Below are 57,671 nucleotides of genomic sequence, written 5' to 3'. Positions count from 1 at the left end.
CGATTCGGGCTGTGTTCTGGCCGATTTCCAAACATCGATGAATACTCGCCCTGTGCCACGGCCTAGAGCGCCAAGACGAGTTAGGGCAATGGTCGTGAGAATCGCCGGTTTGGCCAACCGGCGATCCGCCGTTATGTTGCCGCGCTGCATCGGGCGCTTGGATCGTTGGAACTGGCTAGTGGGCGCCTACCTCTCTGCCTCTTTCGGTTAGTGAAAGAAGGGCTGGGCAAGCTGCCCCCCCCCGGCGACGTGTGGCCGGACTTCGGGTGGAGCACCTGTGCTCCTGCCTGCAGTCCAGCGCGTCCCTGTGGCGGTGATCACGGATGTCCTTTGAGGGGTGCTGAGTAGGCTTCGGCCGTCGCAACGATGAGGTCGTGAGAGCAGGCGAAGCCATCGTTCAACTGCTGATGGGGCGTCAGAGAAGTCAGCAAGTGGTCAGCATGAGCCCTGAAAAACCTAGGGGCAGCTGCCATGACATGCGACTGGTTGTAGGGTGCAGAAAATAGCCCTTGACCTGCAAAAACGCAGGCAGGGAGCCTACTTGTGGGAGCGCCGCGATGTTGCGTACTATGTTCAAGTCCAAGATCCACCGTGCCACCGTCACCCAGGCCGACCTGCACTACGTCGGCTCCGTCACCATCGACGCCGAGCTGCTCGACGCCGCCGATCTGCTGCCCGGCGAGCTGGTCCACATCGTCGACATCACCAACGGCGCCCGCCTGGAGACGTACGTCATCGAGGGCGAGCGGGGCTCCGGTGTCATCGGGATCAACGGGGCCGCCGCCCACCTCGTGCATCCCGGAGACCTGGTGATCATCATCAGTTACGCTCAGGTGTCCGACGCCGAGGCCCGGGCGCTCTCGCCCCGGGTCGTGCACGTGGACCGCGCCAACCGGATCGTGGGTCTGGGCGCCGATCCGTCCGAACCGGTGCCGGGTTCGGAGCAGGCGCGCAGCCCGCAGGCCGTCACGGCCTGACCACCACACCAGGAGAAGGCCCATGAGCGAGATCGAGATCCGCGACGACCGGGCGGCGGGCCGCCTGGAGGCGATCGGCGACGGCGGCGAAGTCGTGGGCCGCATCGAGTACTTCGTCCTCGAAGCCCCCGAGCGCGCCCTCGTCCCCGTCCACACGATCGTGGAACCCGCCCACGAGGGAAAGGGCATCGCGGGTTCCCTGGCCCGTGAGCTGTACGGCATCGCCGCCCGCGAGGGCGTCGTCGTCGCCCCGCTCTGCCCCTTCGTCGTGAAGTGGGCCGCCCGCCACCCCGAGGAGGCCCCGGCCGCCGACCCCGCGCTCCAGCGGGCGGCGAAGGAGTGGCTCGGGGCGCATCCCGGCCGGTTCTAGAGCGACCGCGCGTCGCCGCATCGGTACCGGTTCCTGAAGGAAGGCCCTGCCCGCGTGCTCGCCCTGCTGCACACCTCGCCCGCCCACGTCCCGGTCTTCGACGCCCTGCGCGACGAGGACCACCAGGGCCTGGAACTAAGGCACTTCGTCGACGAGGACCTGTTGGCGCGGGCCCGGCGCGAGGGGCCGGAAGCGGTGGCCGGGGCGGTGCGGGGCGCGCTGGAGAGGGCTGTCGCGGAAGGAGCACGGGCGGTGCTGTGCACCTGCTCGACGATCGGTGCGGTCGCGGAGCGGGCCGGTGCCGATCTCGGTGTGCCGGTGCTGCGCGGCGACCGCCCGATGGCGGCGGCGGCCGTCGCCACGGGACCCCGCGTGGTCGTGGCCGCCACGCTGGAGAGCACGTTGGGACCGACCGTGACGTTGATCGAGGAGGAGGCCCGGCGCGCGGGCCGTCCCGTCGCCGTCCGCACCTTGCTCGTGGCCGGCGCGTGGGCCCGGTTCGAGGCCGGCGACACCGGGGGCTGCGCGCGTCTGGTGGTCGACGCGGTGGACGCGGTCGTGGACGCCGACGCGATCGTGCTCGCGCAGGGGTCCATGGCGGGCGCCCAGCGCCTGACGGCCACGCCGGTCCCGGTGCTGTCGAGCCCGCGGCCGGGGCTGGACGCCGGGGCTCGGGCGGTGTGGGCGAGGTGAGTCCGCCCGGGTGAGTGGCGGCGCGGGAGTCGGGTAGGCGGGGGAGTAGTCCAGAGCCGACGTACCCACTGGCCGGAGGACCACATGACCAACCCGTACCCCGACCCCGTACCGCCGGGACCCACCCCGGGACCCACGCCGGGCCCCGATCCCGTACCCCCCGGACCCACGCCGGGCCCCGGTCCCGTACCGCCGAACCCGACTCCCGGCCCGGTCCCGGAGCCCTTTCCGTCCCCCGTCCCGCCGGGGCCGGAGCCGGTACCGAGCCCGGAGCCGGGGCCGCCGCTCACCTGAGGCCGAGCCCGGCGTCCCGGCCGCTCTGCTGGCAGGATGGCCGGTATGGAACGTGTGCTTGGAATCGGCGGACACTTCATGCGGGCGGCCGACCCGGCGGCCCTCGGCTCTTGGTATCGGGACTGTCTGGGACTCGACGCCGACGAGCACGGGCTGTGGCGGCAGGAGGCCGGGCCGACCGTGTTCGCGGCCTTCCCGGGGGACACCGACTACTTCGGGTCCCCCCGCCAGCAGACCATGCTGAACTTCCGGGTCCGCGACCTCGACGCGATGCTCGCGCAGCTGCGGGCCAAGGGCGCGGACGTGGACGCGGAGACCCAGGAGATGGACGGCGTCGGACGGTTCGGCTGGGTCACCGACCCCGAGGGCAACCGCGTCGAACTGTGGCAGCCCGCCTGACCGGATCCCCGGCGGGCGGGCCGCGCACGGCGGCGGACCAGGTCAGCCCGTCACCTCCGAGCGGTCACCGCCCCAGAGCGTGTGGAACGAGCCGTCCCGGTCCACCCGGCGGTAGGTGTGCGCCCCGAAGAAGTCCCGCTGACCCTGCGTGAGCGCGGCCGGCAGCCGCTCGGCGCGCAGCGCGTCGTAGTAGGCGAGCGCCGCCGAGAAGCCGGGCGTCGGGACACCCTGGCGGGTCGCCGCGACGACCACCTCGCGCCAGTCGTCCTGCGCCGCCGCGATCTCCTGCGCGAACGTCCCGTCCGACAGCAGGCTCGGCAGATCCGCGCGGGCGTCGTACGCGGCGCGGATCCGGTCGAGGAAGGCCGCCCGGATGATGCAGCCGCCGCGCCAGATCGAGGAGACCGCGCCGAGGTCGACGTTCCAGTCGTACTCCTCGCTGCCCGCCGCGATCTCGTGGAAGCCCTGCGTGTACGACACGATCTTCGACGCGTACAGCGCCTGCTCGACCCGGTCCGCGAAGGCCGCCGCCTCGGCCTCGCCCAGCGGGGAGGCGGTGGGGCCGGCCAGTTCGCGCGAGGCCTCGCGCAGCGCCGCGTGGCCGGACAGGGAGCGGGCGAAGACCGCCTCGGCGATGCCGGAGACCGGGACGCCGAGGTCGAGGGCGATCTGGACCGTCCAGCGGCCGGTGCCCTTCTGCTCGGCCTGGTCCACGACGACGTCCACGAACGGCTCGCCGGTGGCCGCGTCCACGTGGGACAGCACCTCGGCGGTGATCTCGATCAGGTAGGAGTCCAGCCGGCCCGTGTTCCAGGTCCGGAAGATCTCGGCGATCCGCGCGGGGGAGTACCCGGCGACATCGCGCAGCAGCTGGTACGCCTCGCCGATCAGCTGCATGTCGGCGTACTCGATGCCGTTGTGCACCATCTTCACGAAGTGGCCGGCGCCGTCCGGACCCACGTGGGTCACGCAGGGCGCCCCGTCCGCCGCCTTCGCGGAGATCTTCTCCAGCATCGGACCGAGCGAGTCGTAGGACTCCTTCGGGCCGCCGGGCATGATGCTCGGCCCGTGCAGCGCGCCCTCCTCGCCCCCGGAGACCCCCATGCCGACGAAGTGGATGCCCTGCTCGCGCAGGTCGCGCTCGCGGCGGCGGGTGTCGGCGAAGTGCGCGTTGCCACCGTCGATGATCATGTCGCCGGGTTCGAGGAGCGGCGCGAACTCCTGGATCACCGCGTCCGTGGGGTCACCGGCCTTGACCATGATGACCAGGCGGCGCGGTCGCTCCAGCGCGGTCACGAAGTCCTTGGCCGTCTCCGCCGCGATGAAGTCGCCCTCGGCACCGAACTCCTCCACCAGGGCGTGGGTGCGGGACGCGGTCCGGTTGTGCACGGCGACCGTATAGCCGTTGCGCGCGAAGTTCCGGGCGAGGTTGCGGCCCATGACCGCGAGGCCCGTGACGCCGATCTGCGCTGAAGTGCTCATTCGGTTGGCTCCTAAGGATCAGGAAGATCAAGCCCGAGGACCAGGACGGCCCTGAACGTCGGTGGTACCGGTCGTGCTCGCCAGTATTGCCGCACGCCCCATCCTGGCCCGCCGCCACCCCGCCCGCACGTGCGCACCGCAACCGGGGCGGCCCGTCGGCCACTTGAGTCACGGGAGGCCGGTTGCCGTCTTGTCATGGCCTGTTCGTGGCGCTTATTTTTGGCCCTCCTGACGTATGTCGAGGGGGATTCTCCATGGCCGTACGCGGCCGGCACCGCCGGTATCAGCCGAACAGGATCAACCGTTCCTCGCTTCTCACGGTCACGGCGGGCGGTGCGGGCATCGCGATCCCCCTCGTCGGCGCCGGAGCCGGCAGCGCCCAGGCGGCCGACCTGAGCACCTGGAACAAGGTCGCCGCCTGCGAGTCCAGCGGCGACTGGAGCATCAACACCGGCAACGGGTACTACGGCGGGCTCCAGTTCACCCAGTCCACCTGGGAGGCCTACGGCGGCACGGCGTACGCGCACCGCGCGGATCTGGCCACCCGGGACCAGCAGATCGCCGTCGCGGAGAAGGTGCTCAAGGGCCAGGGGCCCGGCGCCTGGCCGGTGTGCTCGGTGCGCGCCGGACTCACCCGGGGCGGCGGCAGCCCCGACATCCACGTCGGCGGTACGAAGACGGGGAGCACCAAGGCCGAGGACGCCAAGGCGCCCACCGCGAAGCGGTCCGTGAAGGACGTACAGCCGCAGACCACACCGCAGTCCCGCGCGGGCACCGTCGAGATGTACACGGTGGTGCGCGGCGACACCCTCTCCGGGATCGCCGAGACCGAGCACGTCGACGGCGGCTGGCACCGGCTCTACAGCGCGAACCGCACGACCGTGGGCGACGACCCGAACCTGATCCTGCCCGGCCAGCGGCTGAGCCTGCACGGCAAGGCCGAGCCCACGACCCGCACCACGACGAAACCGGCCACCAAGGCGGCCACCAGGACCGAGACGAAGAAGGCCACCACCAAGAAGTCGACGAGTCACTCCCTCGTCGCCCCCGTCAACGCCCCCATCGGCACGGCCTACCACGCGGAGGGCTCCGCCTGGTCGAAGGGCTACCACACCGGCGTCGACTTCCTCGTCCCCACCGGCACCTCGGTGAAGGCCATCGAGGCGGGGCAGGTGGTCACGGCCGGCTGGGGCGGCTCGTACGGCTACCAGGTGGTGATCCGGCACGCGGACGGGCGGTACTCGCAGTACGCCCACCTGTCCGCGATCTCGGTGCGGGACGGCCAGTCCGTCGGCACCGGGCAGCGCATCGGGCGCTCGGGCTCCACCGGCAACACCACGGGCCCGCATCTGCACTTCGAGGTGCGGACGGGGCCCGGATTCGGTACCGACATCGACCCGCTCGCCTATCTGCGGGCCGGCGGCGTCAGGATTTGACTCGGGTGCGATGCCGGTCGTGGACCGGCATCATCACGTACAGCCCGGCGTGGAACGGGCCGAAATAGCTCGGTGGTTGAGCGGAGCCGGCCGGCTCCAGGGTCTCGTAACCCTCGCCGGCCGGCACCGCCGCCGGAGCCGGGACGAGCACCTCCCCGGCCGTGACTGCGAGGTCCGCGTCGACGTCCGCGCTCACGTCGACGGGCTGTCCAGGGAGGGCGTCGAGCAACTCCTCGATGGGCGACGGCGCCACGGGAGCCGCCGTGCCGGCGGGCGTGTGCTCGCTCTCCAGCCGCTCCGTGGTCAGCAGGATCAGACCGCCCGCCGCGACCACTCCGGCGCTCAGCGCCAGCAGCGTGCCCGTCGTGCCGTAGCGGAAGGTCTCGCCGAACATCGTGATACCGACGACGGCCGCCACCACCGGGTTCACGACGGTCAGGACCGCCAGCGGGGCCGCCAGGCCCGCGCCCCGGTAGGACGCCTGCGAGAGCATCAGACCGGCCACGGCGAAGACGGCGATGACGGCCAGGAAGGGGATGTCCGTCGCCGATATCGCGCCGTTGTCCCAGTCGACCGTCACCGTCTTCGTGAACACCGAGGACATGCCGAACGCTATGCCGGACGCGGTCGCCAGCAGCACGCTGCGCACCGCCGGGTGCCGGTGCGCGGCGCGGCCCGCGATCATCAGGGTCGCGACCACCGCGCCGGTGAACACCGCCACGGACACCCGCTGGGCGGTGCTCAGCGAGTGGCTGTCGGACGCGCCGACCAGGGAGAGCAGACCCGCGAGACCGATCGTCGCCATGATCGCGCCGCGCCAGGCGGTGGAACCGGCCTTGCGGCCGACGAAGAGGGCCGCCATCGGCAGCGCGAACACGATGGTCAGCGCGCCCAGCGGCTGCACCAGGCTCAGCGGACCGTAGGCCAGCGCCACCACGTGCAGCAGACCGCCCGTGCCGTTCAGCGCGACCGCCGCCCACCAGCTCGGGCGGCGCAGCGGCGCGTACTCCTGCTCGGGGGAGGAGACCGCGACACGCTCCTGCACGATCGCTCCGCCCGCGTAGGCCACGGCGGAGATCAGCGACAGCACGATGGACAACGCGAGGGCGCTCATCGGCAGCTCCTCTGCGTCAGGCGGGCACCTCTGGCACCACGCGGCGAACGGTCGGCTTTCATAAAGAACACGATCCCGCTTGATGTTCTTCCCGTCGTCGTACCTGAGCACCGATTGGGTAGTACTGCCGATGGAGTACGAATCGCCCCTTGTCCTCCCCAGGGTGGGCGACAGCAGGAGGACACCCCCTGGGTGGAACCCCTAGGAGACTTGGTACTACTGCTGTTCGTGGACCTCGACCCCGAACTCGCCGCGCTCCGGGCCCTCGGCGGCTTCTTCGTACTACGCACGGGCGCGGCACCGGACGGCCCGCTGCCGACCCTCGCGGAGACCTACGAAAACCCGTCGCCGGATGTTTACGGAAATTCCCTGACTTTCCGTGTGCGTACCGTCGCGGACCGTCTCCAGGCCCCTGAGCTGCGCATCGCCGCCTCGATCGCGCAGCAGGCACTCGCGGCCCGGCTGTGGTCGGCGGCCCTCGGCTGTGCCGCACTCCACGGCCAGGTCCCCGACCTCGACCCGCGCCTGCTGCACTGGGACGCCCGCGTCGGCGCCCCGGACGACCTGTGGCTCGCCGAGGTCCGCCCGCTGCCCGCCGACGCCCTCGCGGACGTCGTGCTGCACGGCCACCTGGAACCCCTGACAGCCGCCCTGGTCACCCACCACCGCATGTCCGCCGGCCTGCTGTGGGGCAACGCGGCCTCCGCGCTGGCGGGCGCGGCCCGCGAGCTCGACCGGTGGGCACGCGCGCGTGGCCGTCCGGAAGTGGCCACGCGCGCGCGTGCCCGCACGGCGGAACTCCTCGCCCACCCGCTCCTCGCCGGCACCGGAACCCTCACCGGCACCGCGTTCCGGCGCCGCAGCTGCTGCCTCTACTACCGGGTCCCCGGCGGCGGGGTCTGCGGCGACTGCTGCTTCGCACAACCGCCCGGCTCTTCCGCGAACGCCGCTTCTGGGTGACCATGAGTGCAATCAGCCGCTGAGAACAAGGGGTTACGGGTGCGAGTGGGACTGCTGACCCGGGAGTACCCGCCGGATGTGTACGGCGGCGCGGGCGTCCATGTGGAGTTCCTGGCCCGGGAGTTGAGGCCCCTGGTCGACCTGGACGTGCACTGCTGGGGCGAGGGCCGCACCGAGGGCGTCGTGCGCCACCGCCCCTGGCCGACCCTCGACGGCGCGAACGACGCCCTGCGCACGTTCTCCGTGGACCTCTCCATGGCCGCCGCCCTCGAAGGCCGCGAACTCGTCCACTCGCACACCTGGTACGCCAACCTCGCCGGCCACTTCGCCAAGCTCCTGCACGGCGTCCCGCACGTGATGACCGCCCACTCCCTGGAGCCGCTGCGCCCCTGGAAGGCCGAACAGCTCGGCGGCGGCTACGCCCTCTCCAGCTGGGCCGAGCGCACCGCGATCGAGGCCGCGGACGCCGTGGTCGCCGTGTCGGGAGCCATGCGCGAGGACATCCTCGCCTGCTACCCGTCACTGGACCCCGCCACCGTGCGGGTCATCCACAACGGCATCGACACCACGCTCTACCGCCCCGACCACGGCACCGACGTCCTCACCCGGCTCGGCATCGACCCCGACCGCCCCTACGTCCTGTTCGTCGGCCGCATCACCCGCCAGAAGGGTGTGCCCCACCTGCTGCGCGCGGTGCGCGGCCTCGACCCGGCAGCGCAGGTCGTGCTGTGCGCGGGCGCGCCCGACACGCCGGAGATCGACCGGGAGTTCCGTGTCCTCTTCGAGGAGCTGAGCCGGGTCCGTGAGGGCGTGCACTGGATCCCCCAGATGCTGCCCCGCCCGGAGGTCATCCAGCTCCTCACCCGTGCCACCGTCTTCGCCTGCCCCTCGGTCTACGAGCCCCTGGGGATCGTCAACCTGGAGGCGATGGCCTGCGGCACGGCCGTGGTCGCCTCCCGGGTCGGCGGCATCCCCGAGGTGGTCGCCGACGGCGCGACCGGCCTCCTGGTGGACACCGGGGAAAACTTCGAGGAGAACCTGGCGACGGCCCTCGACTCCGTGCTCGCCGACCCGGAGACTGCGAAGCGCATGGGCGAGGCGGGGCGCGAGCGCGCGGTGGGCGAGTTCGGCTGGGACGCCGTGGCGCTGCGCACCGCGCGGCTCTACGAGGAGATCCTCAAACAGGCTTAGTGTGCGCTGCTCAGGGGCAGGCTGGGGTCAACCAGGGTGAGGGGAGCGGCCATGCGTCGTGGCGGACCTTCGGTGCTCGGGATCGTACTGGCGGGCGGTGAGGGCAAGCGGCTGATGCCCTTGACCGCCGACCGGGCCAAACCCGCGGTCACCTTCGGCGGCACGTACCGCCTCGTGGACTTCGTACTGTCCAATCTCGTCAACGCCGACATCCTGCGCATCTGCGTCCTGACGCAGTACAAGTCGCACTCGCTGGACCGCCACATCACCACCACCTGGCGGATGTCCAGTCTGCTGGGCAACTACGTCACCCCGGTCCCGGCCCAGCAGCGCCTGGGCCCCCGCTGGTACCTCGGCAGCGCGGACGCGATCCTCCAGTCGCTGAACCTGATCTACGACGAGCGCCCCGAGTACGTCGCGGTCTTCGGCGCCGACCACGTGTACCGCATGGACCCCCGGCAGATGCTCGCCCAGCACATCGACAGCGGCGCGGGCGTCACCGTGGCCGGAATCCGCGTCCCGCGCGCGGAGTCCTCGCAGTTCGGCGTGATCACCCCGGGCTCGGACGGCCAGACGGTCGAGCGCTTCCTGGAGAAGCCCGCCGACCCGCCCGGCCTGGCCGACGACCCGGAGTGCGTGTACGCCTCCATGGGCAACTACATCTTCACCACCAAGGCCCTGATAGAGGCCCTCCAGCGGGACGCGGAGGACCTCGCCTCGGTGCACGACATGGGCGGCTCGATCCTGCCCGCGCTCACCGACCGGGGCGAGGCGGCGCTCTACGACTTCAGCGCCAACCACGTCCCCGGGGAGACCACCCGCGACCAGGGCTACTGGCGGGACGTCGGCACCCTGGACGCCTACTACGACGCCCACATGGACCTGATCGCCGAGCGCCCCGCCTTCAACCTCTACAACCGCAACTGGCCGATCTACACCCACTCCGGCCAGCTCTCCCCGGCCCGCTTCAACGCCGGCGGCATGGCCAGCGAGTCGATCATCAGCTCCGGGTGCCTCATCCGCGGCCAGGTCACCCGCTCGGTGCTCTCGCCGGGCGTGGTCGTCGACCCGGGCGCGGTCGTCCAGGGCTCGATCCTGCACGACAACGTCCACATCGGGCGTGGCGCGGTGGTCCGGGGCGCGGTCCTGGACAAGAACGTCGAGGTGCCGCCGGGCGCGACGATCGGCGTGAACCCGGAGCGCGACGCCGACCTGTACACGGTCTCCCAGGGCGGGGTCATCGCCCTGGGCAAGGGCCAACTGGTCACCTAGGAAAGGGAGTCCGGCCCCGGTGCGGCTCGATCGCGCCGGGGCTCCGTCGTGCCCCGACGCAGACTTGTCATGTCCCTGGACGGACGACGGAATCCGTGCTGTCATGCCAACTGCTGCCCATGACAACGTTGTTATGGAGGTTCCGTGCGCATCGGACGACTCAGAGACCGGCTCGCGGCCCTGCTCGCCCTGGCCCTCGGCATCGCCGCGCTGGCCGCCGTCCCCACCGCGAACGCCACCACCGCCGACGACCCCGTCGAGATCCACGGCCTGAAGGGCGAGTACTACACCCAGTCCGCCCCGGGCGCCTTCGACTTCGCCGACCTCAAGGCCACCGGCGTCGACCCGAACCTCGACTTCGACAACCTCGAACCCCGCCTCGCCTTCGCCACCGGCCGCTCCGACGACGTCAGCGTCCGCTGGACCGGCCGGATCGTCCCGGCGACGTCCGGCCCCCACACCTTCTCGATCATCGGCGACAACGGCTTCCGCCTCTGGATCGGCGGACAGCTCCTCATCGACCACTGGATCGACGACTGGGACAACGAACAGACCGCCCCGCCCGTCGAGTTGACCGCCGGCACGGCCTACGACATCAAGGTCGAGTACTTCGAGCACTACGGCGGCTCCAACCTCCACCTGCGCTGGACCGAACCCGGCGGCACCAAGGTCCCCGTCCCGCAGTCGGCCTTCCGCCTCCCCGAGGGCTACGCCTACGACGGCGCCCTCGCCACCGCGGTCACCGGCACCGGCCGCACCCTGAGACTCGACTTCGCCCAGCCCCTCACCGCACCTCCGGCCGACCTCGCCGACCACCTCGAAGCGGTGATCGGCGGCGCCAAGTGGCCGCTGGGGACGGCCCGTTCGGACCCGGCGGACCCGCGCACCCTGCTCGTCCCCCTCACCGAACCCGTCGTGGGCAACAAGACGGGCACCGCCCCGGGCACCGCCGACATCCGCTACGACGGCGAAGCCGGCCTCGCCACCGCCGACGGCAAGCTAGTCCACGCCTTCTGGAGCTCCGGCCTCAACCGCTCCACCCACGAACTGCGCACCCGGTGGGCCGACGAAGTGGGCCCGCGCAACGCCCTCCCCGAGTACCCCCGCCCGCAGCTCACCCGCGCCGACTGGCGCAACCTCAACGGCAGTTGGCAGTTCGCGGCGGCCACGGCGGGCGAACAGCCGCCGGTCGGCCGCGACCTGCCCGAGCGCGTCCTCGTCCCGTACCCCGTCGAGTCCCAGCTCTCCGGCCTCGAACGCCACGAGGACCGCATGTGGTACCGCCGCACCTTCACCGTCCCCGCCGACTGGAGGATCGGCTCGCACAAGCGCCTGATGCTCAACTTCGGCGCCGTCGACTGGCGGGCCGAGGTCTACGTCAACGGCACCAAGGTCACCGAACACCAGGGCGGCTACGACAAGTTCGGCGCCGACATCACCGACGCCCTGAAACCCGGCCGCACCCAGGAACTGATCGTCGGCGTCTACGACCCCACGGACGCGCCGAACGGCGAGAACCCCCCGATCGGCAAGCAGCGCCTCGACCCGAGCGGCATCTGGTACACCCCGACCTCGGGCATCTGGCAGACCGTCTGGATGGAACCGGTCGCCCCCGACCACGTCGACTCCCTCAAACTCATCCCGGACGTCACCAGGAGCCAACTCACCGTCGAGGCAAAGGGAGTTCGGGACGGCGTCCCGATCACGGCGACGGCGTACGACGGAAAGCGCGAGGTCGCGACAGCCCACGGCCGCACCGGAGCCCCCCTCACCCTGACCCTCAAGAACCCCCGACTCTGGTCGCCCGACAGCCCGTTCCTCTACGACCTGAAGGTCACCGTCGGCGAGGACCGCGTCGGCAGCTACTTCGGGATGCGCTCGATCGCCGTGGAGCAGGTGAACGGCGTCCCGCGCACGGTCCTCAACGGCAGCCCGGTCTTCATGATGGCCACCCTCGACCAGGGCTTCTGGCCGGACGGCCTCTACACCGCGCCGACCGACGCGGCGCTCGCCCACGACCTCAAGGTGCACAAGGAACTGGGCTTCAACGCCGTGCGCAAGCACATCAAGGTCGAGCCCGACCGCTGGTTCTACTGGGCCGACCGGCTCGGCCTCATGGTGTGGCAGGACATGCCCGCGACCACGGCCGGGGTGAACCCTTCTCCCGCCGCCCGCGCCGAGTACGAGCGTGAGCTGAAGCGGATGATCGACCAGCACATCAGCAGCCCGTCGATCGTGATGTGGGTGACCTTCAACGAGGGCTGGGGCCAGTACGACGAGGCCCGCATCGCCGACCAGGCCAAGGCGTGGGACCCGACACGCCTGGTCAACGGCATGTCCGGCATCAACCTCGGCGTCGACGGCGGCACCGGCGACATCATCGATGAGCACGGCTATCCCAGCCCGGCCCTGCCACCCCACCCGGACGGCAGGCGCGCCCTGGTCAGCGGCGAGTACGGCGGCCTCGGACTCGCGGTGCCGGGACACGCCTGGTCGGTCCAGCAGTCGTACGTGGACGTCGACCCGGCCGCCTACACCGACGACTACCTCGCCAAGCTCGCCGAGGTGCGCGCCCTGGCCTGCCGGGGGAGCAACGGCGCGGTCTACACCCAGATCTCCGACGTCGAGGGGGAGTTGAACGGCCTGATGACCTACGACCGGCGGGTGCTCAAGCCGGACGCGGAGCGGGTGAGAGCCGCGCAGCAGGCACTGATCCGCGACGCCTCGCGGGCGATCCCCGCGGGGTGCCCCGCCACCTGAACTCCGGGAAGAACCCATGAACTCCGGGAAGAACCCATAAGCCGCACCCGGCGACCGCGGCGCCGACCCCGTTCACGGTCGGCCCGCACCCGTCGGAGTGGGGTACGTCACCCCGGACGGGACCACCGGTACGGAAGTGACCTCAGGCGCCACTGGAGTCCCGCCCCTCACACAGGGGCGGGACCGGGGCGAACCGTAACCTGACGTTAACTGTGCGTAGCTTGATCGTACTTGACCGTAATCACTTGTCGGCGCTTGACTGCTTGCTCACCCCTAGTCGACGCGAGGCAAGCCTTTGACTTCCGACCTGCTCGCTCCACTCGACCTGGCGTTCTGGAACATCGAGTCCGACCGGAACCCGATGCACCTGGGCGCACTCGGCGTCTTCTCGGCCCACTCGCCGACCGCGGGAGCCCACGCCGCCGACCTCCTCGCCGCCCGCGCCGCCGGCGTCCCCGGGCTGCGGATGCGCATCCGGGACATATGGCAGCCGCTGTCCCTGTCCTTCGGCAGCGCCACCCGCGAGGAGGACCCCGACTTCGACCCGCTGCACCACGTCCGGCTGCACGCCCCGACCGCCGACTTCCAAGAGGTCGCGGGCCGGCTCATGGAACGCCCGCTGGAACGCGGCCGGCCCCCGTGGGAGGCCCATGTCCTGCCCGGAGAAGACGGTGTCTCCTTCGCGGTGCTCTTCAAGTTCCACCACGCCCTCGCGGACGGACTGCGGGCGCTGACCCTGGCCGCCGCCATCCTCGACCCGATGGACCTGCCCGAGCGGCGGCCCCGCCCCGAGGAACCCGCGCGCGGCCTCCTGCCCGACGTGCGCAGGCTGCCCGGGCTGGTCCGGGGCGCCCTCTCCGACCTCGGCCGGGCCCTCGACATCGGGGCGTCCGTCGCCCGCTCCACCCTCGACGTCCGCTCCTCGGCGGCACTGGCCTCCGAACCGTCCGGCACCCGCCGTACCGCCGGAGTCGTCGTCGACCTCGACGACGTGCACCGCATCCGCAAGACGGCCGGGGGGACCGTCAACGACGTGCTCATCGCCGTCGTCGCGGGCGCCCTGCGCCGCTGGCTCGACGAGCGCGGCGACGGCAGCGCGGGCGTCGCGCCCCGCGCCCTGATCCCCGTCTCCAAACGCCGCCCGCGCAGCGCCCAGCCGCAGGGCAACCGGCTCTCCGGGTACCTGATACGGCTGCCCGTCGACGACCCCGACCCGCTCGGGCGGCTCGACTCCGTGCGCGCGGACATGGACCGCAACAAGGACGCGGGCCCCAACCGGGGCGCGGGTGCCGTCGCCCTGCTCGCCGACCACGTGCCGGCGCTCGGCCACCGGCTCGGCGGACCCCTCGCCGCGCAGGCCGCCCGGCTCTGGTTCGACATCCTGGTCACCAGCGTCCCGCTGCCCGGCATCGGCCTCAGCCTCGGCGGCAACCCGGTCACCGCGGTCTTCCCCTACGCCCCGCTGGCCGGCGGGCAGTCCCTGGCGGTCGCCGTCTCCACCTTCCGGGGACACGTCCACTACGGGCTCGTCGCCGACGCGGCGGCCGTACCGGATCTCGACGTGTTCGCCCGCGCCCTCACCGAGGAGGTGGAGACGCTCATCACCGCCTGCGGGTCGTGACGTGGCACGGGTTTGGTGCTGTGGCCCGGCGCTCCGTAAAATTCCCTGTTCGACGGCCGGCGCGCTCTGAGCGCCGCCGCGGACCACCCAAGGAAACGGCAGCGCGATGACGGTGACAGAGAACGGCTCCACGACCCCGGACGAGGTCGTGTACGGGCCCGGCATCGACCCCGAGCGGCTGGCCGTCTGCCTCAGCGTGCTCGACGAACTGGAGAAGATCGACGTCGACCACCCCGACGCGATCACCGTGCGCCGGGCCACCGCCGGCATCTACCGCAGCGTCAAGCAGCGCCGCCGCCAGGAGCGCCGGGCCGCGAAGACCGCGCACGACAAGGCCGTCACCGAGTCCACCGCGACCGGCTCCGCCCAGCGCATCGACGACGAGACCGAGGGCCTGCTCCCGTCGTCGGTGACCGAGGAGGGCCGGATCGCCGGGATACTCCAGCGCCCGCGCTCCTGCTACACCTGCAAGACCCGGTACGTGGAGGTCGACTACTTCTACCACCAGCTCTGTCCCGACTGCGCCCGCCTCAACCGCGAGAAGCGCGACGCCCGCGCCGACCTCACCGGCAAGCGCGCGCTGCTCACCGGTGGCCGCGCCAAGATCGGCATGTACATCGCGCTGCGGCTGCTGCGCGACGGCGCCCACACCACGATCACCACGCGTTTCCCCAAGGACGCCATCCGCCGCTTCAAGGCCATGGACGACTCCGCGGACTGGCTGCACCGCCTGGAGGTCGTCGGCATCGACCTGCGCGACCCGGCCCAGGCCGTCGCGCTCGCCGACCGGATGGCGCAGGAGGGCCCGCTCGACATCCTGATCAACAACGCGACCCAGACGGTACGGCGCCTGCCGTCCGCCTACGCGGCACTGATCGACGGCGAGAGCGCGCCGCTGCCCGCCGGTGAACTCCCCGCCCACCACGTGATCGGCGCGTTCGGCTCCGGCGCGGTCGACGGCCTCGCCGCGCTGCCCGTGGGCACCAGCGGCCTCGACGCCCAGCAGGTCGCCGACCTGGCCCTGGTCGCGGGCAACGCCAGTGTCGCCCGGCACCTGGACGGCACCGCGATCGACGCGGGCGGCCTGGTGCCCGACGTGGTCGACACCAACACCTGGGTGCAGACCATCGAGCAGATCTCCCCGGTGGAGCTGCTGGAGACCCAACTCTGCAACTACACCGCGCCGTTCATCCTCATCAGCAAGCTCCGCCCGGCCATGGCGAGCGCCGCCAGGACGGCGACCAGCGGGCGGTCGTACATCGTCAACGTCTCCGCAATGGAGGGCGTCTTCGGCCGCGGCTACAAGGGTGCCGGCCACCCCAACACCAACGCGGCGAAGGCCGCGATGAACATGGTGACCCGCACCAGCGGCCAGGAGATGTTCCAGTCCGAGGGCATCCTCATGACCTCCGTCGACACCGGCTGGATCACCGACGAACGCCCCCACTACGACAAGCTCCGCCTCGCCGAGGAGGGCTTCCACGCACCGCTCGACCTGGTCGACGGCGCGGCCCGGGTCTACGACCCGATCGTGCGCGGCGAACAGGGCGAGGACCTGTACGGCGTGTTCCTGAAGGACTACGCGCCGGGCAAGTGGTGACCCGCTGAGGGGGCGGGCGGCGCGGACGACCTCAGCCGGTCGTGGACCGCGTATCCGCCCGACGCGTAGGCCGCCCGCACGCGGGTGCCGCCGTCCACCAGCAGGTCCGCCCCGGTGATCCACTCGGCCTGGTCGGAGGCCAGCCACAGCACGGCGCGTGCGATGTCGGCCGGTTCGCCGATCCGGCCGAGCGGCAGCCCGGCGGCGACCGCCTCCTCGCCGTGTTCCCACACGAAGCGGGCCAGGTCGGTGCGGACGAGACCGGGGGAGACGGAGTTGACCCGCACCCCCGGGGCCAGTTCACCGGCGAGCTGCCGCGTGAGGTGGAGCAGGGCCGCCTTGCTGGTGGAGTACGCGCCCACGTTCGGCCCGACATGCCCGGCGCCCTCCGTGCACACGTTCACCACCGCGCCCCCGTGCTCCCGCAGCCACGCCCGCCACGCGCACTGCACCAACCGCAGCGGCGCCTCCACGTTCACGGCGAACGCCGTCCGCCAGGCGTCCGGATCGGCCTCCATCAGCGGGCCGTACGGCTGGTTCGTCGCCGCGTTGTTGACGACCACGTCGATCCGGCCGAACGCGCGCAGCGCGAACTCGGTCAGGGCCCGCGGGTGTTCGGGGTCGCCGACATCGCCGGCCAGTCCGACCCCGCCCAACTCCTCCGCGACGAGCGCCACTTCACCGGCGTCCCGCGCACTCACGCACACCAGCGCCCCGGCCCCGGCGAACGCCTCGGCGACCGCGCGACCGATCCCGCGAGTGCCCCCGGTGACCAGGACGGCCCGGCCCCGCAGACCGTACGACGACGACGTCATCGCCGTACGATCTCATGACGGACCGTCAGTCGACAGCCCCCAGGCGGGAGTTGGGCAGTCGGGAGTTGCGGGCGGCGACGATGCCCAGGACCGTGCGCCAGTCCTCCAGGACCCCGGCGTCGAGGCCGACGACCTTGGCCGCGTCGTCGGCCTGGCGCAGGGTGATCGCGTCGTCGGCGAGCGGGTCGCGCTCGAAGGCGGCGGCCTCGGCGCGGGACATCGGACCGCCCTGGGCCCGGAGCGTGAGTGTGCTGCGCGCGGAGAGGTCGTGGTCCGGCGCGGCGGTGGCCAGATAGCGCTTCGCGGGCACGTGCAGCGCGACCAGCCGGGCGACCCGGACGCCGAGCAGGGCGTGGACCGCGTCCGCCGCGTGGTCGGCGTGCCCGGCGTCGTCGCCCGGCCGCAGGAGATGCCCGATGTCGTGGACCAGGCCGGCGATCTGGAGTTCCTTGTCGGCGGGGCGACTTCGGCGCAGCAGCGCGGCCGTCTGCAACGCGTGGTCGTGCAGATCGACCGGATCACCGCTTCTGTCGGGGGTGTCCCAGGCGCCCCGGCAGGCGTACAGCAGATCCATCAGCTCCTCGACGCTGCGCAACTCCATGCGTCAGTCCTCCCGCGAGACAGCCTGTGCGCAGGCCACGAGATCATGGCGAGCTTGCGGACCGGCCAACGGGACCTGAACTGCGCGACGCCTTCAGTGACGTAGGTCATGTTCTCGGTCCTGTGTACGGAGATGTAGGCCGAGCGGGTGACCGTCAAACCGCGCATGATGGAGCAAAACGGTTCAGATCATGGCCGAAGAACACGGGGAGACTTGCAATAGTTACCCCATGTTTTCAGCCCCATCGAGCGCCGGGCCGCTCATTTGGTTAACCTGAGGCGGACGGACAGCGACAAGGGGTCCCACCCACACCCATGGTCCGTCCCGGGGCCGGCCGTTCACCACGGCCTGCTCTTCCACGAGTAACCGGCGCCACCGCGTCCGAACTGCCTTCAACCCACACCCGAGCGGGCCTCAGGTACCGGACCGGAGACCGGCCGGTACGCCCCGAGGGTGACCCGACACATAAGGAGTGCGCGGTGACACCGGAGAAGACGAATCGCGAGCAACGCCCCAAGGAACGCACGGAGCGTTCGGGCCACCGGTCCGACGAGCTCGGCAGCCTGGCCGTGTGGGCCCGCTCGGCCCCCATCCGTCTCGCGGGCTACGAGGACGACCTCGCCGAGCCCCACATCCTGCCCAGCGTGGACTGACCCCGCCGGAGACCCCATCGCGATCGCCGACGGCATGGGCGTGCGAAAATCGCGCCCATGCTGATCAGAGAAGCCGCGGCCGACGACTGGCCGCGGATCTGGCCTTTCTGGCACCGGATCGTCGCCGCGGGCGACACCTACACCTGGGCCCGGGACACCTCCGAAGAGGCGGCCCGGGCCCTGTGGACGTCCCCGCCCAAGCGCGTGTACGTCGCAGAGGACGAGACGACGGGAACGATCGTCGGCTCCGCCTTCGTCACCCCGAACTACGGCGGCCCCGCCGACCGCATCGCCAACGCCGGCTTCATGGTCGACCCCGACCACGGCGGCCGGGGCATCGGCCGCGCCCTCGCCGAACACATCCTCACCGCCGCCCGCGAGCAGGGCTTCCGGGGCATGGTCTTCAACGCGGTCGTCGAGACCAACCCCGCCGTCAAGCTCTGGCTCTCCCTCGGCTTCACGATCCTGGGCACGGTGCCGGACGCCTTCGACCACCCCCGGGACGGCCGCGTGGGCCTGCACATCATGCACCGGGCTCTTTAGGCTCCTCAGTCGAGCGGTGCGGTGCGCGTCCACGGACGCAGCTTCTCCAGCTGCTCGGCCAGCTCCAGCAGCGCCGCCTCAGAGCCCGGCCGCCCCACCAGCTGGACGGCGCAGGGCGCGCCCGAGGGCAGGGTGCCGAACGGGACCGACATCGCGGGCCAGCCGGTGAGGTTCCACGGGGGAGTCATCGGCGAGTAGTTGGTGTTGGCCAGCACATTCCGCAGCCAGCCCCGCTCGTGCCACGGCCCGGCCTTGGGGGAGCGGCGGGCCAGCGCCGCCGTCAGCAGGATGTCGTGCTCGGCGAAGAACGGCGTCAGCCGCTCCCGCAGCCGCTCCCGGCTGCTCCCGGTGCGGACGCTCTTCACGAACCGCCGCCCGATCGCCGCGTGCACCCGGGTCCGCCGGGCCAGCCGCCGCGGGTCGAGCCCCGCCGCGTCCACCGAGGTGCCCGCCGTCCAGTGGGCGAGCGAGGTGGTGCTCAGGGAGAGGGGATACGGCGGATCCGCGCGGTGCAGCGCGTGGCCCGCCCCGGCCAGCAGCCCGGCCGCCTCCCGGACCGCGGTCGTATACGGCTTGCTCACGGCCACTCCGGCGAGCGGGCTGCGCACGGAGACGGCGATCTTGCGGGCGGTGGGCTCCTCGGGGCGTACGACCTCGGTGTCCGCGATGACCGAAAACATCAGCCGGGCGTCCTCGACGGTCGTCGCCAGGGGACCGTTCTCGGACATTCCGAACCAGTCGCCGTCGCCGATCCCGGCGGGCACCACCCCGAAGCCCGGCTTGATCGTGACCAGGCCGCAGTTCGCCGCCGGGATGCGCAGCGAGCCCATGCCGTCGTTGCCGAGCGCGATCGGCACCATGCCCGCCGCGACCGCCGCCGCGCTGCCGCCCGAGGAGCCCCCGGCGGTGCGGGTGGTGTCCCACGGGTTGCGGGCCGTGCCGTGGACGCCCTCGGTGGTGCCGAAGACACACAGCTCGGGCACGTTCGTCAGCCCCACGACCACCGCGCCCGCCGCGCGCAGCCGGGCCACGGTGAGGTGGTCCTGCTCGGCGGGGGTGTCCGGCGTCGCGGCCGAACCCACCCGGGTGGACTCGCCGGTCACGGGGAGGTTGTCCTTCACGGCCACCGGCACCCCCGCGAGCGGCAGTTCGGCCAGGTCGGCCCGCGCGCCGACCGCGTCGGCCTCGGCGAGCGCGGCCTCGGCCCGCACCACCCGGAACGCGCCGACGCGCCCGTCCAGCCGCTCGATCCGGGCGAGATGCTCGGCCACCACCTCACGGGGTGTGGCCCGCTTCTCGCGTACGGCGGCGGAGATCTCGGCGGCGGTACGGCCGATCCAGCTGGTCACGGGCGCGCTCCTTCAATCTACTCGCGAGTACGTAGGGAGAACTGTGCCTCGGCCGGGGCCCCGCGTCGAGAGGTGACCGGCCTTGGACATTCGCGCCCCTCTTCTTGGACTTTTCACGGGCCGGTACCGGGCGGATGCCCACTGACCTGCTGGTCATCCGATCAATGGCTCAACTTGGCTGCTTCCGCCGCCCGTTGACAGCCTCTGAACGCAGTCCAATCATCAGTCGTCCGATCAATCGCGACCGGTGGAGTGGCATGGCTGTGCGTGGCAAGAGACGTTTCCGGCTGATCGGCTTCGCGGCGGTGCTCGCGCTGCTCACGGCGCCCGTGACACCCGCGGTCGCGGCACCGGCCGACGCGGCTCAGGCCGTCGCGGCCCGGCAGGCGCAGCAGGCGGCCCCGCTGACCGTACCCGCGCTCACCAACTGGACCCCCGCGCCCGGGAGTTACGACTTCGGCGCCGGGACCCGGCTGGTGGCCGACGGCGCGAGTGAGCGCAGGGTCGCCGACACCCTCGCCGACGACCTGGCGGCGGCGGGACACGGCACCGTGCCCGTCGTACCCGGGGGCTCTGTCCGGCCCGGCGACATCGTGATCCAAGTCCGTCCGCAGCAGCGCTCGTTGGGCGCGGAGGGCTATGAACTCCGGGCGGGCGCACGGCTCTCGCTCACCGCCGCCACCGAGACCGGGGCCTTCTACGGCACCCGCACCCTCCTCCAGCTGCTCGCCCAGGGGGACCGCATCCCGGCCGGACGCACGGTCGACGTACCGCGCTACAAGGAACGCGGAGTCGGCGTCTGCGCCTGCTACATCCACATCTCCCTGCCCTGGCTGGAGAACCTGGTGCGCGAGATGGCGTACCACAAGCTCAACCAACTGCTCCTGGAAATCAAGGTGAAGAGCGACGCGCACCCCGAGGCGAACACCTGGGGCTACTACACCAAGGACGAGCTGCGCCGTCTCGTGGCCCTCGGCGACACGTACCACGTCGAGATCATTCCCGAGATCAACTCCCCGGGCCACATGGACCCGTGGATAGAGAACCGCCCCGACCTCCAGCTCACCGACAGCGACGGCAACAAGCAGCCCGCCCGCCTCGACGTCACCCAGCAGGCGGCCTTCGACTACTACACCAGCCTGATGGACGAGTACGCGCAGGTCTTCACCGCCCCGGCCTGGCACATGGGCGCCGACGAGTACATGCTCGGCTCCGACTACTCCAAGTACCCGCAGATGCTGCGCTACGCCCGGGAGAAGTACGGCGCGAACGCCACCCCGCAGGACGCCTACATCGACTTCATCAACCGGGTGCAGGCCTACGCCGCGAGCAAGGGCAAGCAGCTGCGCATCTGGAACGACGGCCTCACCGGCGCCAACACCGTGCCGGTGGCGCCGGGCACCACGGTCGAGCACTGGCTCGACGTGCAGGAGAAGCCGAGCCGACTCATCGCCCAGGGCTACTCGTTGATGAACGCGGCCTACTCCCTCTACCTGGTGCGCGGCGGCTTCCACAGCGACACCGAGTCGCTGTACGACCAGAGTTGGGACCCGCGCAGCTTCGAGGGCGAGCGGCTCACCTCCAGCACCGGCATCACCGGGGCGAAGATCAGCCTCTGGCCCGACAACGGGCGCGGCGAGACCGAGAACGAGGTCGCCGCCGACACCGAGCCCGCGCTGCGCCACCTCGCCCAGGCGACCTGGGGCGACCCGCACCCCGACGCCACCTACGCGCAGTTCACCGCGCGCGGCACGGCGGTCGGTCACGCACCCGGCAGGCAGGATCTGACCCGGGTACCGGTGCCGGACGGCACGTACACCTTCCGCACCGCCGGTGCCTCCGTCGAGGCCACCGTGCAGCGCACGGCGGACGGTTACGCGACGCTGCGGACCGCCGACGGCTGCCTGGAGATACAGGGCGGCAAGCTCACCCTCAACGTGCCGCTCCAGCCGGGAACCGCCGCCGTCCCGCAGCCCTGCGACACCGCGAACACCATGCAGCGCTGGGAGTTGGCGCCCGCACCGAGCGGCTACCGGCTCGTGAACGCCATCACGCAGATGGCGCTGAGCGTGGCCGACGACGGCCGCCTCGTCCAGTACCCGCCGGACCAACACCGGCCCGCAGTCTGGCACTTGACCGCCCCCTGACCAGAGGAGTCCCACCCCCATGGCCCTCTCCAGACGACTCTTCGTCCTCTCGGCCACCGCGCTCGCGGCGACCGGCACCGCCACGACCCGGGCCCTGGCGACGCCCCCGCTGCCGTCCGAGTCCCGCTCCCGCATCCCCGTCGGTCCGGCCGACACCGAGGCCGACCTGGTCCGCAAGGCCTCCCAAGTCCGGCCCACCGCACGGCAGGTGGCCTGGCAGGACCTGGAGCGGACGGCGTTCCTGCACTTCGGCGTGAACACCTTCACCGGTCTGGAGTGGGGGACCGGGGACGAGGACCCGAACGTCTTCCAGCCGACCGGCCTCGACACCGACCAGTGGGCCCGCGCCCTGCGCGACGGCGGTTTCAAGCTCGCCATCCTCACCGTCAAGCACCACGACGGCTTCGTCCTCTACCCCTCCCGCTACACCGACCACACGGTGGCGCACAGCAGTTGGCGTGCGGGCCGGGGCGACGTACTGCGCTCCTTCGCCGACTCCATGCGACGGTACGGACTCAAGGCCGGCGTCTACCTCTCGCCCGCCGACGAGAACCAGTACCTCCATGGCGTCTACGCCAACGGCAGCGCCCGCGCCGGCCGGACGATCCCCACACTCGTCGACGGCGACGACCGCACACCGGACGCCTTCTACACGCTGGACGCCACCGACTACGGCGCCCATATGCTCAACACCCTCTACGAAGTGCTGACCGAGTACGGCCCGATCGACGAGGTGTGGTTCGACGGCGCCCAGGGCCGCATCCCGCCGGGCCACGTCGAGGACTACGACTGGGACAGCTGGTACACGCTGGTCAGATCACTCGCCCCGGACGCGGCGATCGCCGTGACCGGACCGGATGTGCGGTGGGTCGGCAACGAGGGCGGCATCGCGCGGGAGGACGAGTGGAGCGTCCTCCCGGTCAAGGAGGAGCAGTACGGCCGCACGGACTGGGCGCTGTCCTACGACACCCCCGACGAGGGCAGCCGCAGCGCGCTCGTGGCGGCCCTGCCGAACACCGACTACCTCCAGTGGTGGCCGGCCGAGTGCGATGTGTCCATCCACGACGGCTGGTTCTACCACCCGGGCCAACTCCCCAAGAGCGTCGACGAATTGATCGACATCTACTTCGGGTCGGTGGGCCGCAACGCGGTCCTGCTGCTCAATGTGCCGCCGGACACCGACGGTCTGCTGGCCGACCCGGACGTGGCGCGGCTGCGCGAGTTCCGTGAGCGCGTGGACCGGGAACTGCCCGAGGACCTGGCGCGCGGAGCCCGGACGGTCACCGCACCGGGCCGGGTCACCCACGACCTCGGGACGGAACGCGCGGTGGACCGGGTCCGGTTGGCGGAGGACGTCGGCCGCCACGGCCAGCAGGTCGAGGCCTTCGTCGTGGAGGCGTACGTCGGCGGGACCTGGACCGAGGTGTCCCGGGCCGGGACGGTCGGCGCCAGTCGCATCCTGCTGCTGTCCGCGCCCGTGAGCGCCCGGCGCTGGCGGGTCCGGGTGACGGCGGCCCGGGACACCGCGTGGATCGCGGAGTTCGGGCTGTACAAGTCGCAGGTCTGAGCGGGCCCCGACCCGGCCTCACATGTCCTTGAGCAGCTTCTCCAGGAAGGCCACCGACTCGGGGCCGGGCAGCGCCACCAGGCTCAGCCGGTCCATCACGGCGAGATAGTGGTCGACCTCCTCCGCCTTGTCCAAGTACAGGGCGGAGGTGAGCTGTTCGAGATAGACGACGTCCGGCAGGTCCGGGACCGGGAAGCGCAGCACGGTGATCGGACCGCCGGCCGCGGCATGGCCGCCCACGTGGAAGGGCAGCACCTGGAGCGTGACGTTCGGCAGGGCGGCGGTCGCGACGAGGTGTTGGAGCTGGTCGCGCATCACGTCGGCCCCGCCGAGCGGCCTGCGCAGTGCCGCCTCGTCCACCACGACCCACAGCCTCGGCGCTCCGGGCCTGGTCAGCAACTCCTGGCGGGTCATGCGGAGTTCGACGCGGCGCTGGATGGAGTCCGGGCTGTCGGTGGGGCGGCCGAGCCGGATGACGGACTCGGCGTACCCGGCGGTCTGCAACAGGCCCGGGATGAACTGGACTTCGTAGGTGCGGATGAGGGAGGTGGCCTCCTCCAGCCCCAGGTGCTGTTCGAACCAGGCCGGGAAGGAGTCGCCGTAGGCGCGCCACCAGCCGGGTTCGTTGGCGCGGCGGGCCGAGTCCAGGAACTCCTGGCGGGCGTCCGGCTCGTGCAGGCCGTACAGCGTCAACAGGTCGGCGACATCGCGCTCTTTGAAGCCGACGCGGCCCAGTTCCATCCGGCAGAGCTTGGCGTCCGAGGCGCGGATGGCCGAAGCGGCCGTGTCCCGGGTGATGTTGAGGGACTCGCGCAGTCGGCGCAGCCGGGTGCCCAGCATGATGCGCTGGACGGTCGGGCCACCGCGCTGGAGGCTCAGTATGTCCGTGCCCGAGGGGGCGTGTTCCGGTTGAGCTGCACTCATGTTCATCCCCTCGGCGGTCGCGCCGATCCCGTCCGCGCGTTCTCGGGACCCAAAACAGGATCGTAGCACCGAGGTTCCGGATAACTGCGGGGAGTGAAGGAGCCGGAAGGTGCCGGCCTGTGTCCGGCGCCTTCCGGCCATCCGCGGGTCTGCCTGACTTCAGCGGCCGGGGAGTAGGCCGTCGAAGTCGCCGTCCTTCACACCGCGGACGAACGCGGAGATCTCGGCGCTGGTGTAGACGAGCGCCGGACCTTCGGGGTGGCGCGAGTTGCGTACGGCGATGTGGCCGTCGGAGAGCGCGGCCAGCTCGACGCAGTTGCCCTCGGGGTTGCTGTGGTGGCTCTTGCGCCACTCCGCGCCGCTCAGCAGGGTCGCCGACATGCCGTTCGCGTGCTTGGTCTGAGGCCTCATCGCTCCCCCGGAAGATCGAATGCAATTGCAGCTTCAATTGCACCCATTGGTGATGTGGAGGACGATAGCCCTCGGGGGCATCGCTCGCAAGATCATCTGCAATTGCAGCGGTAATTGCCGATGCACTTGCGTTCGCGGGGGCACTCGGAGGACCATGTTCCGGACAGGTGTAGTGCGCGCAGTTGTTCTCTTGGGGTCTCAGGGGTCGCGATGTCCGCAGAGCAAGTCGTACGGCCGCTCGACTCCCTGCGGATCGAGGGCACTTGGGAGTGGCTGTGCCGGGCCGTCGACGAAGTGGGTCGACCCGCACCGGGGCAGACCGTGACCCTGGTCCCGTCCGCCGGGGACGGGGGCGACCCTGCTCTGTGCTCCGTCCTGGTCGTGCCGCCGATGCCTCAATCGGCCCATGTGGCACGGGACTTCACCCGCGCGGCGCTCGCCGAGCGGGCCGGGGACGAAGTCGTCGACGACATGGCGGTCACCGTCTCGGAACTGGTGAGCAACGCGCTGCGCTACGGCCGGGCCCCCAACTCCCTGGTGGCACCCCAGCCTTCACTGTGGCTCGCGGTGTGGGACCGGCTGCCGTACGCGGTGTGCGCGGTCACCGACGACAGCGACCGCGTACCCGTGGAGGGGCACCCCGACGAGTTCGCGGAGTCCGGGCGCGGCCTCCAGGTGGTCTCCGCGCTCAGCGACTCCTGGGGCTGGAACCCGCGGGCGGGCGGCGGGAAGACGGTCTGGGCGCTGTTCCGGCTCTGACGCCGGACGCGGCGAGGAGCGCGAACGCGCCCGGGAGGACGAACGCGAGAAGCGGGGCACCGGCTCGACGCCGGTGCCCCGCTTCGGTGTTGGCGCTCAGACCTTGCGGCCGATACCGCAGATCGTGTCCACGTCCGACGGACCCTGCCCCACGTCGACCGGCTCCGGTCGCCACTGCGAGATCGGGACGATGCCGGGCTCGACGGGTTCGAGACCCTCGAAGAAGGCCGTCACCCGCTCGGGGCTGCGCAGGTAGTACGAGCTGGCCGAGTTGTCGTTGTACACCGAGATCGCCTGGTTGAGCGCCTGGTTGGTGTCGGTGCCGTCGGTCAGCGCGAGATAGCTGCCCGGGGGCAGTGCCTCCAGGAAGCGGGCCACGACGGCCTCGGGCTCGTCGGAGTCCGGGATCTGGCCCAGGATGCCCAGCATCGTCAGGGCGATCGGCTTGCTGAAGTCCAGCGTCCTGGCCGCCGCTTCGAGGATCGTCTCGGGGTCGCGCACATCGGCCTCGACGTAGGCGCAGGCACCCTCAGGGGTGCTCGTGAGGAGCGCCTGGGCGTGCACGAGGACCAGCGGATCGTTGTCGACGTAGACGATCCGGCTCTCGGGCGCGATGCGCTGCGCGACCTCGTGCGTGTTGTCGACGGTCGGCAGGCCGGTTCCGACGTCGAGGAACTGGCGGATGCCCGCCTCGGCGGCGAGATAGTGCACCGCCCTTACCAGGAAGCCTCGTTGGAGCCGGGCGAGGAGCGCGATGTCCGGGAACATCTTGACGATCATTTCGCCGGCTTCGCGGTCGGCGGCGTAGTTGTCCTTGCCGCCCAGGAGGAAGTTCCACACACGGGCGGAGTGCGGCCGGTCGAGCTGGAGCCGGTCGGCCAGCGGGTCTTCGGAAGTCATGGGCAAAGCCTCACACGAAGTACCCGGCGGTGTCCGGCGATTCGGGCTCGAAACGGGAGACACAGCACTTTCACACCCGGGCCGGGCCCGTGCTGTCCCGTTCGATCAGCCGCGGCACCGGTACCCGCACCGTGCGCGCCGGTCCGCCGTCCAGCAGCGCGGTCAACTCCCGGGCCGCCGTGCGGCCGAACTCCACACTGTCCCGGGACAGCGCCGACAGCCACGGCCGGACCATGCGGCACAGCGCCGAGTCCTCCCACGCGACCACCGACACGTCCGCCGGTACGGAGAAGCCGAGTTCGGTCGCGGCGGCCACCCCGGCGACGGCCATCACGTCGTTGTCGTAGATCAACGCCGTCGGGGGAGCGGCCACTTCGAGCACCCGGCGGGTGACGGCGGCGCCCGCCGCGTCCGAGTAGTCGGTGGTCACCGAGCGCACCTCGGACAGCCCGCGCCGCGCGGCCTCGGCGCGCAGGGCGCGGATCCGGCGCTCGGTGTGCGCGAGACCGGGCAGACCGGCGATGTGCGCGACACGGCGGTGGCCGCGCGCGTACAACTCGTCGACCACGGACGCCATCGCGCCCGCGTCGTCGGCCCACACCGTCGACAGTCCGGGATGCCGTTCGTCCGGCGCGCCGCCTATCACCACGGCGGGCAGGCCCAGTTCGTCGAGGAGGTCGGGCCGTGGATCGGCGGTGCGCGGATCGGCCACCAGGACGCCGTCCACCCGGTGTTCGGCCCACCAGCGCCGGTACACCGCGCACTCGTCGTCCACGTCCTGGGCCATCTGGAAGAGCAGCCCGAGATGGCGCTCGGCCAGTATCTCCTGGATGCCCGAGACGAGTTGGAGGAAGAACGAGTCGACGCCGAGGGTGTCCGCGGGCCGGGCCAGCACGAAACCGACCGTCGCCGCGCCCTCCCCGGACAGCGCCCGCGCGGCCGTGCTCGGCCGCCAGCCGAGCTGCTCCGCGACCCGGCGCACCCGGTCACGGGTGATCTCCGAGACGCCGGGCCGGCCGTTGAGCGCGAAGGAGACCGCGCTCTCGGACACCCCGGCGCGCTGCGCGATGTCCTTCATCGTCGGCCGACGCGCGGGCGACCGCTTGCCTGACAAGCCCACTCCCCATTCCTTCGATGCCGCGCACTAATGCGCTTGAGCCAGCACACCCTAAAGCGCATTAGTGATCCACCGCAAGAATGCGGACGCACGTCGCTGAGCTGCGATGTTGGCCGGATCAGGCCAACTAATGAATTTAGCTGAGCGGAATCCATTGACGCGCCCCGTGGACAGCGTGCAAGGTCTGCCCCGGCATCATTTGCCAACCCCACTGCAAAGGAGCCCACTCGCCGTGCGCATCTCCCGCAGAGCCTTCGCCGCCGCTGCCGCCGCCGTAGTCCTCATGCCGCTGAGCGCCTGCGGCTCCGGAGGGGACGACGGCGGATCGACCGACGCCTCGGGCAAGGTCGAGGGCGACATCACCTTCCAGACCTGGAACCTCCGCGCCAACTTCAAGTCCTACTTCGAGGGCGTGATCTCCGGCTTCGAGAAGCAGTACCCCGGCACCCATGTGAAGTGGATCGACCAGCCCGCCGAGGGCTACGCCGACAAGATCAGCGCCGACGCCGCCGCCGGCACCCTGCCCGACGTCGTCAACGTCTCCCCGGACCTGGTCGCCCCGCTCGCCAAGGCGGGCCTCGCGACGGACCTCGACAAGGCGGCCGCGAAGTACCGGAGCGAGTACCTGTCCGGAGCCTGGGCCAGCCACCAGATACCGGGCATGACCGGCACCTACGCCTTCCCCTGGTACCTCAACACCGGACCGCTCTTCTACAACAAGTCCCTCTTCAGGCAGGCCGGACTCGACGCCGACCAGCCACCGAAGACCTACGACGAACTCTTCGCCCAGGCACTCCAGTTGGCGAAGAAGACCGACGGCAAGGTCGCCACCCTCGCCAACGTCCCCACCGTCGAGGACTTCGGCCGCTACGGCGTCCAGCTCATGAACAAGGCCGGCACCGCCTTCGCCTTCAACGACGCGAAGGGCGTCGAACTCCTCACCAAGTACAAGGAGTTGTACGACGCGAAGGCCCTCGACCCGCAGGCGCTCACCGCCACCCCCGAGTCGTCCGGCAAGAAGTTCCTCACCGGGGCCGTCGCCATGAACCCCGGCAGCGCCCTGGACCTCGACAACTTCAAGAAGCAGGCGCCCAGCCTGTACAAGAACATCGGCATCACCGACCAGATCACCAGCACCGGGCACGTCAACATGTACGTCATGGGCGTGATGGTCAACTCCAAGACCAAGCACACCCCCGCCGCCGTGGCCTTCGCGCACTACGTCACCGACGCCCGGCAGCAGATGTCGTTCGCGAAGCAGGTCGCCATCTTCCCGAGCACCGCGGGCTCCCTCGACGACCCGTACTTCACCAAGGAGGACGGCACCGACGAGACCCGGGTGCGGATCGCCGCCGCCAAGTCCCTGAAGAACGCGGTGAACTACACGCCGGTGCTGTTCAGCGAGCAGATGAAGACCGCGCTGCGCAACGAGGTGGCCAAGGCCTTGCAGGGCAAGGAGAGCCCCAAGGCGGCTCTTGACAACGCTGTCAAGCAGTGCGACACGCTGCTCCAGCAGCAGGGGTAGTCCGCGATGGCCCTCTCCACCGTCTCCCGGGTGCGGCGCCAACTGCCCACCAGCCCCTGGCTGTTCGCCGCCCCCGGGCTGCTGATCACCGGCGTCTTCATCCTCTATCCGTTCGGTTCCACGCTCGCCAACGCCTTCACGGACCGGCGCACCCTGCTCCCGGGCCGCTTCGTGGGCTTCGCCAACTTCCGCGAGCTGTGGCACGACGACATGTTCTGGACCGGCCTGCGCAACAGCACCCTGTACATCCTCGGGGTGGTGCCCGCGCTCGTCGTACTCCCGTTGCTGCTGGCCCTGTTGGTGCAGAAGAACATCCCCGGCATCACCTTCTTCCGGTCCGCCTTCTACACGCCGGTCGTCGCGTCGATCGTCGTGGTCGGGCTGATCTGGGTCTGGCTGCTGGACGAACGCGGCCTGGTCAACTCGCTGTTGGAGGCGATCGGCGTCGGCCGGGTCGGTTTCCTGAGCGACCAGTGGCTGCTGTTGCTGAGCGCCATGGCCGTCACGGTCTGGAAGGGCCTCGGCTACTACATGATCATTTACCTGGCCGCGCTCGCCAACGTGCCGCGCGAACTGCACGAGGCCGCCTCGGTCGACGGCGCGGGCGCGGTCCGCCGCTTCTTCACGGTCACCGTGCCCGCCGTCCGCTCCACCATGGTCCTCGTCGGGGCGCTGTCCTCGGTGGCCGCCTTCAAGGTGTTCTCCGAGGTCTATCTGATGGCGGGCCCCAGCGGTGGCCCGGCCGGCGAGGACACCACCCTCGTGATGCTCGTCCAGCGCACCGGCACCGGCCTGACCGGACGGGTCGGCTACGCCTCCGCGCTTTCGGTCGTCGTCTTCGTCGTCACCGTCGCACTGATGCTGCTCGTGCTGCGGGCCGACCGGAAGGAGGACGCTTGAGCGTCATCGAACGCACAAGACCCGTCCAGAAGGCGGCAGTTCGCGAATCCCGCGTCACCGACGAGCACGGCCGCCGCATCCGCGGCTGGGAACTCGCCCTGCGCTACACGCTGTTGCTGGCCGTCCTCGCCATCACGGTCGGCCCCTTCCTGTGGCAGCTCTCCACCTCGCTCAAGGGCCCGACCGAGGACATCTACAGCTCACCGCCGACCTTCCTCCCCGAACACCCCACGCTGCACAACTACCAACGGGTCGCCGACACCATCCCCGTCTGGGACTACGCCCTCAACTCGCTGAAGGTCGCCGCCGCCAACGTCGTCACCAACTGCGTCGGCTCGGCCCTCGCGGGCTACGCGCTGGCCCGGCTGCGCTACCGGGGCCGCCGCGTGGCCACCCTGGTCTTCATCCTCGCGATGCTCGTGCCGGTGGAGGGCATCATCATCGCCCAGTTCACCACCATGCGGGAGCTGGGCCTGAACAACACCCTGATCGGGGTGGTCCTCCCCGGCTGCATCGGCGCGATGAACGTCCTGCTGATGCGCAACGCCTTCCTCAACCTGCCCTACGAGATCGAGGAGGCGGCCTACGTCGACGGCGCCAACGTCTGGCAGCGGTTCCTGCGGATCGCGCTGCCGTCCGTGAAGGGCACGATCGCGGTCGTCGCGATCTTCGCCTTCATGGGCGCCTGGGACGACTTCCTGTGGCCGCTCATCGTGCTCAGCGACCCGTCCCGGTTCACGCTCACCATCGGCCTCAACTACCTGCACGGCACCTTCGCCAACGACGAACGCCTGGTGGCGGCCGGCACGGTGATCGCCGTGGCCCCGCTGATCGCCCTCTTCGCCTGCCTCCAGCGGTACTTCTTCCGAGGAGTGGGCGAGGGCGCGGTGAAAGGCTGACCTCTCCTCGCATCCGGCCACGCACTACAGAACCAGGATCCCGATGTCTGCTGCCGTGCGCTTCGGCGTCAACTACACCCCCAGCCAAGGGTGGTTCCACCACTGGCTCGACTTCGACCCCGACTCCGTGCGCGCCGACCTCGACTCGATCGCCGAGCTGGGCCTCGACCACGTCCGGGTCTTCCCGCTGTGGCCGTACTTCCAGCCCAACCGCACCCTGATCCGCCCCAAGGCCGTGGAACAGCTCGTCCAGCTGGTCGACGCGGCCGGTGAGCGCGGCCTCGACGTCAACGTCGACGGTCTGCAAGGGCACTTGAGCAGTTTCGACTACCTGCCGGCCTGGACCCGCACCTGGCACCGCCGCAACCTCTTCACCGACCCGGACGTCCTCGACGGCCAGGCCGCCTATCTGCGCACCCTCGCCGCCGCCCTCGCCGACCGGCCGAACTTCCTCGGCATGACCCTCGGCAACGAGATCAACCAGTTCTCGGCGGACCCGCATCCGGACCCCGACCGGGCGACCGAGGCGCAGATCGACGCCTGGCTGGAGCGGATGCTCGCCGCCTGCGCGCAGGGCGCGCCCGGCAAGCCGCATCTGCACGCCGAGTACGACGCGACCTGGTACCAGGACGACATGCCCTTCACCCCGGCCCAGGCCGCCCGCCGGGGCGCGATGACGGCCGTGCACTCCTGGGTCTTCAACGGCACCGCCCAACGCCACGGCCGTACCTCGGTGCCCAGCGAACACCACGCCGCGTATCTCGTCGAACTGAGCAAGGCCTGGGCCGACGAACCGCACCGGCCCGTCTGGCTCCAGGAGGTCGGCGCGCCCCAGCCGCTGGTCCCCGCCGAGCACGCGGCCGACTTCGCCTCCGCGACCGTCGCCGCCGCCCTTGACTGCCCCGACCTCTGGGGCATCACCTGGTGGTGCTCCCACGACGTGTCCCGCGACCTCGCGGACTTCCCCGAACTCGAATACGGGCTGGGCCTGTTGACCAACGACCGGCGGCCCAAGGACATCGCGCTGGTGCTGGCCGAGGCGGCCCGCGAACCCACGTACACGCCCGCCGTCCGCAGCACCGCGCTCGTCGTGCCCGCCGATCCCTCGGTCCGCTCGCTCTGCGGTCCCGGCGGGCCGGTCTTCGACGCCTACTTCCGACTCGTCGCCGACGGCGCCCGACCGGCGACCGTTCTCGACGTACGCGCGGACGACAAGGACCACCTCGCCGCGCGCGGCATCACCGAAGTCGTCACTCCCGACCAGGTACTCCCCACCCCACAAGGAGGCACCAGCTCGTGAACCCGACCAGACGCACCGTCCTGCTGACCGCCGGCGCGGCGGCCCTGCTGCCCCAACTGCCCCTGCCCGCCCACGCGGAGGGTCGGGCCGCCGCCACCGCGACCCCGCCCTACGCCACCTACTGGTACCCGGACTCCCTGCCCTCCGGCACCCCGGGCACCGGCATCACCTGGCGCAGCCTGAAGACCTGGACCGCCGCCTCGGACACGGACCTGGCCTTCAACACCGCCGCCGTCCCGCTGGCCGCGCGCTTCACCCCGACCCCCGCGAACAGCACCGCCCGCTCCGGCCAGGCCCGCGTCCAGTCCCTGGTCTCCTTCGGGCCGACGTCGAGCAACCCCTCCCAGGGCGCGGCCACCGCCGACTACTACGCCCTCACCCACTGGTCCTACCTCGACGAACTCGTCTTCTGGGGCGGCTCTTCGGGCGAGGGCCTCATCCTGGCTCCCAACGCGCCGATCGTGGACGCCGCCCACCGGCACGGCGTACCCGTCCTCGGCAACATCTTCCTGCCGCCGGTCGCCTACGGCGGACAGCTCCAGTGGACCCGCGACCTGGTCCAGAAGGACGCCGCCGGGCACTACCCGCTCGCCGCCCAACTCGTCGCGGTGGCCGCCGCGTACGGCTTCGACGGCTGGTTCGTCAACGCCGAGACCGGCGGTGGGAACACCGCGCTCGGCACCGACATGCTGGGCTTCGTCGGCGAGTTGAAGTCCCTGGCCGCCGCCCGGGGACAGCGGGTCACCTGGTACGACGCGATGACCGTGAACGGGACGGTCAGCTGGCAGGGCGCGCTGAACACCTCGAACCAGGCGTTCTTCCAGGCCGCGGACGACATGTTCGTCGACTTCCGGTGGAGCACCGCCACCCTGGCGGCCTCCGGGACGAAGGCCGACGGACTGGGCCGCAGCCGCTACGAGCTGTGGGCGGGCGTCGACGTCGAGTCCAACGGGTCCGGCACGTCGGTGAGTTGGGACGCGATGGTGCCGACCACCAAGGCGCACATCACCTCCATCGGCTTCTACCGCCCCGAATGGACCCGCAACCACCTCCCCGCGACCCGCACCCCCGGCGACTTCCACGCGGCCGACGACCGCTTCTGGACCGGGCGTTCCCTCGACCCGTCGCAGCCGGACACCACCGACCCCTGGCGGGCACCGGCGGTGTCGGTCGCCGACCGCTCCACGGTCGGCGGCGCACTCCCGTTCGCCAGCGCCTTCAACACCGGGCACGGACTGCGCTGGTACGAGGACGGCACGGTCACCTCGGACACGCAGTGGAACCACCTCGGACTCCAGGACCGGCTGCCCTCCCGCCGCTGGGCCGTGCGCACGACGGGCCAACGGCCCACCGTGGCCTTCGACTTCGCGGACGCCTGGCACGGCGGCAGCAGCGTCCTGGTCACCGGCGCACTGGACCGGCCGACGACCCTGGACCTCTACGCCACCCGACTGCCGCTCACCGACGGCACCGTGGCCGACCTGACCTTCCGCACCGACAGCGGCGCCGCCGCCGTCGAACTCGCCGTCGCCACCGCCGAACCGGGCACCGCGGGATCGGCGCCGCCGTACACGTATCTTCCGGTGACGGCCCCGGACAGCGGCTGGCAGACGGTGACCGTGCCGCTCACCGGGCTCTCCGGCACACTGCACGCCATCGGCGTGCGGCTCACCGCGACGCAGGGCCCGGTCGGCTGGCGGCTCGGCGCACTCGCCGTGCGCGACGCGGACGTGTCGCCGACGCCGGGCACGCCCTCCGACTTCCGCATCAGCGCGGCCACCGGAGGCGACCTGCGCTTCGCCTGGGAGGCCGCGCCCGGCGCCGTACGCCACTACACGCTCCACCGCCTGCTGCCGGACGGCACCCGCCGCTTCCTCGGCGGCACCTGCCAGCGGGCCTTCCACGTCGCGGGGCTGGCCGCCGAACAGGGCGAGCAGCAGGCGCGGTTCGAACTCCGCGCGACCGGGGAGCTCTACACCGCGTCGGCCCCCGTGACCGTCACGTACACCTGGTAACACCCGTAGTCCCACCCGCAATCGAGCCACGGAGCACCCCACATGCATGACGACCGCAGCCTGGTCGAAGCCCGCCTCAAGCGTGTTCTCGAAGAGCGCATCCGTCCCGCCGTCCATCCAGAGTCGGTACCGCTGGAGGTGGCCGTCTGGCACGCGCCCGACGAGCCGGTGCCCGTGGCGGAGGGGCTGGCGGCCACACCGGAACCGATCGAGGTGGGCGCCCGGTGGGGTGCTCCCTGGGGGACCAGCTGGTTCCGCGTCACCGGCACCGTCCCCCAGGAGTGGGCCGGGCGGACCGTCGAGGCGCTGCTCGACCTCGGCTTCGACGAGAACATGCCCGGCTTCCAGTGCGAAGGCCTCGTCTACCGGCCCGACGGCACCCCCGTGAAGGGCCTCAACCCGCGCAACCAGTGGGTCCGGATCGGCGCGCCCGTCGCGGGCGGCGAGGAGGTGCGGCTGCATGTCGAGGCCGCGTCCAACCCCGTCATCCTCGACTACCACCCCTTCCTGCCCACACAGTTGGGCGACAAGGCGACCGCCGGCAGCGAGCCGCAGTACACGCTCACCCGCATGGACCTCGCCGTCCTCGACGAGAACGTCTGGCACCTCGTGCTCGACCTGGAGGTGGTCGGCGAGCTGATGGCCGAACTCCCGGTGGACTCCGCGCGCCGCTGGGACCTGCTGCGGGCCGTCGAGAAGGCGCTGGACGCGGTGGACCTCCAGGACGTCAACGGCACCGCGGAGCAAGCCCGTTCACAGCTGACGGCCGTGCTCTCGACGCCCGCCGTGCCGTCCGCGCACCGCATCAGCGCCATCGGGCACGCGCACATCGACTCCGCGTGGCTGTGGCCGCTGCGCGAGACGGTCCGCAAGGTCGCCCGGACCACCTCCAACATGACCGCGCTGCTGGAGGACGAACCCGACTTCGTCTTCGCCATGTCCCAGGCCCAGCAGTGGGCCTGGGTTAAGGAGCACCGGCCCGAGGTCTGGGCGCGGGTCAAGAAGGCGGTGGCGGACGGGCGGTTCGTACCGGCCGGCGGCATGTGGGTGGAGTCGGACACCAACATGCCGGGCTCGGAGGCGATGGCCCGTCAGTTCGTGCACGGGAAGCGGTTCTTCCTCGACGAGTTCGGCATCGAGAACGAGGAGGCCTGGCTGCCCGACACCTTCGGCTTCGCCGCCGGACTCCCGCAGATCATCAAGGCGGCCGGCTCCAAGTGGCTGCTGACCCAGAAGATCTCCTGGTCGCAGACGAACAAGTTCCCGCACCACACCTTCCGTTGGGAGGGCATCGACGGCACCCGGATCTTCACCCACTTCCCGCCCGTCGACACCTACAACTGCTCCATGCAGGGCCGGGAGATCGCCCACGCGGCACGCAACTTCAAGGACAAGGGCGTCGCCCGCCACTCGCTCGCGCCCACCGGCTGGGGCGACGGAGGCGGCGGCACCACCCGCGAGATGGTCGCCAAGGCGGCCCGCCTGCGCGACCTCGAAGGCTCGGCGAGGGTGGTGTGGGAGACACCGAAGGAGTTCTTCACGAAGGCCGAGGCCGAATACCCCGAACCGCCCGTCTGGGTCGGCGAGTTGTACCTCGAACTGCACCGCGCCACCCTCACCAGCCAGGCCAGGACCAAGCAGGGCAACCGGCGCAGCGAACACCTGCTGCGCGAGGCCGAGCTGTGGGCGGCGACGGCGGCGGTCCGGGCCGGATTCCCCTACCCGTACGAGGACTTGGACCGGATCTGGAAGACGGTGCTGCTGCACCAGTTCCACGACATCCTGCCCGGCTCGTCCATCGCCTGGGTGCACCGCGAGGCCCGCAGGACGTACGAGGGGCTGGCCGTCGAGCTGAACGCCGTCATCGAGGCGGCCCAGCGCGCGCTGGCGGGGGAGGGGACGCGGGAACTGCTCTTCAACTCGGCGCCCCACACCCGCGCCGGCGTGCTCGCGGGCGGGGCCCGCGTCCCGGCGGTCGAGGGCGAGTCGGCCCTCGTGCCCCGGGCCGGCGGCGGCCATGTCCTGGAGAACGGTCTGCTCCGCGTCGAGATCGACGCCCGCGGACTGGTCGTCTCCGCCTACGACATCGAGGCCGACCGCGAGACGATCGCCCCCGGCCGGGCCGCCAACCTGCTCCAACTCCACCCGGACTTCCCCAACATGTGGGACGCGTGGGACGTCGACGAGTTCTACCGCAACACCGTCACGGACCTGACGGACGCGCAGGAGGTGGCCGCCGAGGGGAACGCGGTGCGGATCGTACGGTCCTTCGGCGCGTCCCGGGTCACCCAACTGCTGTCCCTCGCCCCCGGGGAGCGGCGGCTGCTCATCGACACCGAGGTCGACTGGCACGAGACGGAGAAGTTCCTCAAGCTCGCCTTCCCGCTCGACGTGCACGCCGAACGGTACGCGTCGGAGACGCAGTTCGGGCACTTCCACCGGCCCACGCACACCAACACCTCATGGGAGGCGGCCAAGTTCGAGGCCTGCAACCACCGCTTCGTCCACCTGGAGGAACCCGGCTGGGGCGTCGCCGTCGTCAACGACTCGACGTACGGCCACGATGTGACCCGTACGGTCCGCACGGACGGCGACGCCGGTACGACCACGACGGTCCGGGTCTCCCTCCTGCGCGCCCCGCGTTTCCCGGACCCCGAGACCGACCAGGGCGTCCACCGCTTCCGGCACGCCCTGGTACCGGGCGCGGCCATCGGCGACGCCGTACGCGAAGGCTGGCGGATCAACCTGCCGGAGCGGCGGATCACGGGCGCAGAGGAGGTCGCGCCGCTGGTGGCCGTGGACCGGGACGCGGTCGTGGTCACGGCGGTGAAGCTGGCGGACGACGGGAGCGGCGACGTGGTCGTGCGCTTCCACGAGGCCCACGGGGGACGGGCACGGGCGACCCTCACGGTGGGCTTCGCGTTCGACGCGGTCACGGCCGTCGACCTGCTGGAGCGGCCGTTGACCGAGGCCGGTGAGGTGACCCGCGACGGAGACCGACTGGCGTTGCGGCTGCGTCCGTTCGAGCTGGTGACGCTGCGGTTCGGCCGCTCCTGACCCGGTGCGGCTTTCCCCGGCGGCCGTGATCGCCCGATGATGGGGTGATGAGACGAAGAACGGCCGTCGCCCAGGCGTGGGCCTCGCAGCCGGATCCGCTGCTGGCCCTCGCCCGGCAGGAGTTGGGGTTCTACGCGCGGGCCTGCGACCGGGCGAGGCGGGTGCACTACACGACGGAACTCGGCGCGCTCGCCGCCACGTCCGCGACGGTCGTGGCGGCGGGCCTGCACGCTCCTGCCTGGCTGACCGCCCTGATCGCGGGCGGCGCCGTCTTCTTCACCGGTATGCGCCAGCTCTTCAGTCCGGGCTCCCGCTGGGTCCTGGCCGCCCAGGCGAGGGAGGGGCTGCGCCGCTCGATCGACCGCTACCTCCTGCTCCCGCCCGCCGACCGGGACGCGGACGCCCGCGCCACGCTCCAGCGCGCGATCGAGGAGGTGGGCAGCAGCGAGCTGCGGGGCTGGGCCGAGGTCCAGGGTCAACGGGGTGAACCACCGCTGCCCGCGGCGGGCGGGTGAGGGCGGGATGAACTCCCTTTTCTACGATCGGAGTTGGGTCCGCAGCCACTCCTCGACCTCGCCGACGTGGGAGGCCGCCGCGGCTCGGGCCGCCTCCGGGTCGCGGGCCACCAGCGCCCGGTGGATCGCGGCGTGTTCGCGGCGGGTGCGGGCGAAGGCGCCCTCTTCCTGGTAGCCGCGCCAGACGCGGGCGCGGAAGGTCCTGGAGGACAGGCCCTCCAGGAGCGCGGCCATCGTCTCGTTGCCGGCCGCCGCCGCGATCTCGCGGTGGAAGGCGAGATCGTGGGCGAGGATCTCCTCGGGGTCGTCGGTCGCGTTCATCGCCGTCAAGTGCTTCTCGACCTCGGCCAGTTGGTCCGGGGTGATGCGGGCGGCGGCCAGGGCCGTCGCCGTCGACTCCAGGATGCGGCGGACTTCGAGGAGTTCCACCAGCTGCGGGCCGCGCGAGAGATCGGCGACCACACCGAAGGTCTCCAGCAGGTCGCCAGCCTCCAGCTGGGTGACGTAGATGCCCGAGCCGTGCCGGGCCTCCAGCACGCCGAGGACCGTGAGCGCGCGGATCGCCTCGCGCATCGAGCTGCGGGAGATGCCCAGTTGGGCCGCGAGATCGCGCTCGGTGGGCAGCCGCTGGCCCGGCTCCAGGCCGCCCTCGCGGATCAGCGCCTTGATCGAGTCGATGGCGCGCTGCGTCACGGTGCCCTTCTGCGGGGCCGTCTCGTCCACGCCAATCCTCCACTCACCGGGTCTGCCGCAGTCTAACCACTGATGTGGTCGGACCACTACGACGGAAATCCCGGAAAATCTGTCACTGGAGGGTGTTGTTTCCGGGAAGTGGTCTGATAAATATGCGGTCATCTGCTCGGACACGCTCAACGAGGAGCCACCAAATGCTCGGCAGGACAGTGGGGATACGCGGCAGGTTGCGGACGGTCGGTGCGGTGGCCGCGGTGACGGGCACCGCGCTGGTGCTCGCCGCGTGCGGCAGCACCAAGGACACCGGCGCGAGCAGCGCCGGCGGCGGCAGCGGCACCGGCAAGGTGGGGGTGATCCTGCCCCTGCTGACCTCGCCGTTCTGGCAGTCGTACAACGACTACGTGCCGAAGATGGCGAAGTCGGAAGGCGTCGACGCGCTGAAGACGGTCAACTCCAACAGCGACCCCTCGCAGCAGATCACCGACATCAACAACGAGCTGAACCAGGGCGTCAAGGGTCTGGTCGTCGCCCCGCTGGACAGCGCCGCCATCGAGGCCGGCCTCGACCAGGCCGACCGCAAGGGCGTCCCGGTCGTCGCCGTCGACGTCGCGCCCGACAAGGGCAAGGTCGCCATGGTCGTGCGCGCCGACAACGTCGCGTACGGCGAGAAGGCCTGCGAGTACCTCGGGGCGCACATCACCAGCGGCAAGGTCGTGCAGATCATGGGCGACCTGGCGTCCGTCAACGGCCGTGACCGCTCGGAGGCGTTCAGAGCCTGTGTGAAGAAGAAGTACCCGAAACTGAAGGTCCTGGAGATCCCCGCCAAGTGGGAGTCCGACACCGCGGCCTCCAAGCTCGACACGCTCCTCAACGCCAACCCGGACATCAAGGGCATCTACATGCAGGCGGGCGGCGTCTATCTCGCGCCCACCCTCCAGACCCTCAAGTCCAAAGGCATGTTGAAGACGGCGGGCCAGGCCGGGCACATCATGATCGTCTCGAACGACGGCATCCCGCAGGAGTTCGACGCGATCCGCAAGGGCGAGATCGACGCCACCGTCTCCCAGCCGGCCGACGCCTACGCCAAGTACGGCATGTACTACATCAAGGCCGCGATGGCGGGGAAGACCTTCCAGCCCGGCCCCACCGACCACGACTCCACGATCGTCAAGCTGCCCAGCGGCATCCTGGAGGACCAGCTGCCCGCGCCCCTGGTCACCAAGGACAACGTCGACGATCCCAAGCTCTGGGGCAACACGGTCAAATGAGCAGCCCATCGACCACCCCGCTGGTGGAGGCGACGGGAATCGTCAAGCGGTACGGCCCCACCGTCGCCCTCGCCGACGGCCGACTGACCGTGCTGCCGGGCGAGTCCCACGCCCTCGTCGGCCGCAACGGCGCCGGCAAGTCCACCCTCGTCACCGTGCTCACCGGGCTCCAGGCCCCCGACGAGGGCGAGGTCCGTTTCGACGGCGAGCCGGCCCCCGCGCTCGCCGACCGGGACGCCTGGCGCGCCAAGGTGGCCTGCGTCTATCAACGACCCACCGTGGTGCCCGAGTTGACGGTCGCCGAGAACCTGTTCATCAACCGGCAGCCGGTCTCGCGCGGCGGAGTCATCAGCTGGCGCAGGCTCCGCACCGAGGCCGCCGCACTCCTCGACACCTGGGACGTGCGCGTCGACCCCGAGGCGCGCACCGCCGACCTCAAGGTCGAGGACCGCCAAATGGTCGAGATCGCACGGGCGTTGAGCTTCGGCGCCCGGTTCATCGTCCTCGACGAACCGACCGCCCAGCTCGACAACCGGGAGATCGAGCGGCTCTTCACCCGGATGCGGGCGCTCCAGGAGTCCGGTGTCACCTTCCTGTTCATCTCGCACCACCTCCAGGAGGTGTACGAGGTGTGCCAGACCGTCACCGTGCTGCGTGACGCCCGCTGGATCACCACCGCGCCCGTCGCCGACCTCCCGCGGCGCGCCCTGGTGGAGGCGATGGCGGGCGAGTCGATCGACGAACTGGAGCTGAGGCCACGGGAGTCGGAAGACTCGGCACCCGTCCGGCTCGACGCGCGCGGGCTCACCTCCGAGTCGTACGAGGACGTCGATCTCACCGTCCGGCGCGGTGAGGTCGTCGGGCTCGCCGGGTCGAGCGGCAGCGGCAAGATCGAACTGGCCGAGTCCTTCACCGGGTTGTACACGCCGACCGGCGGCACGGCGCGACTCGACGGCGAGAGGCTGCCGTTCGGAGATGTGGGCGCCGCGCTCAAGGCCGGCGTCGGGTGTGTGCCGCGCGACCGGCACGGGCAGGGGCTGGTCTTCGGGATGAGCATCGGCGACAACGCCACCATGTCCGTCCTGGACCGGCTCGGCCGCTTCGGCTTCGTGGGCACCGAGCGCAGACGGCGCTTCGCCACCGAGCTGATCGACCGGCTCGACATCCACGCCGAGGGCCCCGACCAGCCCGTCTCCGACCTGTCCGGCGGCAACGCGCAGAAGGTCGTCATGGCCCGCGCCCTCGCCTCCGACCCGAGGCTGCTGGTCCTCATCAACCCCACCGCGGGCGTGGACGTGAAGTCCAAGGAGTCACTCCTCGCTCGCATGGACAGCGCCCGCGACGACGGCACCGCCGTCCTCGTCGTCTCCGACGAACTCGACGACCTGCGGCGCTGCGACCGCGTCCTCGTCCTCTTCCACGGCCGTGTCGTCGCCGAGCACCCGGCGGGCTGGCGCGACCACGAGCTGATCGCCTCCATCGAAGGAGTGGACCATGGCTGACACCAAGGCGGCCCCGCCGCTCGCCGCCCCACGCGTCGCCAAGGCGGCCTCGGCCCGCACGGTCCTGCTCCGCAGGGCCCGCGAACTCGCCCTCGTACCGGCCCTGTTGGTGCTCCTGGTGCTGGGCACGATCGTCAACGACTCGTTCCTCACCGAACGGAACCTGATCTCCATCCTGGGCGCCTCGGCCGCGCTCGCGATGGTCGTGCTCGCCGAGTCGCTGATCCTGATCACCGGCAAGATCGACCTCTCCCTGGAGTCGGTGGTCGGCATCGCGCCCGCCATCGGCGCCCTGCTGGTGCTGCCGGCCGCCGAGTCCGGCTGGGGCACGGAGTGGTCGGCGCCGCTCGCCCTGGTCGCGATCCTCGTCGTGGGCGGGATCATCGGCGCCTTCAACGGCGTCCTCGTGGTGAAGTTCAAGCTCAACGCCTTCATCGTCACCCTCGCCATGCTGATCGTGCTGCGCGGACTGCTGGTCGGCGCCACCAAGGGCAAGACGCTGTTCGGCATGCCCGACTCCTTCTTCACCCTGGCCACCAGCACCTTCCTCAGCGTCCCGATGTCGGTGTGGCTGGCGGCGGTCTGCTTCGCGGTCGCCGGATTCGTGCTCAAGTACCACCGCGTCGGCCGCGCCCTGTACGCGATCGGCGGCAACCAGGAGGCGGCCCGCGCGGCCGGCATCCGCGTCGACCGCATGCTCCTTGGGGTGTCGATCGTGGCCGGCGTCCTCGCCTCCGTCGGCGGGATCATGCAGACCGGCTACGTCGGCGCGATCAGCGCCAACCAGGGCAACAACATGATCTTCACCGTGATGGCGGCGGCGGTCATCGGCGGCATCAGCCTCGACGGCGGCAAGGGCACGATGTTCGGCGCCCTGACCGGCGTACTGCTCCTCGGGGTCGTGCAGAACCTGCTCACCCTCGCCCAGGTCCCGTCCTTCTGGATCCAGGCCATCTACGGCGGAATCATCCTGGTCGCCCTCATGATCGCCCGGGTCACCACCGGCCGCGCCCAAGACTGACCGCCCGGCTCCGGCACCCGCACGGCACCGGATCCCCGTACCCGATCGAAAGGCCTTCCGTGTCACCGACCCCCGCCCGCGTCACCGCGGTCGACACCTACGATATCCGTTTTCCCACCTCGCGCGAACTCGACGGTTCCGACGCGATGAACCCGGACCCCGACTACTCGGCGGCCTACGTCGTCCTGCGCACCGACGCGGCCGACGGGCACGAGGGGCACGGGTTCTCCTTCACCATCGGGCGGGGCAATGATGTCCAGGTCGCCGCGATCGACGCGCTGCGGGACCATGTGATCGGCCGGTCCGTCGACGAACTCTGCGCGGACCCCGGGTCGTTGAACCGCGACCTGATCGGCGACAGCCAACTCCGCTGGCTGGGGCCCGAGAAGGGCGTGATGCACATGGCGATCGGCGCCGTGGTCAACGCCGCCTGGGACCTCACCGCCAAGCGCGCGGGCAAGCCCCTGTGGCAGCTCCTCGCCGACGCCGACCCCGAATGGCTCGTCGCCCAGATCGACTTCAGGTACATCACCGACGCGCTCACCCCCGACGAGGCCCTCGACATCCTGCGCCGCGGAAAGACCGGCGCGGCGGACCGAAGGAACGATCTGCTGACCCGCGGCTTCCCCGGCTACACCACTTCCGCGGGCTGGCTCGGCTACGACGACGAGAAGCTCACCCGGCTCGCCGTGCAGGCCGTCCGGGACGGCTTCCGGCAGATCAAGCTGAAGGTCGGCGCCGACCTCGACGACGACATCCGGCGCTGCCGCGTGGCCCGTTCGGTGGTGGGCCCCGACATCCGGATGGCGATCGACGCCAACCAGCGCTGGGACGTGGCCGAGGCGATCCGCTGGACCAAGGCCCTCGCCGAGTTCGACCCCTACTGGATCGAGGAACCCACCAGCCCCGACGACGTCCTCGGCCACGCCACCATCCGCGCCGCCGTGGCCCCGGTGAAGGTCGCCACCGGCGAACACGTCCAGAACCGGGTCGTGTTCAAGCAGCTGCTCCAGGCCGGCGCCCTCGACATCCTCCAGATAGACGCGGCCCGCGTCGGCGGAGTCAACGAGAACCTCGCGATCCTGCTGCTCGCCGCCAAGTTCGGCGTCCCCGTCTGCCCGCACGCGGGCGGTGTCGGACTGTGCGAACTCGTCCAGCATCTCTCGATGTTCGACTACCTCGCCGTGTCCGGGACGACCGAGGACCGGGTCATCGAGTACGTGGATCATCTGCACGACCACTTCCTCGATCCGGTGGTGATCCGCGAAGGTCACTACATGGCACCCACCGCGCCCGGCTTCTCGGCCACCATGCGGCCCGAGTCCATCGCGCGCTACACGTTCCCCGGCGGCACCTTCTGGGCCGCCGACCTCGACCGCCGGAAGGGGCACGCGGCATGACCGACTTCGAGGGGCTCAAGGCCCTGGTCACCGGTGGCGCCTCCGGCATCGGACGGGCCACCGCCGACCTCCTCGCCGAGCGCGGCGCCCAGGTCGCCGTCCTCGACCTGGATCCGGGCACGGTCGACAAGCCGCTGCTCAGCTACCGCGCCGACGTCACCGACGACACGTCCGTACGAGAGGCCGTCGCGTCCGCGGTCGCCGACCTCGGCGGACTCGACATCCTGGTCAACAACGCGGGCATCGGCGCCCAGGGCACCGTCGAGGACAACGACGACGAGGAGTGGGCCCGCGTCTGGGACGTCAACGTCGTCGGGATGGTCCGCGTCGCCCGCGCCGCGCTCCCGCACCTGCGCGCGTCCTCCCACGCGGCGATCGTCAACACCTGCTCCATCGCCGCCACCGCCGGACTTCCCCAACGCGCCCTCTACAGCGCCACCAAGGGCGCCGTGTACTCCCTCACCCTCGCCATGGCCGCCGACCACCTGCGCGAGGGCATCCGCGTCAACTGCGTCAACCCCGGTACGGCGGACACCCCTTGGGTCGGCCGCCTCCTCGACTCGGCCCCCGACCCGGCCGCCGAACGCGCCGCGCTGGCCGCGCGCCAGCCCTCCGGCCGCCTGGTCGCGGCAGCCGAAGTCGCGGGCGCCATCGCCTACTTGGCGAGCCCGCTGTCGGGCGCCACCACCGGTACCTCGCTCGCCGTGGACGGCGGCATGCAGGGCCTGCGGCTGAGGCCGGTGGGCCAGTGAGCACCCTCGGCACCGGCCGGGTCGAAGTGAGCGGGCTCGGTCTGGGCGCGGCCCCGCTGGGCAACCTGTTCACCGAAGTCGACGACGAGCAGGCCCACCAGGCCGTCGACGCCGCCTGGCAGCAGGGCATCCGCTACTTCGACACCGCACCCCACTACGGCATCGGCCTGTCCGAGCGGCGCCTCGGTGCCGCGCTGCGCGACCGTCCGCGCTCGCAGTACACGATCTCCACCAAGGTCGGCCGCCGACTCGAACCGGTGGAGCAGGTGACCGGCGACGACCTCGCCGACGGCTTCGCCGTGCCCGCCACCAGCCGCCGCGTCTGGGACTTCACCGCCGACGGGATCCGCCGCACCCTGGACGCCAGCCTGGAACGGCTCGGCCTCGACCGCGTCGACATCGTCTACCTCCACGACCCCGACGACCACGCCGAACAGGCCTTCCACGAGGGCTATCCGGCCCTGGAGAAGCTGCGCGCCGAGGGCGTCGTCGGCGCCATCGGCGCGGGCATGAACCAGGCCGCGATGCTCACCCGCTTCATCCGGGACACCGACGTGGACGTGGTGCTGTGCGCGGGCCGCTACACGCTCCTGGACCAGAGCGCCCTCGCCGAACTGCTCCCGTCCGCCCTCGCACGCGGCACGTCCGTCGTCATCGGCGGCGCCTTCAACTCCGGCCTGCTGGCCGACCCGAAGCCCGACGCCACCTACAACTACACCCAGGCACCGGCCGAGTTGCTGGACCGCGCGCTGCGCATGAAGGCGGCGGCACAACGGCACGGCACCACCCTGCGCGCCGCCGCCCTGGCGTTCTGCGCCGCGCACCCGGCCGTCGCGAGCGTCCTCGTCGGCGCCCGCTCGGCGGCCGAAGTCCAGGACTGCGCCGAGCAGTTCGCCGCCGACGTACCGGGCGCGTTCTGGGAGGAACTGCGCGACACCGGACTGCTGGCCGCCGACACCCCGGTCCCGGAAGAGGAACCGTCATGAGAGTCGCCCTGCACACCAAGGTGCGCGCCGACCGGATCGCCGCCTACGAGAGCGCCCACCGCGAGGTCCCCGCGGAACTCACCGCCGCGATCCGCGCCGCCGGCGCCACCTCCTGGACGATCTGGCGCAGCGGCACCGACCTCTTCCACGTCCTGGAGTGCGACGACTACGCCCGCCTGCTGGCCGAACTGGACCAGCTCCCGGTGAACGTCGCCTGGCAGGCCCGCATGGCCCAACTCCTCGACGTGGTGCACGACTACACGAGCGAGGGCGCCGACGCCGGCCTGCCCGTCGTATGGGAGCTGCCTTGACCGTCGACGCCCACCACCACGTCTGGGACCTCTCCGTCCGCGACCAGGACTGGATCACCGGGCCCGAACTCCGGCCGATCCGCCGCGACTTCACCCTCGCCGACCTCGCACCCGAGGCGCGCGCGGCGGGCGTCGACCGTACCGTCCTCGTCCAGACGGTCACCGTCGCCGAGGAGACCCCCGAGTTCCTGGCCCTCGCCGACACGCACGACCTGATCGCCGGAGTCGTCGGCTGGACCGACCTCACCCGCCCCGACATCGCCGACGAACTCGCCCGGCTGCGCGAACTCCCCGGCGGCCACTGCCTGAAGGGCATCCGCCACCAGGTACAGGGTGAACCCGACCCGAACTGGCTGCTGCGCCCCGAGGTGCGCCGGGGCCTCGCCGCCGTGGCCGACGCGGGGCTGGTGTACGACCTGCTGGTGCTGCCCCACCAGTTCCCGGCCTGCGTCCAGGTGGCCGCGTCCCTGCCCCAACTCACCCTCGTCCTCGACCATATGGGCAAACCGCCCGTCGCCTCGGGCCGGCTGGAGCCGTGGGCGACGGCCCTCCGCTCGCTGGCCGCACTGCCCAACACCCACTGCAAACTGTCCGGCCTGGTCACCGAGGCCGACTGGAAGAACTGGAGCACCGCGGACCTCCGCCCCTACGCCGACGTTGCCCTCGACGCCTTCGGTCCGGGCCGGTTGATGTACGGCTCCGACTGGCCGGTCTGCACCCTGGCCGCGAGCTACGGCGAAGTCGCCGCCGCCGCAGGCGAGTTGACCGAGGGCCTCAGCACGGCCGAACGCGCCGAGGTCTTCGAGGGCACGGCGACCCGCGTCTACGGCCTCTGAACCGTCTGCCGTCACTCTGTGTCCGCCACGCCTCCGGTTGCGTAACCCATGTGGGTGAAGCAGACAATAGTGGCGAATCACCCGGCTTGAGGCGGGAGCACACGGTGCGCACATCGACCGGAACCATCGCCACGGCCTGCGCGCTCTCGGCGGCACTCCTCGTCGCCGGCTGCGGCGGCGACGGCGCCAGAGGCATGAAGTCGAGCGGCGAGACCACGAAGCCGAGCGGCGAGGTCTTCCTCCAGCCCGTCGCGGCACAGGGGCCCGATCCCTTCACGGACTCCACGGCGACTTCCCCCTCCGCCTCCACGGCCACCGAGCCGCGCGTTCCGTCGCGGGTCACCCGAACGCCGCAGTGGACCCCCACGGGTTCCGCGCCCACGGCTTCGGCGCCCGCGCGGACCGCGTCCCCCGACCGCACGCTCGCCGTCTCCGGGGCCACGCCCGGTCTCTACGGCGGCAGCGCGCGGACCGGGAGCTGCGACGTCGAGCGGCAGATCGCCTATCTGACCCGCGACCGGGCCAAGGCCGGCGCGTTCGCGCAGGCCGAGGGGATCTCCCCGGGCGCGATTCCCGGGTATCTGCGCGGGCTGACCTCGGTCGTGCTGCGGGCCGACACTCAGGTCACCAACCACGGGTTCCGTGACGCGCGGGTGACCGGTTTCCAGTCGGTCCTCCAGGCCGGTACCGCCGTCCTCGTCGACAACCGGGGCGTGCCCCGCGTGCGCTGCGCCTGCGGCAACCCGCTCAAGGCGGGCGTGCCGGGCGTGCCGGGCGGGAACTCCGGCAGCGGCGGGCGGGGCTGGTCCGGGTACCGGCCCGCCGAGGTCGTCGTGGTGACACCGGCGCCCCAGGTGATCACCCACATCACGATCGTCGACATCGTCCACCACACCTGGATCGAACGGCCCCTCGGCCATCGCGGGCCGCACCACGACCACGTCGTACCGCCACCGGACCGACCGGACCACGCGCGGCCGACGCGGCCCGGTGCCACTCCGGCTCCGCACCCGAGCGCCACGCCCGCCCCGCACGGAAGCACCTCGCCGGGCACGACACCCAGCACGTCACCGAGCACGTCATCGAGCACGACACCAACCACTGTGCCGAGCACCTCACCGAGCACCTCACCGAGCCCCGAGTCGAGCGCCTCGCCCGGCCGCTCGCCGGAGTCGTCGCCGCCTTCCTCCCCGAGCACGTCCCCGAGCGAATCCCCGAGTGAAACCCCGGGCCGATCCCCGAGCGAGTCGCCGAGCGCCGCCCCGGGCAGGTCCACCGCTCCCTGCGTGACCCCGACCGTCACCGTCACCCCCGGCGGGCCCGCCGCGGCGGCCCGACCGCCGGTGCCCGGCAGCACGAGCTGCCCCGCCGCGACCGTCACCGCCACCCCGAGGACGGCCACGCCCCGGCCCTCCCCGGACCGGGGCACCCCGGACCGGACCCTTCCGTCGACCTTCCCGGAGACCCCCGGCCCGCCCGACGGCGGCGGGCCGATCCCCGACGGCACCGGCAGCATCTTCGACAGCCCCACGGACGTCTCCGCAGGCTGACCTCGTGCGCGGCGGCCGTAGCGTACGGACAAGGTGAAGAATCGGGTAAATCCTGGCAAGGTGGGCCGCATGGTTGATCGGGGAGCGAGCGCCCTGTCACTCCCGGACGACTGGCCCGCCCACCCGGACCCGATCCTGGCGCTCAACCGCATGGGCAGCTTCGACTGGGACCTGGACAACGGCCTGTTCCACATGGACGCCCAGGCCCACGAGGTCTTCGACCTGCGCCCCGACGAATACGACGGACGGCCCGAGTCCCTGGCGATCCGGGTACCGCCGCCGGAGGGGTACCGGCTCGACGGTCTCGTCTCGCAGGCGCTGAAGGACGGCAGCGAGAACTACGGCGCCTACTTCCGCATGCGGCTGCGCGACGGCACCCTGCGCTGGACCCACACCCAGGGCTACATCCGGCGCGACGAGACGGGCCGCCCGCGCCGGATCATCGGCATCGTGCGGGACGCCACCCAGGAACTCGCCGAGGACGCGGCCCGCCGCGAGCAGGCCGCCCTGGACGCGGCCCGGCGCGACCAGACCAACATCGTCCAGCTCACGACCGTCGCCCTCGCGCACGCCCGTACCGTCCAGGACGTCATCGACGTCCTCAAGGACACCCACGGCCTCGTCCACCTCGGCGCCACCAGTCTGGTGATGGGGCTCGTGGAGGCGGGCCGTATCCGTCTGGTCGCCGAGGCGAGCGTGGTGCCGGGCAAGGAGGTCATCCGGATCGACGAGCCGTACCCGATGGCGGACGTCGTACGGACGCTCAGCCCGGCGTTCATCGAGTCGCCGCAGGAGTTCGCCGAGCGGTACCCGCTGCTGTGGCAGCACATCGCCCCGCTGCACATCACCGCGGGCGCCTATCTGCCGCTGATCGCCCAGGCCCGGCCGATCGGCACGATGGGCCTGCTCTACAGCGACCGGCGCGGCTTCTCGGCGGAGGAGCGCAACGTGCTCATCGCGCTGGGCAGCAGCATCGCGCAGAGCCTCCAGCGCGCCATGTTCTACGAGCAGGAGAAGGACCTCGCCCAGGGCCTCCAGCAGGCGATGCTGCCGCGCGCCATCCCGAGCGTGCCGGGCGCCGACGTGGCGGTCCGCTACCGGTCCGCGAAGCTCGGGCGGGACATCGGCGGCGACTGGTACGACCTGATCCCGCTGCCCGGCGGGCGGGTCGGCGCGGTCATCGGCGACGTCCAGGGCCACGACACGCACGCCGCCGCCGTCATGGGGCAGCTGCGGATCGTCCTCAAGGCGTACGCCGCCGAGGGGCACACCCCGGCCACCGTGATGGCCCGTGCCTCCGTCTTCCTGCACGAACTCGACACCGACCGCTTCGCCACCTGCCTCTACGCCGAGGCCGACCTGTCGACCGGAGTGGTCCAGGTGGTCCGGGCCGGTCATATCGACCCGCTGGTGCGGCAGTTGGACGGGACGTGCCGCCGGACGCCCGTCGTGGGCGGGCTCCCGCTGGGGCTGTCCGCCGAGTTCGGGCGGCTCGAATACCCCGTCTCCACCCTCGAACTCGACCCCGGCCAGACCCTGGTGCTGTGCACCGACGGCCTCGTCGAACAGCCGGGCACCGACCTCGACGACGGCCTCCAGACCCTCGCCGCCCTCGTCGCCTCCGGCCCGGACGACGTGCGCGACCTCGCCGACCTGCTCATCGACGTGGCCGAGGAACGCGGCGGCGACGACGACGTGGCGCTGCTCCTGCTGCGCCGCCACGGCCTCGACGTCCCGCGCTCCGGCGGCCGGCTCCAGCAGCATGTGGCGCCCGGCGACTCCGAGGCCCTGACCGGGGCCCGGCACATGATCCGTGCCGCCGTCCGCGCCTGGGGCGGGCAGGAGCGCGCCGACGAGGTCGAACTCGTCGCCGACGAACTGATCACCAACGCCCTGATGCACACCGAGGGCTCCGCGATCGTCACCCTCAGGATCCTCACCGGCTCCGACCGGCGGCTGCGCGTCGAGGTCGAGGACTCCTCCAGCGCCCTCCCGCGCCGCCGCGAGGCGGGTGAGGACGGGGTCTCCGGGCGCGGGCTGCTCCTGGTCGACCTGCTCACGGACGTGTGGGGGGTGGAGGCGCGCGGCAGCGGCAAGTGCGTGTGGTGCGAGTTCCTGGTGCCCGGCCGGACCTGACCCCACGGCCCACGGATGGCACTCTGGACACATGCCGGAACTTCCCGAGGTCGAAGCGCTGAAGGACTTCCTGACCGAACACCTCGTCGGCCACGAGATCGTCCGGGTGCTGCCCGTCGCCATCAGCGTCCTGAAGACGTACGACCCTCCGCCCACCGCGCTGGAGGGACACGAGGTGGTGGCCGTGCACCGGTACGGCAAGTTCCTGGACGTCGAGACGGACGGTGGCCCGCACTTCGTGACGCACCTCGCCCGGGCGGGCTGGCTGCACTGGAAGGACCGGCTCCCGGACGGTGCGCCCCGCCCCGGCAAGGGCCCGCTGGCGCTCCGGGTGGCCCTGGAGACCGGCGAGGGCTTCGACCTGACGGAGGCGGGCACCCAGAAGCGCCTCGCCGTGTACGTCGTCGCCGACCCGCGGACGGTCCCGGGCGTGGCCCGCCTCGGGCCCGACCCGCTGGCCGACGACTTCGACGAGGAGCGCTTCGCCGGGCTGCTCAAGGACGAACGCCGGCAGCTCAAGGGCGCCCTGCGCGACCAGACCCTGATCGCCGGGGTGGGCAACGCGTACAGCGACGAGATCCTGCACGCGGCGAGGATGTCCCCGTTCAAGCTCGCCTCGTCGCTGACCGAGGCCGAGACGCACACGCTCTACGACGCGCTGCGCACCACACTCGCAGAGGCCGTCGAACGCTCCCGCGGTGTCGCCGCGGGCCGCCTGAAGGCGGAGAAGAAGAGCGGCCTGCGTGTCCACGGCCGCACCGGTCAGCCCTGCCCGGTCTGCGGCGACACCATTCGCGAGGTCTCCTTCAGCGACTCCTCCCTCCAGTACTGCCCCACCTGCCAGACCGGTGGCAAGCCCCTCGCGGACCGCCGGATGTCACGGCTGCTGAAGTAGCGGGAGGTCCGCTGCCGGAGCGTCGCCGCAGGACGCCCTCCGGTCCGGCTCACCAGGGCACGGCTGTCCCGTCCCAGGACAGGAACCGCCCGGTGGGGCCGTCGTCCGGCAGCAGGGCCAGGTCGACGGCGGCGCGGGCCGCCTCCGCCGGGTCTCCGTCGCTCGCGGCGGCCCGTTCGTTGAGGTCCGTCGCCCGCAGGCCGGGGGCCAGGCAGTTCACCTTGAAGCCCGCGGGCGCGAGGCTCTGCGCGTAGAACAGGGTCAGCGCGTTGAGGGCCGTCTTCGAGGAGCGGTAGGCGGCGCCCGAGCCGGCGTTGAGGGCGAACTCGCGGTCCGGGTCGGCACTCCAGGCCAGGGAGCCGGTGCCGCTGGAGATGTTCACGACACGGGGGTGCGGGGAGCGGCGGAGCGCCGGGAGGAACGCGTTGGTGACCGCGAGCACTCCGAAGACGTTCGTCTCGTAGGTGCGGCGGACGTCGTCCAGGGCCGCCTCGGGCGCCGGGTCCGCGCCGGCCATGATGCCCGCGTTGTTGACCAGGACGTCCAGGTCGTCCACCTGCCGTGCCGCCGCCGCGATGCTGTCGGCGTCCGTGACGTCCAGGACCAACAGGCGGGCGCCGGTGCCGAGTTCGTCGACCGCCCGCCGGCCCCGGCCCGCGTCGCGCGAGCCGACGTACACCGTGAGGCCTTCGGCGAGGAGCAGGCGGGCGATCTCCTTGCCGATGCCCTTGTTGGCGCCGGTGACCAGTGCTGTGGAATCGTTCATGGGGAAGACGATTCCGCAGCCGAGGCCGTCGAACCAGGGACTACCGGTCCCTGGCAGCCGGAGGGAGGCAGTCGTGAGCGGCAAGAGGGAACTGGCCCGTTTTCTGCGCGGGCGGCGGGAGCGGCTGGCGCCGGCCGACCTGGGGCTGCCGGGGGAGCCGTCCCGGCGGACCTCCGGGCTGCGCCGGGAGGAGGTCGCCGAACTGGCCCACATGTCCGTGGACTACTACGCCCGCCTGGAGCAGGCCCGAGGACCGCGTCCCTCGCCCCGCGTGCTGGACGCCCTCACCGGCGTGTTCCGGCTCACCCCGGCCGAGCGGAGCCATCTGTTCCGGCTGGCGGGGACCCAGGTGACACCGCTCGCCGCGCCGGTGCGCACCGTGCGCCCGCATGTCGCGGCCCTGCTGGAGCGGATCCCGGACACGGCCGCGATCGTCACCGACGCCACCTACGACGTCATCGCCTGGAACCCGCTCGCGGACGCCGTGCTCGGCGGGGATCTGGGCACGCGGCCGAACCTGGGGTGCCGTTAACGAGCAGCGATCCAGGTGACAAGTAACCCGCGAGTAGCTTTCGGATCGAAGGTGCCTCGTTGATCCCCCGGATGCCGGAGTACCCGCGAGCGCTCTCGTGCCGTTGTGGTGACGGACGCCGACACGGAGGACGACCATGGGGCGGATCAAGAAGCAGCGTGCCGAGCGCGACGCACGGCGTCAGTCTGGGGCACGGCCAGCGGCGGCCCCACCGTTCCCGCAGGCCGAGATGGAGCGCATCCTGCGCGCCTGGGACCGGGCGATCGACACCGGGCTGATGGCCAGTGGCACGGACGTGAAGTACCACTTCACCCCGGACGGCAAGGTGCTTTCGGTCGCGGTCGGTACGAGCGGGCAGGTGCTCGTCAATGGCGAACGGCTCACCCCGTCGGTGGCCGAACGGCTACGGACGGAGATGCCGCTGCTGGCCGGGATGGTCACGTTCTACGAGAACAACCAGCTCGCCGGCCGCGGCCTGGACGGTGCGCCCGAAGACGGCGTGATGCCTCTGCCGACCTCACCGGCCCCAGGACCGATGCCTCCGCTGGACGAGAAGGCGCTGGCCGACGCCCAGGCCGCCACCGCGGTGCTCGTTCGCCAGGGCAAGGTCTCCGAACCGGTAGGCACGATGGTCATCCCCGCCCAGCGCGGCTTACTGTTCGCGGTCGGTGGCCGGGACGGCGAGCTGTACGTCAACGGCCGTGCACTCACCCAGCAGTGGGCCGACGACTTGCGGGCTGATGTGCCGGACCTGGCCTCGGACGTCGATCGTCTCCAGGCCATGCGCGCGGAGTGGCTGGACTCCCCGCCCGCGGACCGCACGCTGGCGCTGGCTGGTGGTTGTACCGACCCGAATTGCCGCACCCCGCACTGACCGTCACGCGGCGGCCGGCTCGGGGTCCGGTTCCTGGGGTACGGGGTGGGCGAGCTGGAGGCGGCTGCCCATATTCAGCCGCACCTCGCCGTAGGGCTGGATGTGCATCCAGAACAGCGGCGTCAGGGCCCGTTTGTCCTCGTCGGTCAGCACGTCGGCCCATTCGGGGTCGGCGAGCATGTCCTGGATCATCAGGGTGTTGACGAAGACAAGCGCCGTTTGCAGGAGATGGAGCGCGAGGACGGACAGTTCTTGCTGGTCGCGGCGGTTGGAGGAGAGTTCGCCGCTCTTGCCGAAGAAGATGATGTCGTTGGCGCCGTTCCAGCCCTCGACGACGTTCAGGCCCTCCTGGATCTCGCGCTGGAGGTCGCGGTCGCGCAGGTAGCGGGCGACGAAGATGGTCTTTTGGGCTTTGCCGACTTCGAGCATGGCCTGGTAGACGGGGTGGGAGGCGGTGCGGGTGAAGCGCCGCAGGATGGCCTCGGTGGAGGCGGTGCCGACCCGGATCGCGGTGGCGTACTTGATGAGCTGGTCGTAGTTGTTCTCGATGACGTCCCAGCGGATCGGGCGGGTCATCGCGTCGGCGAGGTTGTCGTAGGTGTCCTCGTCCTCGCGGCCCGGCCGGTAGAGCTTGACCTTGTTGATCTGCTTGATGCGGGGCAGCAGGTCGTAGCCCAGGAGCCGGGTCAGCCCGAACCCGATTTCCGATTGGCCGTGCGAATCGACGTAGTTGCCCTCGGCCTGCATCGTGGTCGCGTGCCGCATCATGCCCTCGATCGCGGCGGCGACCTCGGAGGCGGTGCAGTTTAGAAGCTGGCTGTGAATGGCCATCGACCCTTTCTCGATGTGCCAGTACACGAGGACTCCGCGGCCCCCGTACCGGGAGTGCCACTCGGTGAAGATGTTGCGGTCCCAGGCTTTGAAGTGCGTGGAGTCGCTGGCCACGGTGGTGGTGCCCTGCCCCCACACGGTTTCCTGGCGGGCGGCGAAGGTGGCGTTGGCGATCTCCACGCCGGCGGCCTTGAGGCCGACGGCGGTCAGGTAGCGCCGGGCGGTGTAGCGCAGTTCCTCCTCGCTGTGCCCGTGCTCGCCGGCCGCGACCGAGCTGATTCCCGAGTTGGTGCCGTACGCGTACGCGATCAGGAGCAGGCGTTCGAGGAGTTTCGCCTCGTCGAGGGCCTCGCGGGTGCCGACCGGCGCCATCGCCTTGAGCATCCCGGTGCGCAGGGCGGCCTCTTTCAGGATGTCGATGAGGGCGACGGTGCCCCATTTCTTGCGGATCGCCTTCTTGAGACGGCGCAGGTTCTTCGGCTCCTTCTGCGGCTCGGGCTCGGTGAACTTGATCGCCCCGTTGCGGTGCTTGCCGCTGATCGTCACCCAGGGCAGCTTCGGCAGCTTCGTGTCCAGGGCGCCGAGTTCGGTGCGCATCTCGCTCTGGAGCTGGGCGGTGAACACCTTCCCGTCGCGCGGCTTGTTCAGCTTCTCGTAGTACTCCGCGCGCCTGACCTCGAAGTCGTCGGGCAGGTCGTCGTCGGGGTTGCGCCACTTGTCGGCGCCGGCCACCCAGATCTCCTTGCAGCGCAGCCGGTCCCGGAGGGCCTGGAAGACACACGCCACGTACACGGTGCGCATGACGCGCGCCGGCCCCTTGTCGGGGGTGTGGAGCGCGAACTCCTTCCAGTCCTTGCGCACGACGCCGTCCAGCGGGACTGTCTCGCCGAGCGGCAGGTAGGTGGTGGAGGAGTCCTTGTGCCGCTCGATCAGGGCCAGGGCCTCGATGACGGGTTTGTGCCGGTCGTTGGAGGAACGGAAGTCGAGCACCTCCAGCAGCTTCATCAGCCCGCTGCGGTAGTGGTTGCTGTAGGAGGACTTGAACACCTCCCGCTTGGAGCGGGCGAAGGCGGCGTTGGTCGCCTTCATCTCGGCGACCAGGTCCTTGAGGGTCTTCTCGCCGCCGGCCGCCGGATAGACCACGTCGCGCACCGACCCTTCGGGGGCGCCGAGGGAGGCGGCGGCGATCTTCCCGAGGAGTCCGGCCTTGCCGCGGACCCTGGTGAACTCGGCGACGAACGCCTCGGTCACCTTCTTCTCCGCCCGCGCGTTGATGCGATGCACCGTGGAGTTCAGCAGCTCCACCAGGGTGTCGGTGATCTCCCGCTGGCGCTGGAAGAGCAGGGCGGCGAGCAGGACGTGCCGCACCTCGGGGGCGAAGCGCCGCAGGTGGCTGGGCGAGGACGCCGACGCTCTCGCCCGCCAGGCGTTGATGACCTGTACGCCGATCCCGGTGAACACCTTCTCCGGGACGCCGACGGCGCGGACCTGCTTGAGCTTGGATATCTCGTCCAGCAGCGAGTTGAGGCTGACGTTGCCCGGATGGGCCTTGATATCGGCCAGCACCGACTCCACGTCGTCTTCGTCGTCCTGCGCGGCGTCGCCATCCACGGGCGCCCCTCTGCCGGTCAGGTCGGTGAAGACCAACGCGTCCAGCCGACGGGCACAGCCCTCGGCCCGCACGAGGCGGGCGGCGACCTCGGCGACGGCACGCTCGTCGGCCTGGTGCAGCGCGGAACGAATGACCGCGTCGATCTGGGCTGCGGTCGGCGGCTCGATCAGGTCCTCGCGCATCTGCCGCAGCAGCTCGGTCCGCACCTGTTCCTCGCGGCGTTCGTCGTGCCAGATCACGTCTGCCAGCTGCGAGACGAGCTTGACCTGGTCGGTCGTGGTGCACTCGTGCCAGCCGGTCAGATGCCGCAGCTCGCTGCGGTGCCGCTTCGCGGCGCGGGAGGTGAAGTCGTAGAACCCCAGCTCGGCCGCGGCGATGCCGACCTGCTTGGCGACGTGCTCGACCGCGTCGGGCGGCAGCTCCATCCGTATCTTGGGAAACCGGCCGCGCCAGGTCAAAAACTTGAGCTGGACGGCGAAGCCCAGCCTGGTGGCGCCGGTCTTGTTCCGTAACCAGCTCGCCTCGTCGCTGGACAGGGTGAAGTGGCCGACCACCCCGTCCAGACCCAGATCCCGCCCCACTCCACAGCCCCTTCCGCATGCCCCCGTACCCGGTATCCGAGCTTGGACGGTAGAGGCGCCGGTGTACAACGGGCGCGGGTATCGGCGAGGTGCCCCGGTGCTTCGGGTCGGCCTGATAGAAGCGCGGTCGGCGGCGCTGGCCGGGGCGGCCGGGGACACGACAGTCCCCACCGCCCACCAGCGATCTTCCCCGACAACGAGCCAAGACCGGTCACTGCGTCTCATCGTCGGCAGCGGGTTGCAACCAGTCGCTGTCGGGGCGCGCAAGCAACCGGGCGTTGTTGTATGCCATTGCAGTGGTGAGGACGGTGTGGCCCCGGTAAAACTCCCCTTGCCGGGAGACCACCAGGGCAAGGTCCACCACGCCGGCGTCGAGGAGGGAGAGCGGGAGCAGGAGCTGGACCGTGTCCTGCGCCGGGTACCACGTGGGGACTGCCGCCTTGTAGTTGCGGAGGACCCGGCCCTCCGCTCCGTCGATGGCCCCCTTCAAAGCCATGCGCGCAAGGTGGGGACTGCTCTGGAGAGATGTGGGGAACCGGGCAAGGTTTCCCTGGTCGTCGAGGATGTGGTCCACGCTCACGACGAGTTCCCGACGCCAGTCGTAGATGTAGTCCGCTGGGCTCTCGGTGTACGTCACGAAACCGGGGCGCAGCGAGGGCGGGAAGTGCTCCATGAAGTCACGCTTGCTCTCCAAGCGCCAGTCCACGAAGGCCCATGGCTGGCTGTCGGGACGGTCGTTGCGCCGGAAGAGCCCGTAGATCGTCTCCTGCCGAGCAGTCGCCAGTCCCGTGTTGAAAGCGGAGAAGGAGCCATCGGCGCTTGTCGAGATCTTGCCCTGCTGGTGTGCACGCTCGAACGTCCACCGGACGTAGTTACGCAGGATGCGGTTGCCGCCCCGCGGCTCCCCCTCTCGCCCATCCCAGTTCTCGGGCTCCGCCATGTCGGCCAACCGGTCGAAG

General features: G+C 71.1%; 48 protein-coding genes and 1 pseudogene (1 of these 49 only partly in view). 36 read left to right on the top strand and 13 right to left on the bottom strand.

Features of this window, described 5'->3' with window-relative positions:
• Positions 1–557: 557 nt before the first annotated feature.
• From panD to ACIQPR_RS40555, 4 genes are all read left to right on the top strand, one after another.
• Positions 558–977, top strand: coding sequence for an aspartate 1-decarboxylase (gene panD, locus ACIQPR_RS40570; protein WP_403659654.1), 420 nt, complete (start codon positions 558–560; stop codon positions 975–977).
• 22 nt (positions 978–999) lie between these two features.
• Positions 1,000–1,347, top strand: coding sequence for a GNAT family N-acetyltransferase (locus ACIQPR_RS40565; protein ID WP_403659651.1), 348 nt, complete (start codon positions 1,000–1,002; stop codon positions 1,345–1,347).
• Between the two features lie 54 nt (positions 1,348–1,401).
• Positions 1,402–2,040: an aspartate/glutamate racemase family protein gene (locus ACIQPR_RS40560; RefSeq protein ID WP_403659648.1), complete on the top strand. Its 639-nt coding sequence runs from the start codon at positions 1,402–1,404 to the stop codon at positions 2,038–2,040.
• 339 nt (positions 2,041–2,379) lie between these two features.
• On the top strand, positions 2,380–2,733 hold the full coding sequence (locus ACIQPR_RS40555; protein WP_403659645.1) for a VOC family protein: 354 nt from the start codon (positions 2,380–2,382) through the stop codon (positions 2,731–2,733).
• Between the two features lie 42 nt (positions 2,734–2,775).
• Here the strand turns inward: ACIQPR_RS40555 and gndA are convergent, their stop codons facing one another.
• The gene (gene gndA, locus ACIQPR_RS40550; protein ID WP_403659642.1) at positions 2,776–4,215 is read right to left on the bottom strand and encodes an NADP-dependent phosphogluconate dehydrogenase; all 1,440 of its coding nucleotides are present in this window, start codon (positions 4,213–4,215) and stop codon (positions 2,776–2,778) included.
• A gap of 254 nt (positions 4,216–4,469) precedes the next feature.
• Between gndA and ACIQPR_RS40545 the strand changes: the two genes are divergently transcribed.
• Positions 4,470–5,651, top strand: coding sequence for a transglycosylase family protein (locus ACIQPR_RS40545; protein ID WP_403659639.1), 1,182 nt, complete (start codon positions 4,470–4,472; stop codon positions 5,649–5,651).
• Here ACIQPR_RS40545 and ACIQPR_RS40540 read toward each other — a convergent pair.
• Positions 5,641–6,765 carry a DMT family transporter gene (locus tag ACIQPR_RS40540; protein WP_403659636.1) on the bottom strand — a complete coding sequence of 375 codons (1,125 nt, stop codon included), beginning with the start codon at positions 6,763–6,765 and terminating at the stop codon, positions 5,641–5,643. The genes ACIQPR_RS40545 and ACIQPR_RS40540 overlap by 11 nt on opposite strands.
• Before the next feature lie 210 nt (positions 6,766–6,975).
• Here ACIQPR_RS40540 and ACIQPR_RS40535 point away from each other — a divergent pair, with 210 nt between their 5' ends.
• From ACIQPR_RS40535 to ACIQPR_RS40510, 6 genes are all read left to right on the top strand, one after another.
• Complete coding sequence (locus ACIQPR_RS40535) at positions 6,976–7,725, top strand: (2Fe-2S)-binding protein (RefSeq protein ID WP_403659633.1); 750 nt, start codon at positions 6,976–6,978, stop codon at positions 7,723–7,725.
• 39 nt (positions 7,726–7,764) lie between these two features.
• Complete coding sequence (gene glgA, locus ACIQPR_RS40530; RefSeq protein ID WP_403659630.1) at positions 7,765–8,916, top strand: glycogen synthase; 1,152 nt, start codon at positions 7,765–7,767, stop codon at positions 8,914–8,916.
• 51 nt (positions 8,917–8,967) lie between these two features.
• The gene (gene glgC / locus ACIQPR_RS40525; RefSeq protein ID WP_403659627.1) at positions 8,968–10,188 is read left to right on the top strand and encodes a glucose-1-phosphate adenylyltransferase; all 1,221 of its coding nucleotides are present in this window, start codon (positions 8,968–8,970) and stop codon (positions 10,186–10,188) included.
• 144 nt (positions 10,189–10,332) lie between these two features.
• Positions 10,333–12,948: a PA14 domain-containing protein gene (locus tag ACIQPR_RS40520; protein WP_403659624.1), complete on the top strand. Its 2,616-nt coding sequence runs from the start codon at positions 10,333–10,335 to the stop codon at positions 12,946–12,948.
• 295 nt (positions 12,949–13,243) lie between these two features.
• Positions 13,244–14,569: a wax ester/triacylglycerol synthase family O-acyltransferase gene (locus ACIQPR_RS40515; protein WP_403659621.1), complete on the top strand. Its 1,326-nt coding sequence runs from the start codon at positions 13,244–13,246 to the stop codon at positions 14,567–14,569.
• A 106-nt stretch (positions 14,570–14,675) separates the two neighbouring features.
• Positions 14,676–16,169, top strand: coding sequence for an SDR family NAD(P)-dependent oxidoreductase (locus ACIQPR_RS40510; protein ID WP_403659618.1), 1,494 nt, complete (start codon positions 14,676–14,678; stop codon positions 16,167–16,169).
• On the opposite strand, the gene ACIQPR_RS40505 is transcribed toward ACIQPR_RS40510, so the two are convergent.
• Together ACIQPR_RS40505 and ACIQPR_RS40500 are read right to left on the bottom strand one after the other, a co-directional pair.
• Positions 16,148–16,984 carry an SDR family oxidoreductase gene (locus ACIQPR_RS40505; protein ID WP_403659615.1) on the bottom strand — a complete coding sequence of 279 codons (837 nt, stop codon included), beginning with the start codon at positions 16,982–16,984 and terminating at the stop codon, positions 16,148–16,150. The two genes, ACIQPR_RS40510 and ACIQPR_RS40505, sit on opposite strands and share 22 nt — an antisense overlap.
• 25 nt (positions 16,985–17,009) lie before the next feature.
• On the bottom strand, positions 17,010–17,585 hold the full coding sequence (locus ACIQPR_RS40500) for a metal-dependent phosphohydrolase (protein WP_403659612.1): 576 nt from the start codon (positions 17,583–17,585) through the stop codon (positions 17,010–17,012).
• A 479-nt stretch (positions 17,586–18,064) separates the two neighbouring features.
• On the opposite strand from ACIQPR_RS40500, the gene ACIQPR_RS40495 reads away from it, so the two are divergent.
• Together ACIQPR_RS40495 and ACIQPR_RS40490 are read left to right on the top strand one after the other, a co-directional pair.
• Complete coding sequence (locus tag ACIQPR_RS40495) at positions 18,065–18,238, top strand: hypothetical protein (protein ID WP_403659609.1); 174 nt, start codon at positions 18,065–18,067, stop codon at positions 18,236–18,238.
• A gap of 57 nt (positions 18,239–18,295) precedes the next feature.
• On the top strand, positions 18,296–18,781 hold the full coding sequence (locus ACIQPR_RS40490) for a GNAT family N-acetyltransferase (protein ID WP_403659606.1): 486 nt from the start codon (positions 18,296–18,298) through the stop codon (positions 18,779–18,781).
• A 5-nt stretch (positions 18,782–18,786) separates the two neighbouring features.
• Here the strand turns inward: ACIQPR_RS40490 and ACIQPR_RS40485 are convergent, their stop codons facing one another.
• The gene (locus ACIQPR_RS40485; RefSeq protein ID WP_403659603.1) at positions 18,787–20,130 is read right to left on the bottom strand and encodes an amidase; all 1,344 of its coding nucleotides are present in this window, start codon (positions 20,128–20,130) and stop codon (positions 18,787–18,789) included.
• Between the two features lie 257 nt (positions 20,131–20,387).
• On the opposite strand from ACIQPR_RS40485, the gene ACIQPR_RS40480 reads away from it, so the two are divergent.
• Positions 20,388–22,277 carry a family 20 glycosylhydrolase gene (locus tag ACIQPR_RS40480; RefSeq protein WP_403659601.1) on the top strand — a complete coding sequence of 630 codons (1,890 nt, stop codon included), beginning with the start codon at positions 20,388–20,390 and terminating at the stop codon, positions 22,275–22,277.
• A 19-nt stretch (positions 22,278–22,296) separates the two neighbouring features.
• Positions 22,297–23,844: an alpha-L-fucosidase gene (locus ACIQPR_RS40475; RefSeq protein WP_403659599.1), complete on the top strand. Its 1,548-nt coding sequence runs from the start codon at positions 22,297–22,299 to the stop codon at positions 23,842–23,844.
• An 18-nt stretch (positions 23,845–23,862) separates the two neighbouring features.
• On the opposite strand, the gene ACIQPR_RS40470 is transcribed toward ACIQPR_RS40475, so the two are convergent.
• The gene (locus ACIQPR_RS40470; protein WP_403659597.1) at positions 23,863–24,768 is read right to left on the bottom strand and encodes a helix-turn-helix domain-containing protein; all 906 of its coding nucleotides are present in this window, start codon (positions 24,766–24,768) and stop codon (positions 23,863–23,865) included.
• A gap of 159 nt (positions 24,769–24,927) precedes the next feature.
• A complete protein-coding gene (locus tag ACIQPR_RS40465; RefSeq protein ID WP_403659594.1) occupies positions 24,928–25,179 on the bottom strand; it encodes a DUF397 domain-containing protein in 252 nt (83 codons plus the stop codon).
• Positions 25,180–25,389: 210 nt separating this feature from the next.
• On the opposite strand from ACIQPR_RS40465, the gene ACIQPR_RS40460 reads away from it, so the two are divergent.
• Positions 25,390–25,938, top strand: coding sequence for an ATP-binding protein (locus tag ACIQPR_RS40460; RefSeq protein ID WP_403659591.1), 549 nt, complete (start codon positions 25,390–25,392; stop codon positions 25,936–25,938).
• A 96-nt stretch (positions 25,939–26,034) separates the two neighbouring features.
• Here ACIQPR_RS40460 and ACIQPR_RS40455 read toward each other — a convergent pair whose 3' ends face one another.
• Together ACIQPR_RS40455 and ACIQPR_RS40450 are read right to left on the bottom strand one after the other, a co-directional pair.
• A complete protein-coding gene (locus tag ACIQPR_RS40455; RefSeq protein ID WP_403659588.1) occupies positions 26,035–26,838 on the bottom strand; it encodes an SAM-dependent methyltransferase in 804 nt (267 codons plus the stop codon).
• Positions 26,839–26,908: 70 nt separating this feature from the next.
• The gene (locus tag ACIQPR_RS40450) at positions 26,909–27,916 is read right to left on the bottom strand and encodes a LacI family DNA-binding transcriptional regulator (protein WP_403659681.1); all 1,008 of its coding nucleotides are present in this window, start codon (positions 27,914–27,916) and stop codon (positions 26,909–26,911) included.
• A 271-nt stretch (positions 27,917–28,187) separates the two neighbouring features.
• Here ACIQPR_RS40450 and ACIQPR_RS40445 point away from each other — a divergent pair, with 271 nt between their 5' ends.
• From ACIQPR_RS40445 to ACIQPR_RS40415, 7 genes are read left to right on the top strand one after another with little or no spacing between them, the layout of a single operon-like run.
• Positions 28,188–29,480, top strand: a complete 1,293-nt coding sequence (locus ACIQPR_RS40445; protein WP_403659585.1) for an ABC transporter substrate-binding protein — start codon at positions 28,188–28,190, stop codon at positions 29,478–29,480.
• Between the two features lie 6 nt (positions 29,481–29,486).
• Positions 29,487–30,380 (top strand): carbohydrate ABC transporter permease, encoded by an 894-nt coding sequence (locus ACIQPR_RS40440; RefSeq protein ID WP_403659582.1) that lies wholly within the window; start codon positions 29,487–29,489, stop codon positions 30,378–30,380.
• Positions 30,377–31,279, top strand: a complete 903-nt coding sequence (locus tag ACIQPR_RS40435) for a carbohydrate ABC transporter permease (protein WP_403659579.1) — start codon at positions 30,377–30,379, stop codon at positions 31,277–31,279. The genes ACIQPR_RS40440 and ACIQPR_RS40435 overlap by 4 nt, the downstream gene beginning before the upstream one ends.
• A 43-nt stretch (positions 31,280–31,322) precedes the next feature.
• Complete coding sequence (locus ACIQPR_RS40430; protein WP_403659576.1) at positions 31,323–32,579, top strand: glycosyl hydrolase; 1,257 nt, start codon at positions 31,323–31,325, stop codon at positions 32,577–32,579.
• A complete protein-coding gene (locus ACIQPR_RS40425) occupies positions 32,576–34,594 on the top strand; it encodes an endo-beta-N-acetylglucosaminidase (RefSeq protein WP_403659573.1) in 2,019 nt (672 codons plus the stop codon). The genes ACIQPR_RS40430 and ACIQPR_RS40425 overlap by 4 nt, the downstream gene beginning before the upstream one ends.
• 42 nt (positions 34,595–34,636) lie before the next feature.
• Complete coding sequence (locus ACIQPR_RS40420) at positions 34,637–37,651, top strand: alpha-mannosidase (protein WP_403659570.1); 3,015 nt, start codon at positions 34,637–34,639, stop codon at positions 37,649–37,651.
• A 47-nt stretch (positions 37,652–37,698) separates the two neighbouring features.
• Complete coding sequence (locus ACIQPR_RS40415; RefSeq protein WP_403659567.1) at positions 37,699–38,166, top strand: DUF4231 domain-containing protein; 468 nt, start codon at positions 37,699–37,701, stop codon at positions 38,164–38,166.
• A gap of 21 nt (positions 38,167–38,187) precedes the next feature.
• Here the strand turns inward: ACIQPR_RS40415 and ACIQPR_RS40410 are convergent, their stop codons facing one another.
• On the bottom strand, positions 38,188–38,889 hold the full coding sequence (locus tag ACIQPR_RS40410; protein WP_403659564.1) for a FadR/GntR family transcriptional regulator: 702 nt from the start codon (positions 38,887–38,889) through the stop codon (positions 38,188–38,190).
• Positions 38,890–39,053: 164 nt separating this feature from the next.
• Between ACIQPR_RS40410 and ACIQPR_RS40405 the strand changes: the two genes are divergently transcribed.
• The 11 genes from ACIQPR_RS40405 to ACIQPR_RS40355 all read left to right on the top strand — a co-directional run bounded on the left by ACIQPR_RS40405 (position 39,054) and on the right by ACIQPR_RS40355 (position 51,516).
• Positions 39,054–40,127 (top strand): sugar ABC transporter substrate-binding protein, encoded by a 1,074-nt coding sequence (locus tag ACIQPR_RS40405; RefSeq protein ID WP_403659561.1) that lies wholly within the window; start codon positions 39,054–39,056, stop codon positions 40,125–40,127.
• Positions 40,124–41,629, top strand: a complete 1,506-nt coding sequence (locus tag ACIQPR_RS40400; RefSeq protein WP_403659558.1) for a sugar ABC transporter ATP-binding protein — start codon at positions 40,124–40,126, stop codon at positions 41,627–41,629. Before ACIQPR_RS40405 ends, ACIQPR_RS40400 begins: the two co-directional genes overlap by 4 nt.
• Positions 41,622–42,650 carry an ABC transporter permease gene (locus ACIQPR_RS40395; protein WP_403659555.1) on the top strand — a complete coding sequence of 343 codons (1,029 nt, stop codon included), beginning with the start codon at positions 41,622–41,624 and terminating at the stop codon, positions 42,648–42,650. The genes ACIQPR_RS40400 and ACIQPR_RS40395 overlap by 8 nt, the downstream gene beginning before the upstream one ends.
• 59 nt (positions 42,651–42,709) lie before the next feature.
• Positions 42,710–44,050: an L-fuconate dehydratase gene (locus ACIQPR_RS40390; protein ID WP_403659552.1), complete on the top strand. Its 1,341-nt coding sequence runs from the start codon at positions 42,710–42,712 to the stop codon at positions 44,048–44,050.
• A complete protein-coding gene (locus ACIQPR_RS40385) occupies positions 44,047–44,802 on the top strand; it encodes an SDR family NAD(P)-dependent oxidoreductase (protein ID WP_403659549.1) in 756 nt (251 codons plus the stop codon). Before ACIQPR_RS40390 ends, ACIQPR_RS40385 begins: the two co-directional genes overlap by 4 nt.
• Positions 44,799–45,788, top strand: a complete 990-nt coding sequence (locus ACIQPR_RS40380; protein WP_403659546.1) for an aldo/keto reductase — start codon at positions 44,799–44,801, stop codon at positions 45,786–45,788. Before ACIQPR_RS40385 ends, ACIQPR_RS40380 begins: the two co-directional genes overlap by 4 nt.
• On the top strand, positions 45,785–46,099 hold the full coding sequence (locus tag ACIQPR_RS40375; protein ID WP_403659543.1) for an L-rhamnose mutarotase: 315 nt from the start codon (positions 45,785–45,787) through the stop codon (positions 46,097–46,099). Before ACIQPR_RS40380 ends, ACIQPR_RS40375 begins: the two co-directional genes overlap by 4 nt.
• Positions 46,096–46,935: an amidohydrolase family protein gene (locus ACIQPR_RS40370; RefSeq protein ID WP_403659540.1), complete on the top strand. Its 840-nt coding sequence runs from the start codon at positions 46,096–46,098 to the stop codon at positions 46,933–46,935. The genes ACIQPR_RS40375 and ACIQPR_RS40370 overlap by 4 nt, the downstream gene beginning before the upstream one ends.
• Before the next feature lie 104 nt (positions 46,936–47,039).
• Positions 47,040–48,485 carry a DUF6777 domain-containing protein gene (locus tag ACIQPR_RS40365; RefSeq protein WP_403659537.1) on the top strand — a complete coding sequence of 482 codons (1,446 nt, stop codon included), beginning with the start codon at positions 47,040–47,042 and terminating at the stop codon, positions 48,483–48,485.
• Positions 48,486–48,554: 69 nt separating this feature from the next.
• Positions 48,555–50,621 carry a SpoIIE family protein phosphatase gene (locus ACIQPR_RS40360; protein ID WP_403659534.1) on the top strand — a complete coding sequence of 689 codons (2,067 nt, stop codon included), beginning with the start codon at positions 48,555–48,557 and terminating at the stop codon, positions 50,619–50,621.
• Positions 50,622–50,652: 31 nt separating this feature from the next.
• Positions 50,653–51,516, top strand: coding sequence for an Fpg/Nei family DNA glycosylase (locus ACIQPR_RS40355; protein ID WP_403659532.1), 864 nt, complete (start codon positions 50,653–50,655; stop codon positions 51,514–51,516).
• 49 nt (positions 51,517–51,565) lie between these two features.
• Here the strand turns inward: ACIQPR_RS40355 and ACIQPR_RS40350 are convergent, their stop codons facing one another.
• Positions 51,566–52,282, bottom strand: coding sequence for an SDR family oxidoreductase (locus tag ACIQPR_RS40350; protein WP_403659529.1), 717 nt, complete (start codon positions 52,280–52,282; stop codon positions 51,566–51,568).
• 73 nt (positions 52,283–52,355) lie between these two features.
• Between ACIQPR_RS40350 and ACIQPR_RS40345 the strand changes: the two are divergent.
• Positions 52,356–52,811: pseudogene (locus ACIQPR_RS40345) on the top strand (helix-turn-helix domain-containing protein); the annotation flags it as partial.
• Between the two features lie 139 nt (positions 52,812–52,950).
• Positions 52,951–53,688: a hypothetical protein gene (locus tag ACIQPR_RS40340; RefSeq protein ID WP_403659526.1), complete on the top strand. Its 738-nt coding sequence runs from the start codon at positions 52,951–52,953 to the stop codon at positions 53,686–53,688.
• A gap of 3 nt (positions 53,689–53,691) precedes the next feature.
• Here the strand turns inward: ACIQPR_RS40340 and ACIQPR_RS40335 are convergent, their stop codons facing one another.
• Both ACIQPR_RS40335 and ACIQPR_RS40330 read right to left on the bottom strand, forming a co-directional pair.
• Positions 53,692–56,712 (bottom strand): Tn3 family transposase, encoded by a 3,021-nt coding sequence (locus tag ACIQPR_RS40335; RefSeq protein ID WP_403659523.1) that lies wholly within the window; start codon positions 56,710–56,712, stop codon positions 53,692–53,694.
• Positions 56,713–56,923: 211 nt separating this feature from the next.
• Positions 56,924–57,671, bottom strand: partial view of a DUF3825 domain-containing protein gene (locus ACIQPR_RS40330; RefSeq protein WP_403659520.1) — the 3' portion only. It continues 185 nt past the right edge of the window; only the last 748 of its 933 coding nucleotides appear in the window; its start codon lies beyond the right edge, outside the window; the stop codon is at positions 56,924–56,926.

It is taken from the genome of Streptomyces sp. NPDC091280 (assembly GCF_044768565.1).
GTDB lineage: Bacteria > Actinomycetota > Actinomycetes > Streptomycetales > Streptomycetaceae > Streptomyces.
The sequence above is the reverse complement of the archived record's forward strand: the minus strand, read 5'-3'. Positions and strand labels throughout refer to the sequence as shown.

Coding starts and splice junctions, on each gene's coding strand:
- ACIQPR_RS40375 (WP_403659543.1), top strand. CDS start 45,785: ATGAGAGTCGCCCTGCACACCAAGGTGCGCGCCGACCGGATCGCCGCC.
- ACIQPR_RS40400 (WP_403659558.1), top strand. CDS start 40,124: ATGAGCAGCCCATCGACCACCCCGCTGGTGGAGGCGACGGGAATCGTC.
- ACIQPR_RS40385 (WP_403659549.1), top strand. CDS start 44,047: ATGACCGACTTCGAGGGGCTCAAGGCCCTGGTCACCGGTGGCGCCTCC.
- ACIQPR_RS40415 (WP_403659567.1), top strand. CDS start 37,699: ATGAGACGAAGAACGGCCGTCGCCCAGGCGTGGGCCTCGCAGCCGGAT.
- ACIQPR_RS40490 (WP_403659606.1), top strand. CDS start 18,296: ATGCTGATCAGAGAAGCCGCGGCCGACGACTGGCCGCGGATCTGGCCT.
- ACIQPR_RS40340 (WP_403659526.1), top strand. CDS start 52,951: ATGGGGCGGATCAAGAAGCAGCGTGCCGAGCGCGACGCACGGCGTCAG.
- ACIQPR_RS40565 (WP_403659651.1), top strand. CDS start 1,000: ATGAGCGAGATCGAGATCCGCGACGACCGGGCGGCGGGCCGCCTGGAG.
- glgC (WP_403659627.1), top strand. CDS start 8,968: ATGCGTCGTGGCGGACCTTCGGTGCTCGGGATCGTACTGGCGGGCGGT.
- ACIQPR_RS40440 (WP_403659582.1), top strand. CDS start 29,487: ATGGCCCTCTCCACCGTCTCCCGGGTGCGGCGCCAACTGCCCACCAGC.
- ACIQPR_RS40480 (WP_403659601.1), top strand. CDS start 20,388: ATGGCTGTGCGTGGCAAGAGACGTTTCCGGCTGATCGGCTTCGCGGCG.
- panD (WP_403659654.1), top strand. CDS start 558: ATGTTGCGTACTATGTTCAAGTCCAAGATCCACCGTGCCACCGTCACC.
- ACIQPR_RS40430 (WP_403659576.1), top strand. CDS start 31,323: ATGTCTGCTGCCGTGCGCTTCGGCGTCAACTACACCCCCAGCCAAGGG.
- ACIQPR_RS40420 (WP_403659570.1), top strand. CDS start 34,637: ATGCATGACGACCGCAGCCTGGTCGAAGCCCGCCTCAAGCGTGTTCTC.
- ACIQPR_RS40355 (WP_403659532.1), top strand. CDS start 50,653: ATGCCGGAACTTCCCGAGGTCGAAGCGCTGAAGGACTTCCTGACCGAA.
- gndA (WP_403659642.1), bottom strand. CDS start 4,215: ATGAGCACTTCAGCGCAGATCGGCGTCACGGGCCTCGCGGTCATGGGC.
- ACIQPR_RS40505 (WP_403659615.1), bottom strand. CDS start 16,984: ATGACGTCGTCGTCGTACGGTCTGCGGGGCCGGGCCGTCCTGGTCACC.
- ACIQPR_RS40465 (WP_403659594.1), bottom strand. CDS start 25,179: ATGAGGCCTCAGACCAAGCACGCGAACGGCATGTCGGCGACCCTGCTG.
- ACIQPR_RS40555 (WP_403659645.1), top strand. CDS start 2,380: ATGGAACGTGTGCTTGGAATCGGCGGACACTTCATGCGGGCGGCCGAC.
- ACIQPR_RS40395 (WP_403659555.1), top strand. CDS start 41,622: ATGGCTGACACCAAGGCGGCCCCGCCGCTCGCCGCCCCACGCGTCGCC.
- ACIQPR_RS40360 (WP_403659534.1), top strand. CDS start 48,555: ATGGTTGATCGGGGAGCGAGCGCCCTGTCACTCCCGGACGACTGGCCC.
- ACIQPR_RS40545 (WP_403659639.1), top strand. CDS start 4,470: ATGGCCGTACGCGGCCGGCACCGCCGGTATCAGCCGAACAGGATCAAC.
- ACIQPR_RS40350 (WP_403659529.1), bottom strand. CDS start 52,282: ATGAACGATTCCACAGCACTGGTCACCGGCGCCAACAAGGGCATCGGC.
- ACIQPR_RS40475 (WP_403659599.1), top strand. CDS start 22,297: ATGGCCCTCTCCAGACGACTCTTCGTCCTCTCGGCCACCGCGCTCGCG.
- ACIQPR_RS40405 (WP_403659561.1), top strand. CDS start 39,054: ATGCTCGGCAGGACAGTGGGGATACGCGGCAGGTTGCGGACGGTCGGT.
- ACIQPR_RS40510 (WP_403659618.1), top strand. CDS start 14,676: ATGACGGTGACAGAGAACGGCTCCACGACCCCGGACGAGGTCGTGTAC.
- ACIQPR_RS40470 (WP_403659597.1), bottom strand. CDS start 24,768: ATGAGTGCAGCTCAACCGGAACACGCCCCCTCGGGCACGGACATACTG.
- ACIQPR_RS40540 (WP_403659636.1), bottom strand. CDS start 6,765: ATGAGCGCCCTCGCGTTGTCCATCGTGCTGTCGCTGATCTCCGCCGTG.
- ACIQPR_RS40500 (WP_403659612.1), bottom strand. CDS start 17,585: ATGGAGTTGCGCAGCGTCGAGGAGCTGATGGATCTGCTGTACGCCTGC.
- ACIQPR_RS40455 (WP_403659588.1), bottom strand. CDS start 26,838: ATGACTTCCGAAGACCCGCTGGCCGACCGGCTCCAGCTCGACCGGCCG.
- ACIQPR_RS40460 (WP_403659591.1), top strand. CDS start 25,390: ATGTCCGCAGAGCAAGTCGTACGGCCGCTCGACTCCCTGCGGATCGAG.
- ACIQPR_RS40450 (WP_403659681.1), bottom strand. CDS start 27,916: ATGAAGGACATCGCGCAGCGCGCCGGGGTGTCCGAGAGCGCGGTCTCC.